Source organism: Mesorhizobium kamtschaticum (assembly GCF_056174585.1).
The window spans coordinates 963,229-1,020,899 of record NZ_CM149691.1 but is presented as its reverse complement, the minus strand read 5'-3'; the positions used below and the strand labels follow the sequence as shown (position 1 = coordinate 1,020,899).

46 protein-coding genes and 2 pseudogenes (2 of these 48 only partly in view) are annotated in these 57,671 nt (G+C 64.2%); 26 read left to right on the top strand and 22 right to left on the bottom strand.

Annotated features, from left to right (window positions below):
- Window positions 1-247, top strand: partial view of a phosphatase PAP2 family protein gene (locus tag AC0V7N_RS04810; protein WP_475455189.1) — the 3' portion only. 296 nt of this gene lie to the left of the window's left edge; the window shows 247 of its 543 coding nt (coding positions 297-543); its start codon lies off the left edge, out of view; the stop codon is at window positions 245-247.
- Between the two features lie 73 nt (window positions 248-320).
- Here AC0V7N_RS04810 and AC0V7N_RS04805 read toward each other — a convergent pair whose 3' ends face one another.
- From AC0V7N_RS04805 to AC0V7N_RS04795, 3 genes and pseudogenes are all read right to left on the bottom strand, one after another.
- Complete coding sequence (locus AC0V7N_RS04805) at window positions 321-701, bottom strand: YkvA family protein (RefSeq protein WP_475455187.1); 381 nt, start codon at window positions 699-701, stop codon at window positions 321-323.
- 152 nt (window positions 702-853) lie between these two features.
- Window positions 854-1,033, bottom strand: a complete 180-nt coding sequence (locus tag AC0V7N_RS04800; RefSeq protein ID WP_475455185.1) for a hypothetical protein — start codon at window positions 1,031-1,033, stop codon at window positions 854-856.
- A 100-nt stretch (window positions 1,034-1,133) separates the two neighbouring features.
- Window positions 1,134-3,145 (bottom strand): annotated as a pseudogene (locus AC0V7N_RS04795) (BTAD domain-containing putative transcriptional regulator).
- 216 nt (window positions 3,146-3,361) lie between these two features.
- Here AC0V7N_RS04795 and AC0V7N_RS04790 point away from each other — a divergent pair.
- The 3 genes from AC0V7N_RS04790 (at window position 3,362) to AC0V7N_RS04780 (ending at window position 6,374) form a co-directional block, all read left to right on the top strand.
- Window positions 3,362-4,450, top strand: coding sequence for a PLP-dependent cysteine synthase family protein (locus AC0V7N_RS04790; RefSeq protein ID WP_475455181.1), 1,089 nt, complete (start codon window positions 3,362-3,364; stop codon window positions 4,448-4,450).
- Window positions 4,451-4,462: 12 nt separating this feature from the next.
- Window positions 4,463-5,950: a pyridoxal phosphate-dependent decarboxylase family protein gene (locus AC0V7N_RS04785; protein ID WP_475455179.1), complete on the top strand. Its 1,488-nt coding sequence runs from the start codon at window positions 4,463-4,465 to the stop codon at window positions 5,948-5,950.
- A gap of 67 nt (window positions 5,951-6,017) precedes the next feature.
- A complete protein-coding gene (locus AC0V7N_RS04780) occupies window positions 6,018-6,374 on the top strand; it encodes a hypothetical protein (RefSeq protein WP_475455177.1) in 357 nt (118 codons plus the stop codon).
- Between the two features lie 27 nt (window positions 6,375-6,401).
- Here the strand turns inward: AC0V7N_RS04780 and AC0V7N_RS04775 are convergent, their stop codons facing one another.
- A complete protein-coding gene (locus AC0V7N_RS04775; protein WP_475455175.1) occupies window positions 6,402-7,910 on the bottom strand; it encodes a winged helix-turn-helix domain-containing tetratricopeptide repeat protein in 1,509 nt (502 codons plus the stop codon).
- A gap of 233 nt (window positions 7,911-8,143) precedes the next feature.
- Between AC0V7N_RS04775 and AC0V7N_RS04770 the strand changes: the two genes are divergently transcribed.
- The 5 genes from AC0V7N_RS04770 (at window position 8,144) to AC0V7N_RS04750 (ending at window position 14,523) form a co-directional block, all read left to right on the top strand.
- Complete coding sequence (locus AC0V7N_RS04770) at window positions 8,144-8,392, top strand: DUF1127 domain-containing protein (RefSeq protein ID WP_475455173.1); 249 nt, start codon at window positions 8,144-8,146, stop codon at window positions 8,390-8,392.
- A 267-nt stretch (window positions 8,393-8,659) separates the two neighbouring features.
- Window positions 8,660-9,031, top strand: coding sequence for a hypothetical protein (locus tag AC0V7N_RS04765; protein WP_475455171.1), 372 nt, complete (start codon window positions 8,660-8,662; stop codon window positions 9,029-9,031).
- A 114-nt stretch (window positions 9,032-9,145) separates the two neighbouring features.
- Entirely contained in the window at window positions 9,146-9,772 is a 627-nt protein-coding gene (locus AC0V7N_RS04760) for a CDGSH iron-sulfur domain-containing protein (RefSeq protein ID WP_475455169.1), read from the top strand.
- A gap of 276 nt (window positions 9,773-10,048) precedes the next feature.
- Window positions 10,049-12,091 (top strand): hydantoinase/oxoprolinase N-terminal domain-containing protein, encoded by a 2,043-nt coding sequence (locus tag AC0V7N_RS04755; RefSeq protein ID WP_475455167.1) that lies wholly within the window; start codon window positions 10,049-10,051, stop codon window positions 12,089-12,091.
- 266 nt (window positions 12,092-12,357) lie between these two features.
- Window positions 12,358-14,523, top strand: a complete 2,166-nt coding sequence (locus AC0V7N_RS04750) for a malate synthase G (RefSeq protein ID WP_475455165.1) — start codon at window positions 12,358-12,360, stop codon at window positions 14,521-14,523.
- A 224-nt stretch (window positions 14,524-14,747) separates the two neighbouring features.
- Here AC0V7N_RS04750 and efeO (AC0V7N_RS04745) read toward each other — a convergent pair whose 3' ends face one another.
- From efeO (AC0V7N_RS04745) to efeU, 4 genes are read right to left on the bottom strand one after another with little or no spacing between them, the layout of a single operon-like run.
- Window positions 14,748-15,569 carry an iron uptake system protein EfeO gene (gene efeO / locus AC0V7N_RS04745; RefSeq protein ID WP_475455163.1) on the bottom strand — a complete coding sequence of 274 codons (822 nt, stop codon included), beginning with the start codon at window positions 15,567-15,569 and terminating at the stop codon, window positions 14,748-14,750.
- A gap of 36 nt (window positions 15,570-15,605) precedes the next feature.
- Window positions 15,606-16,904, bottom strand: a complete 1,299-nt coding sequence (gene efeB, locus AC0V7N_RS04740) for an iron uptake transporter deferrochelatase/peroxidase subunit (protein WP_475455161.1) — start codon at window positions 16,902-16,904, stop codon at window positions 15,606-15,608.
- Window positions 16,901-18,073 carry an iron uptake system protein EfeO gene (gene efeO / locus AC0V7N_RS04735; RefSeq protein WP_475455159.1) on the bottom strand — a complete coding sequence of 391 codons (1,173 nt, stop codon included), beginning with the start codon at window positions 18,071-18,073 and terminating at the stop codon, window positions 16,901-16,903. Before efeO (AC0V7N_RS04735) ends, efeB begins: the two co-directional genes overlap by 4 nt.
- Window positions 18,070-18,915, bottom strand: a complete 846-nt coding sequence (gene efeU / locus AC0V7N_RS04730; RefSeq protein ID WP_475455157.1) for an iron uptake transporter permease EfeU — start codon at window positions 18,913-18,915, stop codon at window positions 18,070-18,072. The genes efeO (AC0V7N_RS04735) and efeU overlap by 4 nt, the downstream gene beginning before the upstream one ends.
- Before the next feature lie 411 nt (window positions 18,916-19,326).
- Here efeU and AC0V7N_RS04725 point away from each other — a divergent pair, with 411 nt between their 5' ends.
- Entirely contained in the window at window positions 19,327-20,163 is an 837-nt protein-coding gene (locus AC0V7N_RS04725; RefSeq protein ID WP_475455155.1) for a hypothetical protein, read from the top strand.
- Between the two features lie 632 nt (window positions 20,164-20,795).
- Window positions 20,796-21,587, top strand: coding sequence for a GNAT family protein (locus AC0V7N_RS04720; protein ID WP_475455153.1), 792 nt, complete (start codon window positions 20,796-20,798; stop codon window positions 21,585-21,587).
- A 222-nt stretch (window positions 21,588-21,809) separates the two neighbouring features.
- Here AC0V7N_RS04720 and AC0V7N_RS04715 read toward each other — a convergent pair whose 3' ends face one another.
- The 4 genes from AC0V7N_RS04715 to AC0V7N_RS04700 all read right to left on the bottom strand — a co-directional run bounded on the left by AC0V7N_RS04715 (window position 21,810) and on the right by AC0V7N_RS04700 (window position 25,899).
- Window positions 21,810-23,342 carry a YifB family Mg chelatase-like AAA ATPase gene (locus tag AC0V7N_RS04715; RefSeq protein WP_475455151.1) on the bottom strand — a complete coding sequence of 511 codons (1,533 nt, stop codon included), beginning with the start codon at window positions 23,340-23,342 and terminating at the stop codon, window positions 21,810-21,812.
- A 173-nt stretch (window positions 23,343-23,515) separates the two neighbouring features.
- Window positions 23,516-24,460: a glutathione synthase gene (gene gshB / locus AC0V7N_RS04710; protein WP_475455149.1), complete on the bottom strand. Its 945-nt coding sequence runs from the start codon at window positions 24,458-24,460 to the stop codon at window positions 23,516-23,518.
- 71 nt (window positions 24,461-24,531) lie between these two features.
- Entirely contained in the window at window positions 24,532-24,906 is a 375-nt protein-coding gene (locus tag AC0V7N_RS04705) for a GtrA family protein (protein WP_475455147.1), read from the bottom strand.
- Between the two features lie 3 nt (window positions 24,907-24,909).
- Entirely contained in the window at window positions 24,910-25,899 is a 990-nt protein-coding gene (locus tag AC0V7N_RS04700; protein ID WP_475455145.1) for a glycosyltransferase, read from the bottom strand.
- Window positions 25,900-26,063: 164 nt separating this feature from the next.
- Here AC0V7N_RS04700 and AC0V7N_RS04695 point away from each other — a divergent pair, with 164 nt between their 5' ends.
- The 8 genes from AC0V7N_RS04695 (at window position 26,064) to AC0V7N_RS04660 (ending at window position 35,380) form a co-directional block, all read left to right on the top strand.
- The gene (locus AC0V7N_RS04695; protein WP_475455143.1) at window positions 26,064-27,860 is read left to right on the top strand and encodes a GtrA family protein; all 1,797 of its coding nucleotides are present in this window, start codon (window positions 26,064-26,066) and stop codon (window positions 27,858-27,860) included.
- A 152-nt stretch (window positions 27,861-28,012) separates the two neighbouring features.
- Window positions 28,013-29,362 carry a putative bifunctional diguanylate cyclase/phosphodiesterase gene (locus tag AC0V7N_RS04690; RefSeq protein WP_475455141.1) on the top strand — a complete coding sequence of 450 codons (1,350 nt, stop codon included), beginning with the start codon at window positions 28,013-28,015 and terminating at the stop codon, window positions 29,360-29,362.
- A 153-nt stretch (window positions 29,363-29,515) separates the two neighbouring features.
- Window positions 29,516-30,283 carry an SDR family NAD(P)-dependent oxidoreductase gene (locus tag AC0V7N_RS04685; protein WP_475455139.1) on the top strand — a complete coding sequence of 256 codons (768 nt, stop codon included), beginning with the start codon at window positions 29,516-29,518 and terminating at the stop codon, window positions 30,281-30,283.
- Entirely contained in the window at window positions 30,280-31,224 is a 945-nt protein-coding gene (locus tag AC0V7N_RS04680; RefSeq protein WP_475455137.1) for a 2-dehydro-3-deoxygalactonokinase, read from the top strand. The genes AC0V7N_RS04685 and AC0V7N_RS04680 overlap by 4 nt, the downstream gene beginning before the upstream one ends.
- On the top strand, window positions 31,221-31,859 hold the full coding sequence (locus tag AC0V7N_RS04675) for a 2-dehydro-3-deoxy-6-phosphogalactonate aldolase (RefSeq protein ID WP_475455135.1): 639 nt from the start codon (window positions 31,221-31,223) through the stop codon (window positions 31,857-31,859). The genes AC0V7N_RS04680 and AC0V7N_RS04675 overlap by 4 nt, the downstream gene beginning before the upstream one ends.
- Window positions 31,859-32,734, top strand: a complete 876-nt coding sequence (locus AC0V7N_RS04670; RefSeq protein ID WP_475455133.1) for an SMP-30/gluconolactonase/LRE family protein — start codon at window positions 31,859-31,861, stop codon at window positions 32,732-32,734. Before AC0V7N_RS04675 ends, AC0V7N_RS04670 begins: the two co-directional genes overlap by 1 nt.
- A 132-nt stretch (window positions 32,735-32,866) precedes the next feature.
- The gene (locus AC0V7N_RS04665) at window positions 32,867-33,940 is read left to right on the top strand and encodes a D-alanine--D-alanine ligase family protein (RefSeq protein ID WP_475455131.1); all 1,074 of its coding nucleotides are present in this window, start codon (window positions 32,867-32,869) and stop codon (window positions 33,938-33,940) included.
- Window positions 33,941-34,111: 171 nt separating this feature from the next.
- The gene (locus tag AC0V7N_RS04660; RefSeq protein WP_475455129.1) at window positions 34,112-35,380 is read left to right on the top strand and encodes a low temperature requirement protein A; all 1,269 of its coding nucleotides are present in this window, start codon (window positions 34,112-34,114) and stop codon (window positions 35,378-35,380) included.
- Between the two features lie 20 nt (window positions 35,381-35,400).
- On the opposite strand, the gene AC0V7N_RS04655 is transcribed toward AC0V7N_RS04660, so the two are convergent.
- Window positions 35,401-35,937 carry an autotransporter gene (locus tag AC0V7N_RS04655; protein ID WP_475455127.1) on the bottom strand — a complete coding sequence of 179 codons (537 nt, stop codon included), beginning with the start codon at window positions 35,935-35,937 and terminating at the stop codon, window positions 35,401-35,403.
- A gap of 78 nt (window positions 35,938-36,015) precedes the next feature.
- Between AC0V7N_RS04655 and AC0V7N_RS04650 the strand changes: the two genes are divergently transcribed.
- A complete protein-coding gene (locus tag AC0V7N_RS04650) occupies window positions 36,016-36,762 on the top strand; it encodes a GntR family transcriptional regulator (RefSeq protein WP_475455125.1) in 747 nt (248 codons plus the stop codon).
- 18 nt (window positions 36,763-36,780) lie between these two features.
- Here the strand turns inward: AC0V7N_RS04650 and AC0V7N_RS04645 are convergent, their stop codons facing one another.
- The 6 genes from AC0V7N_RS04645 to dnaK form a co-directional block, all read right to left on the bottom strand.
- Window positions 36,781-37,068 (bottom strand): DUF1330 domain-containing protein, encoded by a 288-nt coding sequence (locus AC0V7N_RS04645; protein WP_172221523.1) that lies wholly within the window; start codon window positions 37,066-37,068, stop codon window positions 36,781-36,783.
- Between the two features lie 22 nt (window positions 37,069-37,090).
- The gene (pyrF, locus tag AC0V7N_RS04640; RefSeq protein ID WP_475460209.1) at window positions 37,091-37,789 is read right to left on the bottom strand and encodes an orotidine-5'-phosphate decarboxylase; all 699 of its coding nucleotides are present in this window, start codon (window positions 37,787-37,789) and stop codon (window positions 37,091-37,093) included.
- A gap of 26 nt (window positions 37,790-37,815) precedes the next feature.
- The gene (locus AC0V7N_RS04635; protein ID WP_475455123.1) at window positions 37,816-38,412 is read right to left on the bottom strand and encodes an NADPH-dependent FMN reductase; all 597 of its coding nucleotides are present in this window, start codon (window positions 38,410-38,412) and stop codon (window positions 37,816-37,818) included.
- A 271-nt stretch (window positions 38,413-38,683) separates the two neighbouring features.
- The gene (gene pmtA, locus AC0V7N_RS04630) at window positions 38,684-39,289 is read right to left on the bottom strand and encodes a phospholipid N-methyltransferase PmtA (RefSeq protein WP_475455121.1); all 606 of its coding nucleotides are present in this window, start codon (window positions 39,287-39,289) and stop codon (window positions 38,684-38,686) included.
- Window positions 39,290-39,438: 149 nt separating this feature from the next.
- Window positions 39,439-40,569: a molecular chaperone DnaJ gene (gene dnaJ / locus AC0V7N_RS04625; protein WP_172221511.1), complete on the bottom strand. Its 1,131-nt coding sequence runs from the start codon at window positions 40,567-40,569 to the stop codon at window positions 39,439-39,441.
- 317 nt (window positions 40,570-40,886) lie between these two features.
- On the bottom strand, window positions 40,887-42,803 hold the full coding sequence (gene dnaK, locus AC0V7N_RS04620) for a molecular chaperone DnaK (RefSeq protein WP_475455118.1): 1,917 nt from the start codon (window positions 42,801-42,803) through the stop codon (window positions 40,887-40,889).
- A 212-nt stretch (window positions 42,804-43,015) separates the two neighbouring features.
- Here dnaK and AC0V7N_RS04615 point away from each other — a divergent pair, with 212 nt between their 5' ends.
- From AC0V7N_RS04615 to AC0V7N_RS04590, 6 genes and pseudogenes are all read left to right on the top strand, one after another.
- Window positions 43,016-45,253 carry an NHL repeat-containing protein gene (locus AC0V7N_RS04615; RefSeq protein WP_475455116.1) on the top strand — a complete coding sequence of 746 codons (2,238 nt, stop codon included), beginning with the start codon at window positions 43,016-43,018 and terminating at the stop codon, window positions 45,251-45,253.
- A 10-nt stretch (window positions 45,254-45,263) separates the two neighbouring features.
- Window positions 45,264-48,353, top strand: a pseudogene (locus AC0V7N_RS04610) (DUF7929 domain-containing protein); the annotation flags it as partial.
- A 1,097-nt stretch (window positions 48,354-49,450) separates the two neighbouring features.
- On the top strand, window positions 49,451-50,128 hold the full coding sequence (gene rpe, locus AC0V7N_RS04605) for a ribulose-phosphate 3-epimerase (protein ID WP_475455114.1): 678 nt from the start codon (window positions 49,451-49,453) through the stop codon (window positions 50,126-50,128).
- 400 nt (window positions 50,129-50,528) lie between these two features.
- A complete protein-coding gene (locus tag AC0V7N_RS04600) occupies window positions 50,529-51,272 on the top strand; it encodes a GntR family transcriptional regulator (protein WP_475460207.1) in 744 nt (247 codons plus the stop codon).
- A gap of 181 nt (window positions 51,273-51,453) precedes the next feature.
- Window positions 51,454-52,968, top strand: coding sequence for a malonate--CoA ligase (locus tag AC0V7N_RS04595; RefSeq protein WP_475455112.1), 1,515 nt, complete (start codon window positions 51,454-51,456; stop codon window positions 52,966-52,968).
- 71 nt (window positions 52,969-53,039) lie between these two features.
- Window positions 53,040-53,555: a hypothetical protein gene (locus AC0V7N_RS04590; RefSeq protein ID WP_475455110.1), complete on the top strand. Its 516-nt coding sequence runs from the start codon at window positions 53,040-53,042 to the stop codon at window positions 53,553-53,555.
- Window positions 53,556-53,665: 110 nt separating this feature from the next.
- Here AC0V7N_RS04590 and AC0V7N_RS04585 read toward each other — a convergent pair whose 3' ends face one another.
- From AC0V7N_RS04585 to nagA, 3 genes are all read right to left on the bottom strand, one after another.
- Window positions 53,666-55,729 (bottom strand): ABC transporter ATP-binding protein/permease, encoded by a 2,064-nt coding sequence (locus AC0V7N_RS04585; RefSeq protein WP_475455108.1) that lies wholly within the window; start codon window positions 55,727-55,729, stop codon window positions 53,666-53,668.
- Window positions 55,730-55,801: 72 nt separating this feature from the next.
- A complete protein-coding gene (locus AC0V7N_RS04580; RefSeq protein ID WP_475455106.1) occupies window positions 55,802-56,917 on the bottom strand; it encodes an NAD(P)/FAD-dependent oxidoreductase in 1,116 nt (371 codons plus the stop codon).
- Window positions 56,918-56,927: 10 nt separating this feature from the next.
- On the bottom strand, window positions 56,928-57,671 hold the 3' portion of the coding sequence (gene nagA, locus AC0V7N_RS04575) for an N-acetylglucosamine-6-phosphate deacetylase (protein WP_475455104.1). Its footprint extends 429 nt past the window's final position; 744 of the gene's 1,173 nt are visible here — the last part of the coding sequence; its start codon lies off the right edge, out of view — the gene reads right to left on this strand; it ends in the stop codon at window positions 56,928-56,930.

Genomic DNA, 57,671 nt, shown 5'->3' with positions numbered 1-57,671 from the left:
CCCGTCCGATCACGCGACGGCCACCATTGCGATCGTTGCGGCCTTTGCGATGCAAGGCCTCCCTCGCCGGACGATTGCGCTGTTCGCCATGGCGTTCCTGATCTGCTGGTCGAGAATCTACATCGGAACGCACTACCTGACAGACGTTATCGGTGGGGCCATAACCGGTGTCCTGGGTGCTATTGTGGTGCGACTGGCTTACCGCGAGAACTCGCGGCTGGACAAACTGGTGACCAAAATTCTTTAGCCAGGCACTGCTCAAAGACGCGTTCGGGGACGCGATCGAACTGTTTCCACGCGACGGGAGGCGGCTTCAAAGATCAGCTCACGAAATATCGATACCCCAGCCATCCCGCCAGCGCGACCGAAGCGACCCAGATACAGGCGATGATCATCGCCGCGCTGCGGCTCACGGGCCTGTCGACGGCCAGGGCAGCGGCCTCCCTGTGTTCTGCCATGACCTCAGGCGGTATCATCTTGACCACGGCAAGGATGCCCAAGGGGACCAGGATCGCATCGTCGAGGTAGCCAACCACGGGGATGAAATCGGGAATCAGGTCGATCGGCGACAGCGCGTAGCCTGCGACACACACGGCAAGCGCCTTGGCATACCACGGCGTGCGGGGATCGCGCGCGGCGAGGTAGAGCGCATGCACGTCGCGCTTGATCGTTCGTGCCCATTCATTCAGTGTCGGAGCCATTGGCGACCTTAGCGCCAAATGATGACCCGCCGATAGCGCACGCCAGCCGCCTGGCACTCCTGCCTGGCATCCGCCTCGAAGAGCTGACGGACCTTTTGTTAAGGCATTGTCCTGGTTCGGGACTTCCCGATAGGCGCTTAGAGCCGCTCCGTCTATCGCACGGACCCTGTGACCGTGCGGTCGACGTCGGGAACGGATTTGCGGTCGTTGCCGGCAAGGGCGGCGATGATCAGCAGGCTGGCGACCACCGGGACGAACAGGATGGCGACGCGGGCCTGTACATAAAAAATGGCACGCCATTCACTGCTGCGCTTGTCGGGGCTGTCGCTCATTGTACTCACTTTGCCATGGACCCCCCGAGAGGTCACATAGAGGTGAAACTGTTAAGCAACTCCTTCCGACTTCGTTAACGGGCGGACTTCGAGCGCGAAATCAGCTGAGCCCGATCCGTCTGGCGCCTTGCCGGAACAGCGCCTCGGCATCCGGCTCGAAGCGGAAGGTGCCGATGAAATCGTCGGCGCGGTAGTCCGGCAATGTCTTGCGGATGGCGGCGGCAAAGCCGTGGGCCTCGTCGAGCCGGCCGGCCAGCGCCAGGCAGTGCGCGGCGATCGCCAGGATGATGGTGTGCGCATTCGGCCGTGCGGCTGCCTTCAGCGCCCAGTCGGCCGCCTCCTCGAACTGGCCGAGCCGGACATGCGACATGGCGCGCGCCCCCAGCATGCCGAACAGCAGCGGGTCGAAGGGGCTCAAATGACGCGAATGGTCGGAGGAGCTTATCGCCGCTTGCGGGTCGCCCGATTGTGAATGGACGAAGGACAGCGCGTAATGGCCGAGCGCGAAATTCGGGCTGAGATCCACCGCCCGTTCCAGTTCGAGCAGAGAGCCGTCCTGCTCGCCGCGCAGCCACAGCGCCCGGCCCATCGCCCAGTGCGCCGCTGGATTGTGGTCGTCGACCAAAAGGCTGTGGCCGGCGCTCTCATAGGCCAGCGCGCTTTCGCGGTCGCGGTCGCCCCAGCGCTGGAAGGCATTTTGCCAGTGGGTGAAGGACAGGCCGGCATAGGCGCGGGCAAAGGTCGGGTCGAGCTGCAAAGCCCTGTCGAAGAAATGCCGCGCCTGCTCGTTCTCGGCCTGGGTGAAGCGGTACATGTGCCAGAGGCCGCGATGATAGGCCTCCCAGGCGTTGAGCGAGTTGGGCGCCTTCAGCATGGCGCGGTTGCGCTCGACCGTTTCGATCTCGGCCGAGATCGACGAGACGATGCTGTCGCCGATATCGTCGAGCACGGCAAAGAGGTCGTCGGGCCGGCGCTCGAACGTGTCGGCCCAGACGATCCTGGCCGTGCGCACCTCGATCAGCTCGACGCTGACAATCAGGCGGCCGGCCGTGCTGCGCACCGTGCCGGTGGCGACATAGTCGACATTGAGTTTCCTGCCGGCCTCCTCCGGCGCGATGGTCTTTTCGGCCAGCGCGAACACCGACCCACGCGCGATGACGAAGAAATCCCTGAGCTTGGCGAGACGGGTGATGATGTCGTGGGTGAAACCGTCGGCCAGCCCGCCACACGCACCGCTTTCGTCGACAAACGGCATGATGGCCAGGGAAGCGTGACTGGGTTCGACCGGGCCGGCATCGCCTGATGTGGCCACCAACTGCGATATTGTGGACAGGCAGGCCGGCTGCGCCTGCGAGGCTCGTTGGTCGCGGATCGCCCGCCAGGCCGCGCGAAGCGGCGCGAAATCCAGGTCCTCCGACTGAAACAACCGTTCCGCCGAAGCCAGGTGCTGCTCGGCCGCGGCGATTTCGCCGCGCCGGGCGAGACTGGCCAGCAGTGCCGCATGCGCACGTCCATCGAACGGCGCCAGTTCCACCCATGTGTCGAGATAGGCGACAGCCTCGTTGCCATCCGCCGGCAGGCTGGCGACAAGCTGTTCCAATATGGCGGCGTGGCATGCGTGAAAACGCCGGCGCTGGGCGATCAGCCAGCTGTCGAAGAGCGGGCTGCGCTCGAGCTCCAGCCCGTCGAGCAGATCGCCAACGAACAGTTTCGCTAGTAACCGTAGCTGCTCCATGTCGAGCGTGCCGATCCCTTGCGCGGCGGTACGGCTGATCTCCAGCGCATCGACGAAACAGCCGTCGAGATCAAGCGCGACCGTATCGCCTTGTGTGGTGACCCGATGCCGGTCCGGCGTGTCGAGGGCGGCGCGCAACTTGCTCAGGCACCAGCGCAACTCGCCGCGGGGATCGTTGGGCACATCCCACAGCAGTTCGCACAGGCGGCTGCGCCCACGGCGTGCGGCGCCAGCGCCAGATAGGCAAACAGCGCGCGCAGCTTGCGCGATGCGGGCAGGGTCACCGGCACGCCGTCACGCATGATTTCCAGCGGTCCGAGCAGGCGCACGGACAGGCGCTGCCTATCGCCGTCCAGCCTTGATGGTGCGGATTCCACGTCCGTTTCCACGCCTGCTCCCACGCTGGCCTGTCGGCCCTTGCTCTATCACCAAACACGACACGGCGCATCCGGCGGCGAATTTCGCGCCGGCAGCGGCTGCTGCCGCATCGCCGGCACGTCAGTCCTAGCGTGGCTAGGTCTCGAAACCTCGCCGCCCAAGCCGCCGGTCTGTAACCGGCCTGTGAAGATGAAACACGATCGAGGAGATCAAAGATGTTGAATAAGCAGAAAATCAGGACCACGGCCGGGCGCGGCCGCCTGTTCGACAGCATTCTGGACACCGTCGGCGACACGCCGGCGATCCGCATCAACAATCTCGCACCGGCCCATGCGACGATCTACGTCAAGGCCGAGTTCTTCAACCCCGCCGCCTCGGTGAAGGACCGGCTGGCGCTCAACATCATCGAGGAGGGTGAGCGAAGCGGCGCGTTGAAGCCCGGCCAGACCGTGGTCGAAGCAACCAGCGGCAACACCGGCATTGGCCTCGCCATGGTCTGCGCGCAGAAAGGCTATCCGCTGGTCGTCACCATGGCCGACAGCTTTTCGGTCGAGCGCCGCAAGCTGATGCGCATGCTGGGCGCCAAGGTGGTGCTGACGCCGCGCGCCGAAAAGGGTTTCGGCATGTACAAGAAGGCGGTGGAGCTGGCCGAGGCGAATGGCTGGTTCCTCGCCCGCCAGTTCGAAACCGCCGCCAACGCCGCCATCCACGAAGCGACCACGGCACGCGAGATCGTCAATGATTTCGCCGGCTCGCGGCTCGACTGCTTCGTCACCGGCTACGGCACCGGCGGCACCGTCGTCGGCGTGGCGCGCGTGCTGCGCCGCGAGCGGCCGGAGACCCGCATCGTGCTCTCCGAGCCGGCCAACGCGCAGCTCATCGGCAGTGGCAAGGCGCAACAGCGCGGTGCCGGTGGTGCCCCTGCCGCCAGCCATCCGGCCTTCGAGCCGCATCCTGTCCAGGGCTGGACGCCGGACTTCATCCCCAACGTGCTGCAGGAAGCGATCGACGCCAGCCTCTATGACGAGGTGATGCCGATTGCCGGGCCTGAAGGCATCAAATGGGCCAAGGCCCTGGCGCAGAAGGAAGGCATCTTCACCGGCATTTCCGGCGGCGCCACCTTCGCCGTGGCGCGGCAGGTCGCGGAGAAGGCGCCGGCCGGATCGGTGATCCTGTGCATGCTGCCCGACACCGGCGAGAGATATATGTCGACGCCGCTGTTCGACGGCATCGAGGCCGAAATGGATGCCGACGAGATGGCGCTGTCGCGCTCGACGCCCGGCTGCCAGTTCCCGGCGGTTTGAAGGAGACCGGTCATGGATATCGCGCAGGAAACCCTTGGGCTGGTGGCCGAGGAAACGCTTGACCCCGCCGACTGGGCCGCTGTCCAGGCCCTGTCGCACCAGGTCATCGACGATGCCGTCGATTATCTCAGCGATATCCGGGACCGTCCGGTCTGGCGGGAGATGCCGGCGGAGGTGAGAGAGACCTTCGCGGCACCCCTGCCGCGATCGCCGGCGCCGCTGGCCGCTGTCTATGACGAGGTCTCGCGCACCGTGATGTCCTACCCGATGGGCAACATCCATCCGCGCTTCTGGGCCTGGTATATGGGGTCGAGCAACTTCACCGGCGCGCTCGGCGATTTCCTGGCGGCAATCCAGGGCTCCAATCTCGGCGGCGGCAATCACGCCGCCGGGTTGATGGACAGCCAGGTGGTCAACTGGTGCAAAGAGATGCTGAGCTTTCCCGCCTCGGCCTCCGGCACGCTGGTCAGCGGCGGCTCGATGGCCAACATCATCGGGCTGACGGTGGCGCGCAACACCAAGGCCGGCATCGACGTGCGTGAGCACGGCGTTGCGGCCATCGAAAAGCCGCTGCGCTTCTATGGCTCGGACCAGATCCATTCCTGCCACCGCAAGGCGATGGAAGCGCTCGGTCTCGGCAATAGGGCGCTGCGCCGCATCCCGACCGACGCCGGCCTGCGCATCGACATTTCGGCGTTACGCGCCGCGATCGCCGAAGACCGCGAAGCCGGCTTCAAGCCGGCCTGCGTCATCGGCAATGCCGGCACGGTCAACACCGGCGCGATCGACGATCTGCAAGCCCTGGCCAAACTCGCGCACGAGGAAGACCTCTGGTTCCATGTCGATGGCTGCATCGGCGCGCTGATTGCGATTGCGCCTGATAACGCGCATCGCGTTGCCGGCATCGAATGGGCGGATTCGGTCGCGCTCGATCCGCACAAATGGCTGCATGCGCCGTTCGAGGTCGGCTGCGCCCTGGTCAGGGACGCCGTCGCGCATCGCCGGACCTTCACGGTGACGCCGGAATATCTGGAATCGACGCCGCGCGGCCTTGCCTCCGGCGAATGGCTGCACGATTACGGCTTGCAGACGTCGCGCGGTTTTCGCGCGCTCAAAGTCTGGATGGCGCTGAAAGAGCATGGCGTCGACAAATTCGGCCGCCTGATCGACCAGAACATCGCGCAAGCCCTCTATCTCGCTGACAGGATCGAGGCCGAGCCGCTGCTAGAGCTGGCGACGCTGCCGACCATCAACATCGTCTGCTTCCGCTACCAGCCGGGGCTCCACGGCGAGGCTCTCAAGGCGCTCAACACCGAGATCATGCTGCGGCTGCAGGAACAGGGCATTGCCGCCCTCTCCGACACCACCGTGCATGGCGAACACTGGCTGCGTGTGGCGATCGCCAATCATCGCACACGGCGCGACGATCTCGACCTTCTGGTCGCGGAAACGGTGCGGCTGGGGCGGGAAATCGCGGCGGAGGGCTCCTGCGCGAAATAGGTCAGAACGCGAGCGACAGGCATGGGCGGCCATGCGATTCTGCGGCGGTGATTCGGGAGGTCCGACCGTGACGCTGTTTCGTATGGCCGTGCTTGCGGCGCTGGTCTGCACCCATTCGGCCGAGGCCGCCGACATGGCCTTCTTCGTCAAGAACCTGCGCAAGGAGGGGGTTGCGGTCGAACTGTTCAGCCGCGACCGCGAGACGGTCTGGCCGGGCAACGGCAAGGTGTTCATGATCGACCCGAATTCCCAGAAATCGGTGCCGCTGTCCTGCAATTCCGGAGAGCGCATCTGCTATGGCGCCTGGGTCGACGGCAACGACCAAATCTCCGCCGGCGTCGGGCCTGATAACGATCAGCCTTGCGACAACTGTTGCTTCATCTGTGTGGAACACACGACCGAGACGATCGATCTGGTACCGTGATTGGGACCTCTGCGCCCGCGCAGCAGATCACTCCGGCAGACCGGCCTTGCGAAAACCATCGACGAAATGCTCGAGCATAGCTGCGTCGCGGAATGGCTCCGTCCAGACCCAGTGGCTGGTCGTGAAATGCGGGTTGCCGATGAGGAACATTTCGACCTCGGCGCGCGCCTCGTCGAACCGGCCGAGCTGGGCCAGGCTTGCCGCCAGGAAACGGCGTGAACTCGTGCGATAGGTCTCGTCCCGGCGCAGGGTCTCGACGGCGGCCTCGTAGTCGCGCGCCGCATATTGCGCCTGGCCAAGGGTGAGATAGTACCAGCTTGCCGGAAACGGGTTCAGCCGGAACGCCTTGCGGATCTGCTCGAGGCCCTCCTCGACCCGCCCGGCCAGGGTCGTGATGTCGGCCAGTGTCGCCCAGGCGTCTGCCTCGTTCGGGTCGAGTTCGAACGCCCTGGCGAATTCCACATCCGCCTCATCGAAGCTGTGCTCATAGGCAAGCAAATTGCCGAGCACCCAGCGGCAGCCGGCATCGTTGGGATCGATCGCCACTGCCTTGCGCGCCAGGTCCAGGGCCATGCGACGGTTGGGTTCAACCGGCTCGCCCCAATGCACCCATCCCATCCAGTGGTTCATGGCAAGCCAGCGATAGGCCTCGGCGTAGTCCGGATCGAGCGCAAGCGCGCGCGTCAGCATCAGATGCGCTTCCCGTGCCGTCTGCGGCGAATCGTCGATCAGCTTGCGTGCCCGCACGCAGAGATCGTAGGCCTCCAGATTGTTGGGCCGGTTGCGCGGCGGCGGCGCGCGCAGCCGGCCGAGCAGCGCCTCCACGATCTTGGCCGTGGCCTCGTCCTGAACGGCAAAGATATCGTCCAGGCCGCGATCGAAGCGCTCCGCCCACAGATGCTCGCCGCTCATGGCGTCGACCAGCTGTGCGTTGATGCGCACGCGGCCCGCGGCGCGTCGGGCGCTGCCCTCCAGGAGGTAGCGCACGCCAAGCTCCTCGGCGATCGCGCGCACGTCCATCGCCTTGCCCTTGTAGGCAAAGGTCGAGTTGCGCGCGATGACGAACAGGCCCGGGGCCCTCGACAGGTCGGTGATCAAATCTTCGGTCAATCCGTCAGCGAAGGCCTCCTGCTCGGGGTCGTTGCTGAGGTTGACGAAGGGCAGAACGGCTATCGACGGTTTGTCGGGCAGCGGCAAATGTTTTCGCTTCGCGCGGTCGAGCTGTTCGATGGCGCCGGTGAAGCGGTAGCCGACGCGCGGAACCGTCGATATCCATTCGCCGCCGTCGGCGGGCGGACCGAGCAGCTTGCGCAGCTGCGCGATCTGGACGGTGAGGTTGCCTTCCTCGACCGCCGTGCCCGGCCATGCCGCGTCCATCAGCTCGGCCTTTTCGAGGATTTCGCCGGGCCGTCCGACGAGCGCCGCAAGCAGCTTCAGCCCGCGATAGCCGACGGCAACGGGATCGTCGTTCCGAAGCAGCGTTCCCGCACCCGGATCAAGCACGAACGGACCAAAGGCAAAGCGCGATCCCTGCATGGGCGCATCTATAGAGCAATTCCCCGAAAAGTGTGAGGTGGTCTTTCCGGGAAAAGCACAGTGCTTTCCCAGGGAATGGCGTCAAAAACAACGAGTTAGAGCCAGTTTGGAACTTTTGAGAACTATTTGGGAGGGCTTAATTACGGCGCCGTCCGTATCCTGCAAAATCCAGCCTCATTCAGATCGTTGGCCCCTCAATTCGTATGGGGCCTCGGAAACCTATGGAGGTTGTCATGACCAATATTTTTGCATCGGCCCCGCGTCAGACAGTGCGGCGGGGAACGCCCGTCGGGCAGTCGTCGCGCCGGCGCTATAGCCTTGCGAGCCTGCGAAACACCATCGCCGCCTGGCGCAAACGGGCCTACTTTCGCTGGGATTTGAAGCGAATCTCAGACACCAATCCGCATCTGATCGACGATATCGGCCTGACCAGACGGCAGGTCGATGAAGAGATCGCCAAGCTGCCCTTCTGGCAACGCTGATGCATGTCGCCCAAAAATGATCTCGGTTTTGGGAAGACGACATGCATAAAACCAAAAGCCTAAAGCGCGACGCATCGAGTCCGTTTCGACGCGCCGCGCTTTAGGGCGAAGGCTGCAATGACGCCGGTTCGCCGGTTTGCCCATGCGATTATATCAGAGCGTGCGATTATATCAGGGATTGCCGCTATCATCCCTTTAGCGCTCGCCCGCGTCATGGCATGATCCCCTTCATCGGCCGTGGGGGCCGATTCTTCATCGGGGGTTTCCATGTCTTTCACGTCCGCGCGCCGGCTTGCCGCCGCGATTTCGCTTGCCGTCCTGTTTGCACCAGCCGCCCATGCCGGCGACGTCACCTTTACCGTCAAGAACAGCCATCCCAACGCCATGCGCCTCGAGCTCTACAGCCAGGACCGCGACTATGTCTGGCCGGGCGAAGGCAAGGACTTCTACCTCGACGACGGCGAGACCAAGTCGTTGCCGATCTCCTGCAACGAGGGTGAATCGATCTGCTATGGCGCCTGGGTCGATGGCGACGAGGGCACCTACTGGGGCGTCGGCCCCGGCAACAAGGAAAAATGCGAGGATTGCTGCTACACCTGCAGCGGCGGCGAGACCGAGGAGATCAATCTCGTCCCCTGACCGGTTTGCCAGCTTGACGGTTTTCCTGTTCGAGCCATAGCTTGCCCGAACACCCAAGGCACGCCGCGTCTGTGCATTCAGTCGCGACGTGCTCCAGGCAACAGGAGCACCGCGATGGCCGGTATGATCGAAAGCGACAAGATCGACGTCGGTTTTTCCGGCAAGCGCTGCATCCATTCGCGCAATTGCGTGCTCGGCGATCCGCATGTCTTCGTGCCCAACGCGCCGGGCCAATGGATCCATCCCGATGCGGCCAGCGTCGAGAAGGTGGTGGCCATCGCCGAAAACTGCCCCTCGGGCGCCATCACCTATGTCAGGAAGGATGGCGGGCCGCAGGAACAGCCGCCGGTGGTCAACACCGTGCGGCTGCGCGAAAACGGCCCACTCGCCGTGCACGCCGAGATCGTGCTCAATGACGAAACTTCTTATCGCGCCACGCTCTGCCGCTGCGGCGCTTCGGAAAACAAGCCGTTCTGCGACGGCAGTCACACCAAGGCCGGCTTCACCGCCACAGGCGAACCGGCGCTGAAGGACACGCCGGCACTCGAAGCACGCAATGGCCCGCTGAAAGTGACGCCGACCACCAACGGCCCGCTCAAGCTCGAAGGCAATGTCGAGATCGTCACCGGCACCGGCCACACGATCGACCGCACGCAACGGACCTTCCTCTGCCGCTGCGGCCACTCGGCCAACAAGCCGTTCTGCGATAACACGCATAAGAAGATTGGCTTTGTGGGCTGACGTAGGAATCTCCCCCCTCGAGGGGGAGATGGCCGGCTGGCCAGAGGGGGTCGGTACGACCGGACGCGACCTCCTGCGGCAGAAGGTTGACGCCTCGCGCATCCTCTTTTCAAGGCTAGAAGGTCGTCGCATCCGGTCGAACCGACCCCCTCTGTCGCCTTCGGCGACATCTCCCCCTCGAGGGGGGAGATTACACTGGCCCAGCGCTCGCGTCTTTATCCGTAAGTCCGTATCGGCTAAGGGGCGGGGCAGAAGACCTCTCGGACCTGCCAAAAAATGACCGCCAAGACCAAGCCAAAACCACTCTTCCTCGGCATCGACACGGGCGGCACCTATACCGATGCCGTGCTGTGGTCTGAAACCGAAGGCCCGCAGCAGGGACCGAACAAGGGCAAGGTGCTGGCCAAGGCCAAGGCGTTGACCACCAGGCATGATCTCGCCGTCGGCATTTCCGGTGCCGTCGACGCGGTGCTCGAAAAGGCCGGCACCGATCCGGCTGCGATCAAACTGGTGTCGATGTCGACGACCCTTGCCACCAATGCGCTGGTCGAGGGCCAGGGTGGCCGCGTGGCGCTCATCATGATCGGCTTTTCCGAAGCCGATCTCGCCCGCGACGGGCTGAAGACGGCGCTCGGCACCGATCCGGTGGTGTTTTGTCCGGGCGGACACGATGTCCACGGCAATGCCGCCAAGCTCGACCTGTCCGGGCTGGAGGCCGCCCTGCCGGAACTCGGCGCCTCGGTGTCCGGCTTTGCCGTCTGCGCCTATTTCGCCACCCGCAATCCGGCGCATGAAATCACCGCTCGCGAGCTGATCCGCGACAGGACCGGCCTGCCGGTCACGGCTAGCCACGAACTGTCGGCCAAGCTCGGTGGCCCGCGCCGGGCGCTGACGACGCTGCTCAACGCCAGGCTGATCTCGATGATCGACCGGCTGGTGGCGGCGACCGAAGGGTTTCTGGAGGCGCGCAACATCGCCGCTCCGCTGATGGTGGTGCGCGGCGACGGAGCGCTGGTCTCGGCGGCGTTTGCCCGCCAGCGGCCGATCGAAACGATCCTCTCCGGCCCCGCGGCCAGCCTCGTCGGCGCCCGCCATATGACCGGGCTCGACAATGCCGTGGTCTCCGACATTGGCGGCACCACCACCGACGTCGCCGTGCTCGACAAGGGCCGGCCACGGCTTGATCCCGAAGGCGCCACCGTCGGTGGTTTCCGCACCATGGTCGAGGCCGTCGCCATGCGCACCTTCGGCCTCGGCGGCGATTCCGAAGTGGTGCTGGAAGACGGTGCGCTCAACCCGAAAATCCTGCTCGGGCCGCGCCGCCTGGTGCCGCTGGCGCTGGCCGGCATGGCGCATGGTGACGCCGTCAGATCGGAACTCGAGCGCCAGTTGCGTGCACCGAACCTCGGCCGCATGGATGGCCGCTTCGCGGTGCGCACCGGCGTGCCGGACAGGCTTGCCGCTGGCCTCACCGCTCCGGAAGCACGGCTCTACGAGGCGATCGGCGCGACCCCACTTGCCCTCGACAGGCTGCTGACGTCGAACGCCCAGAATGCCACCTTGAACCGGCTGGTCTCGCGCGGGCTGGTGCATATCTCAGGCTTCACCCCGTCGGACGCGGCGCATGTGCTGGGCAAGCAGGCCAACTGGGATGCCGCCACTGCCCGCCTCGGCGCCGAATTGTTCGCCCGCAAGCGCGACGGCCGTGGCCAGCCCATTGCGGCGACACCGGAGGTGATCTCGGAGCGGGTGCTGGTGACGCTGACGCGCTGGTCGGCCGAATACATCCTCGAAACCGCTTTCGCCGAGGACGGGCTCGATGGCGCCGCGACGGTGGCGCACGCACTGGTGCAGCGCGCCGTCGATGCCCACCCCGGCATCGCTCGGCTGAGCGTCGCGCTCGACCGCCCGGTCATCGGCCTCGGCGCCTCGGCGCCGCTGCACTATGCCGGCCTGGCGCCCCTGGTCGGCAATGAGTGCGTGGTACCGGAAGACACCGATGTCGCCAACGCGCTCGGCGCCGTCGTCGGCCAAGTCAGGGTGTCGGCCGAAGCGCGGGTCAGCCAGCCCAAGGAAGGACTGTTCCGTCTTGCCTCGGGCGAGACCGTGCGCGATTTCCTCGACGAGGCGGCGGCGATCGCGGCCGCCGAGGCCGATGTGCGGGCGATTGTCGCCCAGAGGGCCAAGGACGCCGGCACCGACAGCGCCGAGATCGATGTCGCGACCGAGTTCCGGGTTTCCACCGTCGAAGCCCAGCGCATGTTCATCGAGGCGCATGTGGTGGCGGTGGCCTCGGGAAGGCCAAGGATCGCGGTGTAGCGGTTGATCTCCCCCCTTGAGGGGGAGATGTCGCCGAAGGCGACAGAGGGGGTCGGTTCGACCGGACGCGACCTCCTGCTTTGAACAGAAGAGGCTAGCGCCTTATGTCCGGCGACCCCCTCTGGCCTGCCGGCCATCTCCCCCTCGAGGGGGGAGATCAGCGCTTCGCCAACCTTGCCTAAACGACCCCTTCACCTTAAGCCGAATTGACCCTGCAACCCCAACATGCCAAACGCCCCGCAAAGCCTTTCATCTGGAGTAGCCTGATGACCGATCGCATCGAGATCGCCGGATTGCGGATTGCCCGCGAGCTGCATGATTTTGTGGCTGGCGAGGCCTTGCCGGGCACCGGCATCGAAGCGGCGGAATTCTGGAACGGCTTTTCGGCCATCGTCCATGACCTCGGCCCAAAAAACCGCGCACTGCTGGCAAAACGCGACGCCATGCAGGAAAAGCTCGACGGCTGGTATCGCGACAATGGCGCGCCGATCGACATGGAGGCCTACAAGGGCTTCCTCAGGGAGATCGGCTATCTCGTCCCCGAGGGGCCGGCCTTCAGCGTCTCGACCGAGAATGTCGATCCGGAAATAGCCGTCGTTGCTGGGCCGCAGCTGGTCGTGCCGGTGATGAATGCGCGCTATGCGCTGAATGCCGCCAATGCGCGCTGGGGTTCGCTCTATGACGCGCTCTACGGCACCGACGCCATTCCCGAAACGGGCGGCGCTGAAAAGGGTAAGGGCTTTAATCCGGCGCGCGGTGCCAAGGTCGTCGCCTGGACGAAGAGCTTCCTCGACGAAGCGGCACCGCTTACATCAGGCAAATGGGCAGGGGTGAACGGCTTGTCGGTGGCCAATGGCGCGCTGAAGCTCAGCGCCGGCGCCGGCTCGACGACGCTGGCCGACCCCAGGCAATTCGTCGGCTACCGCGGCGACGCAGCCAATCCGCAAGCCGTGCTGCTGGTCAAAAATGGCCTGCATGTCGAGATCGTGATCGACCGCGCCAACCAGATCGGCCGCACCGATCCCGCCGGGATTGCCGACGTCATCCTGGAATCGGCGCTAACCACCATTCAGGACTGCGAGGATTCGGTCGCGGCGGTGGATGCCGAGGACAAGGTCGTCGTCTACCGCAACTGGCTCGGCCTGATGAAGGGCGACCTGGCGGAAGAGATCACCAAGGGCGGCAAGAGTTTTGTCCGCAAGCTCAATCCCGACCGCGCCTACACCGCGCCTGCCGGCGGTCAGCTCACCGTGCCCGGCCGCTCGCTGATGCTGGTCAGGAATGTCGGCCACCTGATGACCAATCCGGCGATCATGGACCGCGATGGCAACGAGGTGCCCGAAGGCATCATGGACGCGGCGCTGACGGCGCTGATCGCGCTGCACGATGTCGGACCGAAGGGGCGGCGGATGAACTCCCGCGCCGGCTCGATGTATGTCGTGAAGCCGAAGATGCACGGGCCGGAGGAGGTCGCCTTCGCCGTCGAGATCTTCGACCGCGTCGAAGCCCTGCTCGGCATGACCAAAAACACCATCAAGATGGGCATCATGGATGAGGAGCGGCGCACCACCGTCAACCTCAAGGAGGCGATCCGTGCCGCAAAGGAGCGCGTGGTGTTCATCAACACCGGCTTCCTCGACCGCACCGGCGACGAGATCCATACCTCGATGGAAGCCGGCCCGATGATCCGCAAGGGCGACATGAAGCAGGCCGCCTGGATTTCCGCCTATGAGGCCTGGAATGTCGACACCGGGCTCGAATGCGGCCTCGCCGGCCACGCCCAGATCGGCAAGGGCATGTGGGCGATGCCGGATTTGATGGCGGCGATGCTGGAACAGAAGATCGCCCACCCCAAGGCCGGCGCCAACACCGCCTGGGTGCCGTCGCCGACGGCAGCGACGCTGCATGCCACGCACTATCACAAGGTCGATGTGCATGCCGTGCAGGCGGCGCTGAAGAACCGGCCGAAGGCGAAGCTCGACGACATCCTCTCGGTGCCGGTGGCCGTGCGGCCGAACTGGACGCCCGACGAGATCCAGCGCGAGCTCGACAACAACGCGCAAGGCATTCTGGGCTATGTCGTGCGCTGGATCGACCAGGGCGTCGGCTGCTCCAAAGTGCCCGACATCAACGATGTCGGCCTGATGGAAGACCGCGCCACGCTGCGCATCTCCTCCCAGCACATCGCCAACTGGCTGCGTCACAAAGTGTGTTCGGAAATCCAGGTGCGCGATTCCTTGCAGCGCATGGCGGCCATCGTCGACCGCCAGAATGTCGGCGACCCGCTCTACCGGCCGATGGCGCCGGATTTCGACAGCTCGATCGCCTTCCAGGCCGCCTGCGACCTGGTGTTCAAGGGCACCAGCCAGCCCAATGGCTATACGGAGCCGGTGCTGCACGCGCGGCGGCTCGAGCTGAAGGCGAAGGGCTGAGGCGCCGGCGTTCCCCTCCCCCTTGAGGGGAGGGTGGCCCGAAGGGCCGGGTGGGGTCGCCGGTAAGAGTCTCGACCTTTTCAGTCGAGCACAACAGCAATGAAACTATTTCGCGTGGCGGAACGGGAGTCGGCGCACTTTACGCAGGACCCCACCCGACCGCTTCGCGGCCACCCTCCCCTCGAGGGGGAGGGGGACGTCGCGCCGCCCATTTGCGCAAAGTCTCAGTTCAGCCCCAGCGTGCCCCGCAGCTTCGACAGATCCTCGGCCAGCGCCGTCACCGGGCCGGCCAGCGCCTTGCGGTCGCTCTCCGACAGCTTGTCGTAGGTCTCGAAACCATCCGATGTCTTGTATTTGGCCAGGATGGCGTCGACGGTGGCGAAATTGTCGTCGACGGTCTTGATCAAAGTGGGGTTCTCCTTCTCGACCAGCGGATGCACCAAAGCGACGATCTTCTGGGCGCCGTCGATATTGGCCTGGAAGTCCCACAGATCGGTGTGGCTGTAGCGGTCTTCCTCTCCCGATATCTTGCTGGACGCCACTTCCTCGAGCAGGCCGGCGGCGCCGTCGATGGCCTTTTCCGGCGGCACTGTCAGGCCGGCGACACGCTTCTGCAGGTCGAGCACATCGGCGTTGAGCTTGTCGGCGAGCGGGCCAAGGCCGTCCGTCGTGTTCTGGCTGAACAGGCTGTATTCGATGCGGTGGAAACCGTAGAAATCTGTCGACTTCTCCTTCTGCTCATGGTCGTCGGCGCGCGAATCGATGGCGCCGTCGAGGTCGGAGAACAGCTCGGCGATCGGTTCGATGGTCTCGTAGTTGACGCGGGCCGGCGCGTAGAGCGCCTTGGCCTTGGCGAGGTCGCCTGATTTGACGGCGTCGGTGAATGCCTTGGTGCTGGTCACCAGCGTGTCGATCTTGCCCTGGACGTAGAGCTTGTAGTCGGCGATCGGCTGGACGAGGTCGAGCGGCGAGACGGCGGCGTGAGCCGGCGCGAAGCTGGTCAGCAGGGCGATGGCGGAGACCGCAAGCAGGCGATGGTTTCTCATAAAATATCCTCTCATGGTGTGAAGCTGGTTCGGAGTTCAGGCATGTGTCCCGGCGGCCATTTCGAGCAGGGAGCGGCCGAGGTAGTCCTGGTCGTCCTTCACGCCCGGCAGGGCGAAGAAATAGCCGCCGCCAAAGGGCTTGATGTATTCCTCGAGCGCCTCGCCGCTGAGGCGGGTCTGGATGGCGACAAAACCCTGTTCGAGGTCGGCCTGGTAGCAGATGAACAGCAGGCCCATATCCATCTGGTTGGATTTGCTGACGCCGTTCGAATAGTTGAAGGGCCGCCGCAGGATCAGGTGTTTTTGCGCCTCGGCGTCGCGTGGATTGGCAAGCCGGATATGCGCGTCGAGCGGCGTGGTCTTGCCCTGCGGATCGTTGGCATAGTGCGGCACATCGGCCTCGCTTGTGCCACCCTCGAGGGGCACGCCGCTCGCTTTCTGGCGGCCGATGATCATCTGCTGTTCCTGCAGCGGCGTGCGGTCCCAGCGCTCGACGAAATTGCGGATCAGCCGCACCACCTGATAGGTGCCGCCTGACGTCCAGGCGGGCTCGCCGCCGTTCGGCTGCACCCAGACTATTCTGTTCATCAGCGCGGCGTCGCTGGAATCCGGATTGGCCGAACCGTCGCGAAAACCGAGGAAGTTGCGCGCGCTTTGCTTCGGCTTTCCCGGATTCACCGGCCGCACCGGCACCGAGCCTTCCTGCTTCCAGCGCAGGAGCAATGAGTCCGGCGTGTTCTTCACGATATCGCGCAGCGCGTGGATGTTGGTGTCGGGCGTGTTCGACGAGAACTGCAGCAACAGGTCGCCATGGCAGAACTCATCCTGCAGGGCGTCGTTGGAGAACGACGTCATCTGGACGAGATGCCTCGGTTTCAGCGCTTGCAGGCCGAAGCGCTCATCGAACATCGACGCGCCGAGCGACGTCGTGATCGTCAGATTGTCCGGGGTGACGACAGGACCGAGAATGCCGGAATCGGCGGCGGGAAATTTCGGGTCGAGCACGGGCGGCGTTCCGCCTTCCATCAGGAAGGCGATGCGCTCGGTCAGCGTATGCAGCAGCCGCTGCAGCCCGGCACGGTTCTGGGCAAGCACGTCGAAGGAAGCGACCAGGCCGGCGGCCGGTCGCGGCGTGACGATGCCCGGCTGGTGCTCGCCATGGAAAGCCTGCCGCTGGTCGATCGTGTCGCTTTCCGGCGCATTGGTCACGCTGCCGGCGCCGGCCGCCACCGCTGCTTGAGGGGCGATCGCCCCGGCAACCGCACCGATCAGCACCGAGCGGCGCGAGGGGGAGAAAGCCGCATTCGGGTCACGGGGTTTTTCCCTGGCTGTCATTGGCTGAGGTCCATGGTTTCACGCAATCGGGAGAGGTCGCCGGCGAGTACGGTTGCCGCCTTGCCGAGCTCGGCCTTGGTGGCATTGGACAGCGCGTCGGAGGCTTCAGCGCGGCGCACGGCGATCAGGTCGCCGAGCACGGCAAAATCCTTGTCGAGCGACGCGACGATGTCAGGCGCGGTCTTGACTGCTACCGGTCGCAAAAGGTCGAATACCTTGCGGACGCCCGTCTCCGCTGCCTCGAAGGAGGTGAGGTCGCCATGCGCGTAGGGGCTATCGCCGAAGCCGGGTTCCGGAGCCGCAAACCGCTCCAGCATGGCAACCGATCCGCTGACCATGCTCTCCGGCATGATGCGCAATTCGTGGATGCGCGCCTTGAGCAGTGCCGCGTCACTCACGAGCTTGTCGGCGAGGGGGGCGAGGCCATCCGTGCTGCCCTGGCTGAACAGCCCGTATTCGAGGCGATGCAGGCCGCCGAAAGCCGGATCGGCTTCGCGCAGGCCGAACGCCTCGGCGCGCCCGTCGATCGCTGTATCGAGGTCGGAAAACAGCGGCGACACCGGCCCCAGATGCGCATAGGCGGTCTCGGCCGGCGGATAGAGCGCCTTGGCCGCCGCCAGATCGCCCGATCTCACCGCGCCGGCAAAGGCGTCGGCCGCCTGGGCGAAGGCGTCGGTCTCGGTCGCCAAAAACACCTTGTATTCGGCGAGCGCGCCGATGAAGGCGGCTAGGTCGGGTTTCTGCACCGCGCCGGCATTGGCGGCGGGCAGGACATGCAGCCGGCCGCGCGGATTCGAGAGCAGGCCGCAGGTGATGGCGTAGTCGCCGGGTTCGAGCCTGCTGGCCAGCGTCTGGGTGAAGCCCGGTGCGATGTTCTCGCGCTCCTCGAGCACCATCACGCCGTCGAGGATCTCCCACTCGACGGCGCGGTCGGAGCGGTTTTCGATCTGGAAGACAGGCCGTCCGGCAGCAACGGTCAGCTCGTCAGGCTCGCAGGACTTTTCAGTGATCGCCACCTTCGTTCCAGCCGCCGCGTCATGGCGTCCCTTCTGCGCGACCCGCGTCGCATAGGTGAAGGCGGCCGCGGCAGCGATCAGCAACACCAGGGAGAGCGCCAGGCCGATGCGGATTGCCGTGCGCGGCAGCGCGGGGGATTGCGGCGCGGTCATGTCGCGGGCCGTCCCTGCTTGGCGGCCGCTGCCGTCTGCAGGCCCGGCCTGTCGGCCAGGAAGAGCCACAGCGACGGCAGGAGGAAGCCGATATAGACGACGATTTCGCTGACCGTTGGCGCGTCGATATAGCCAAAAATGCCTGAAAGCACCGAGCCCAGCGGGCTGTCCATAGGCAGCACGCCGCTGATGTCGAAGACTATCCGCTGCCCATGGTTCCACAGGCCGGCCTCATGCAACGCGTTGACCGAATTGGCGAGCAGGCCGGCGGCGACGATCAGGATGAAAGCACCGGTCCAGCGGAAGAAGCGCCGGAAGTTCAGCCGCACGCTGCCGGCATAGATGCCGTAGCCGACAACGCCCGCCAGCAGCACGCCGGCAAGGGCTGCCAGCGGTGCAAAACTGTTTTCCTGCTGGAAGGCGGCGAGCAGGAAGAACACGGACTCCACACCTTCGCGCGCCACGGCCAGGAAGACCATGACGATCAGGCCGAAGCCCTTGTGTGACGGCGTCTCGAAGGCCGCGTCGATGGAATTGTGCAGCTCCGCCTTGATCGCGCGCGCCGCCTTGCGCATCCAGAACACCATCGAGGTCAGCACACAGACGGCGACCAGCCCGATGACGGCCTCGAACAACTCCTGCGCTTTCTGCGGAAACTCGACGCTGGCAAATTGCAGGATGGCGCCGACGCCGAGCGAAAAAGCGAGCGCCAGGAAAATACCGATCCACACCACCGGCATCCAGGCGCCACGGCCAGTGCGGTTGAGATAGCTGGCGATGATACCGACGATGAGAGCGGCCTCGACACCCTCGCGAAACATGATCAGGAACGGTACCAGCATTGTGTGTCCAGCCGCGCCGACGAGGAGGCCTTTTTGGAGGCTGCACCTGCTGAGGTTGGCGGCCTTTCAGGAGTCAGGCCGAAAACTTGTGCAGGGTGGTCAGCTTTTATTCTTGACCGCTCGCGCTGCACAAGGGTGGCGCGATCACATCAATGAGATGTCGGCGTGATGGCACCGGCGGCCAGCATTCTCGACCCGATCGCTCGCCGCATGCGCATTGTCGAGCGCTGGTTACGCGCTCGCTGCTGCCACGGCATCGCCCTGGGCGGGCGCTTCGTGGTGACAGCCTAGGAAGCGGCCGCACCAAAACCCCTCAGAAGCAACTCTGATCAACTTATTGTGAAACCATTGCGTAATTAAAAATTAGGTACATAGCATGCCGGCCGGGGAAAGCATTTTGAGGGGGTGGCGATGCTATTGCGTCGGGCATTACTGTGTACATCTATTGCTTCAACATTGTTCATAAATGGTTGCGGGACATATGTCCCAGGATATCAAGAATTTCCTGGCTCTGCCAATGATGGGGAGCTTTTAGTTAGAGCAATCGCCGAGAGCGTTCGATGTCAAATCCAAGGTGCTGTTCAGTATCTTATCAATCAAGATCGTGAGGCGGCAGCGAGAAATCACGGCTACAGAAACGTTGCATGGTTTGATGGCTGGGGAGTTCAGTATTCCCTGACCCTGACGGTCGAGGAGAGCACGTCGTCGAATCCCAATCTTTCCTGGGCAGTGCCCAGTCCGCTAAGCTCAGTCTTTACGCTGGGGGCTAGCGCGAAGCTGTCTTCAACCGCGACGCGGCAGTCCAAGATGAATTTCTTCTATACCGTCAGGGAGCTTGAGGCGGCTCCACCTTGCCAGCCGGTATCGGAACTGAAGTACAAAGCGCAATCATTTTTGATACGGGACGACCTTGGTCTCAAGGACTGGCTTGTAAATTACTCTCTGGTCGTCGCAAGCGGCGCAGGAAATGTGCCGACCGATGACAAGGGTCCCCTCAAGGGTGAGGCGTTTACCGATCACGTGAAGTTCGAAGTCGTATCAGGTGGCGACCTGAGTCCGGCATGGAAATTGTCGAGGCTCGACGTGAACAAAAGCGGCTCGCTATTGAGCGCTAGCAGGGACCGCACTCATGAGCTTCTAATTACATATGGGCCTATCGATCCAAAGACGAAACGGCTTGTGGGACCTGCTTCCGATGCTTTCCTGACGTCACAGATTGGCGCGGCTATAGACAGAAGCGGTCTATAGCTCGCTGAGGTATTCAATTTGTAATTATCTTGAGGGAGGGTGACATGGCTGTCAAAAACTCACGTCCGAAGTACTGGTATTCCGCAAGTAACGACCCACTCTACTTCATAAGGTGCGAGTGGAATGACGTCGCAAGAAAATACAATACGGACTGCCAGTCGGTGCTTAAGAGCAGCGTGAATCCCAATTTGCGGGCGGCTCTAACACGTTTTGCCAACGCGATAGAAAAATATCATATCGACATCTGAAGAGGCGAGATGATAGTGCCGTAGGCAATGTCTGTCGGTAGGGGACTGCAACGCCGTGCTCCCGGTACGGAAGCCGACTTCAGACCGCCTGCGCTATCCGCTCCGACTCATGCGATAAGAGATCGCCTTGGCCAGATGGATGCGGCCGACAGTTTCGCTGGCGTCGAGCTAGGTGAGCGTGCGTATGCTCTTTTCAAAGCGGGACGACCGCAGGTTCGAGCTGCGTAGCGGGCGAAGCCCGCACCAACGCCGGTCACGTTGATGACGGCACGACCGTGTCCATCAGGCCAGCATGGTCGCACTTGCGGCAGAAGGCACGCTTCTATTTATAATCGCTCATGCTAATTTTGCCTTGGGTGCCGGGCCGCAGGTTGAGGGACATCCGTGAGGGGATATTTCGGGACCGAACTCCAGCAGCGCCTGCAGCGACGAGCCGATGAGCTTGCCAGCACGGTCGTCAACACTCCCGGGCTCTGCAATGCCGGCCGAATGGTCTCCACGGACGACGTCGATCGTGTCGGGCTTGAGGCTTGTATCGCAATGCTGGAGGCGGACGGAGGCTTCGGTTTTCGCCTCGTGCATGAAGACCGCACGTCGGCGGTGTCCGCTCATTTGGCGGCCCGGGGACATCGCCTGGATTGGTGGGATACGTTCATGGGCTCCGCCGATGACGCTCTGGGTGTGTCGAAACGGATCGTTGCGCAAGGCCCGCCCCAGGGGTTCTTTCACATTGATCTGTCAGGCAACCCGGCAGAGGCTTGCCTTGAGCGCGTGCAGGTCTTTCTTGCCGAGAACGGCTTGGCGCCGTTCTCACGGTCGACCCTCGCAGGCGAAACGGTCAACGGGCGAACTTTGGCGCTTGTCGACGGACACGGGGACCTCGTCGCGACGTCGTTTGTCTATATGCCACACAATTCCTTTAGTCCGTTCCGCACCTACGCTTGGGGCGGACTGGCCGGGGTCTCGCCGGCCCACAGGGGCAAGTCGCTTGGCAGCTATATCAATGCCTGCGCCGCCGTCACGGCATTCGAGCAATTCGCGGCGACCGTCTTTTACGAACAGGTCGCCGCAACCAATGTTCCATCGAGACGGATGGTCGAAGCATGCGGGCTGACCCTACACCCCTATCTAAAGAGCGGGCTTGCTTCGATCGGGGCTGAAAAGTTCACGCGGTGACAGTGTTCGGCTTGCCGAAAATGGGGAAAGTCGCGTTGCGATCTCTCAGGGCCGTCACCTTTCGGCGGTCTCCTGGCCTCGGCGAGGTCGCGCGCCGGGGCGTGGATGCCGGCTTCGGGGCGCGACGGCACCTGGGTGCCGCGCAAGTGATTGGCGATGGCTATCTGGCCGCGCGGCGCCGGAATGTCGAAATCGGTGCCAGCCCAGGCCGCTTTCGGCCCTTCAAGCCGCCTGCGCCACGCGCTCCGAGCTCATGCGATAGGAGATCGCCTCGGCGAGATGGATGCGGCCGACGGTTTCGCTGGCGTCGAGATCGGCCAGCGTGCGCGCCACTTTCAGCACGCGGTGGTAGGCGCGAGCGGAAAAGGCGAGCTTTTCGCTGGCGTCCTTGAGCAGCGACAGGCCAGCGGCATCGGGCATGGCGATGTCTTCGATGACAGCCGGCGCGCAATGGGCGTTGGTGGTGGCGCTGGTCACGCCGAGCCGCTCGAAACGCTCGCGCTGGATGGTGCGGGCGCGGGCCACGCGCAGAGCGACCGCGGCACTTTTCTCCGCCCGGTCGGGGCGGATCAGGTCGCTGGCCGAGACCGCCGGCACTTCGATCCTGAGATCGATGCGGTCGAGCAGCGGACCGGAAATGCGCGCCTGGTAGTCGGTGCGGCAGCGCTCGCCGCGCAGGCAGCGATAGCCCGGCTCGCCCGCCATGCCGCAGCGGCACGGGTTCATCGCCGCCACCAGCTGGATGCGCGCCGGATAGGTGACGCGATGGTTGGCGCGCGCGATCATGCAGTCGCCGGTCTCCAGCGGCTGGCGCAGCGCATCGAGCGTCTGCGGCGTGAATTCGGGAAACTCATCGAGGAACAGCACGCCGTGATGCGCCATCGACACTTCGCCCGGCCGCGCGCGCAGCCCGCCCCCGACCATCGCCGCCATCGAGGCCGAATGATGCGGCGCGCGGAACGGCCGCCGGTCGGTCAGCTTGCCTTCGCCGAGCTCGCCCGCCACCGAGGCGATCATCGAGACTTCGAGCAATTCCTTCGGCGCCAGCGGCGGCAGGATCGACGGCAGCCGCTGCGCCAGCATCGATTTTCCCGACCCTGGCGGCCCGACCATCAGCAGATTGTGGCCGCCGGCCGCCGCCACTTCCAGCGCCCGCTTGGCGGTCTCCTGGCCCTTGATGTCGGCAAGGTCGGGCAAGTCGCGCGCCGCGGCATGGATGCCGGCCTCCGGCCGCGACAGCACCTGAGTGCCGCGGAAATGGTTGGCGATGGCAATCAGGCTGCGCGGCGCCAATATGTCGAAATCCTTGCCGGCCCAGGCTGCCTCCGGGCCGCAGGCGAACGGGCAGATCAGGCCCTTGCCCTCGGCATTGGCGCCGATCGCCGCCGGCAAGGCACCGGCAACGGCCGCAATCGTGCCATCGAGCGAGAGTTCGCCAAGCACGACATAGCCGGCCAGCATGTCGCCCGGAATGGCACCCAGCGCTGCCATCAGGCCAAGCGCGATCGGCAGATCGTAATGGCTGCCTTCCTTGGGCAAGTCGGCGGGCGCCAGATTGACCGTCACCTTCTTCGACGGCATCGACAGGCCGGACGCATGAAGGGCCGCCTGCACGCGCTCGCGGCTCTCGGCCACCGCCTTGTCGGCCAGGCCGACAATATGCATGTTGACCTTGCCGGGCGCGATCATCACCTGCACGTCGACCGGCACTGCCTCGATGCCCTGGAAAGCGACCGTGCGAACCCGCGCCACCATTTATTGCCCCCGGACCGCAACCCACGCGATTGGCCAAGATTGGCCCGCGCAAGAGACGATCACAATTCCCCGGTCAAATCAAGAACATTACGGGAACAGGCAATCGCAAGGGTTGCAGCCGGATTGAGCCCGGTTGCAAAAGCGGAACATGGTTAATACGAAATGAAAACGGCTTACTTGCGCCGCTTGCCTTCGACCGCGTCCCAGAACAGGCTGGCGATATCGGCTCCACCAAAACGCTGCACTTCGCGCACGCCGGTCGGCGAGGTCACGTTGATCTCGGTCATGTAGTCGCCGATGACGTCGATGCCGACCAGGATGAAGCCGCGTTCCTTCAGCGACGGCCCGATGCGGGCGCAGATCTCGCGCTCGCGTTCGGTCAGCTCGGTCTTTTCGGCGCGGCCGCCGACATGCATGTTGGAGCGGGAATCGTGCTCGGCCGGCACGCGGTTGATGGCGCCGACCGGCTCGCCGTCGATCAGGATGATGCGCTTGTCGCCCTTGCGCACGTCCTTCAGGTAGCGCTGCACGATATAGGGCTCGCGGGACAGCTGGCCGAACATTTCGAGCAGCGAGGCGAGGTTGCGGTCGCCTTCCAGCAGATGGAAGACGCCGGCGCCGCCATTGCCGTAGAGCGGCTTGACGATGATGTCGCCGAATTCCTTGCGGAAGGCGGCAACCTCGAGCGGATCCTTGGTGATCAGCGTGTCAGGCATCAGGTCGGAAAACTCGGTGACGAAAATCTTTTCCGGGCTGTTGCGCACCCAGGCCGGGTCATTGACCACCAGCGTTTTGGGATGAATGCGCTCGAGGATGTGGGTGGTGGTGATGTAGTTCATGTCGAAGGGCGGATCCTGGCGCAGCAGGATGACGTCCATTTCGGACAGGTCGGTGCGCACCTTCTCGCCCAGCGAATAATGATTGCCCTTCTCGTCGCGCACCTGCATCTCCTCGATGCGGGCGAACACCTTGCCGTCGCGCAGCGACAGCCGGTCGGGCGTGTAGTGGAACAATTGATGGCCGCGCCGCTGCGCTTCCAGCGACAGCGCGAACGAGGTGTCGCCAGCGATCGACACGGTGGAGATATGGTCCATCTGGACGGCGATTTTCAGCTTCATGGCAGGTCCCCAGCGCAGTCGACGAGAGCGATATAAGGGTCGCCGCGCCTTCTGCCAATCGGGCCAGAGCTTTAACGGTCGAAGACCAGCCTGGAGTAACCGAGGAAGGACAGCGCCATGGCGACCAGCGAGGCGACGGCGAGGGCCACCAGCGGTGGGGTCGCCGGCAGCGCGAGCAGGGTCGTGGAATAGACGAGGTAGTTGACGACGCTGGTGGCGATGCCGACGCCGCCATAGCGGGCGCCTTCCCTGGCCACGCCGCGGCGCGAGGGCGAGAAGGTCAGATGCCGGTTGAGCTGCCAGGTGACGCAGAGGGCGAAGCCGATCGACAGCACACGGGCGGTGAACGGCCCGAGCGGCGTGATGGCGAGCAGCAGCCAGAGTGCTGCCGCATCAGCGACGAAACCGATGCCGCCGGCGAAGACGAAGCGGACGAGGCGTTGCATCGTTCAGGCCGCGCGCGGGGTCTTGCCCGGTTGCGGTTTCACCACCACTTCGCTGGCGCGCCGCTCGACCCGGCCCGAAGGCATCGAGAGATAAAAGATACGCTTCTGTTCGGCGCGGCCGCGCGACACGGAATCAAGAATCAGTCCTGTCACGGCCGCCAGCATCGACAGCAGCAGCAGGCCGACCGACAGCACCCAGGTCGGCATGCGCGGCACGAGCCCGGTTTCGGCGAACTCGACCAGAACCGGCGCCATCAGCAACAGGCTGGAGGCCAGGAAGAACAGCGAAAAGGCTCCGAAAAAGCGCAGTGGTTGCGTCTCTTTCATCAGCATGGCGAACATCCAGAGAATTTTCGCGCCATCGCGGAAGGTCGACAGTTTCGACGACGAGCCTTCCGGCCGGCGGCCATAGTCGAGCGCGATTTCACTGACCGGCAGTTTGAGCTGCGAGGCGTGCACTGACATTTCGGTCTCGATCTCGAAGCCACCGGAGACGGCGGGAAAGCTCTTGACGAAGCGCCTGGTGAAGACGCGGTAGCCGGAGAAGATGTCGGTGAAATCGCTGCCGAACAGCCATTTGTAGAGGCTGTTGAAGACGCGGTTGCCGAAAGCATGGCCGGCCCGGCCGGCATCGTCGGTGACGCCGCGTCTGGTGCCCACCACCATGTCCGAGCGTTCGGTCAAAAGCGTGTTGATCAGCTGCGGCGCGTCCTCGGGCGCATAGGTGCCGTCGCCATCGGCCATCAGATAGATGTCGGCATCGATGTCGGCGAACATGCGCCGCACCACATTGCCTTTGCCCTGGCGCGGCTCGCGCACCACGATGGCGCCGGCCGCGCGGGCGCGAAGCGGCGTCAGGTCCTTCGAATTGTTGTCATAGACATAGATGGTGGCGGCCGGCAGCGTTTCGCGGAACCGCCGCACCACCTCGGCGATGGTCAGCTCTTCATTGTAGCAAGGCAGCAGCACGGCGATGACAGGGTCTTGCGGCATTTTCGTCTCCGAAAGCCTATCGACCACACGGTCGCGCGCCGGAAACCGGCCTCGTTCAGGCGGTTTTACTATTTATTGAAGCCGTTAAGGCTAGGTTTAGAACCGACTTCATGAGTGTCGATTGGCCTGGAGAGGCCCGGCATTCCCGCCAAGGGCGCCCGGGGATGAGCACAGCAAGGGACGGGACTTCCACCTGGAGGTCCGATATCGCGTTTGCGCTGCTTGCCGCCTTGCTGCTGCTGGCGCTGAATGCCCATGCCGGGTTCCCGCAACTGGCCAATCCGGCGGGCGACAATGACAGCCTGCTGCAACTGGTCGAAGTCCGCGACCTCATAGGCGGCCAGGGCTGGTTCGACCTGCATCAGTACCGGATGGGGCTGGAGGGCGGCTTCGTCATGCACTGGTCGCGGCTGCTCGACGCGCCGCTGGCGCTTGCCATCCGTGCCGTATCAACCGTGACGGGCAGCACGGCCTCGGCCGAACAAATCGTACAAATACTCTGGCCCGCGCTGCAATTCTGGCTTGCTGTCTTCTTCATCATCCGTGGCGCGCGCGCTTTCGCGGGTGCGCACGCGGTGCTGCCCGCTGCCGTCGTTGGCGGCGCGGCCCTGTATTACATCGGCATTTTTTCTCCCGGTGCGCTCGATCATCACAATGTCCAGCTGATGCTGACGCTGGCGAGCCTGGCTCTGCTGCTCGATGCGCCCGCACGCCGGCCGGCTGCCTTTGTCGCGGGCATCTGCGCCACGCTGACCCTGGCCATCGGCATGGAAAGCGCTCCCTATGCCGGAGCCCTCGGCGCCGTCGTCGCGCTGCTGTTTCTCGCGAGGGGTGACGACGAAAGGCTGATCGCCAGGGATTTCGGCCTCGGCGTCGCCGGCGTCTCGGCGCTCGTCTTCGTCACGACAATTCCGATGTCATCCTGGGGCCAGGCCCAGTGCGACACATTCTCGATCGTGCAGTTCGCCGTCACCGGGCTTGCCGGCGCCGGACTGGCGGTTGTCGCCTCCTTGAGGGTCGCCAACGCAACGGCCACCCGGCGCCTGATGGCGCTTGGCCTGCTTGCCGTCGCTCTCGCGCTCGTCGTGGTGCTCCTGTTCCCGCAATGCCTGGCGGCGCCTTATGCTCACCTCGACCCGCGCCTGCAGCAGATGTGGCTCGGCTATATTGAGGAGGCGCAGTCGATCGTCCAGCTCGTCTCCGATGACCCTGCAAGGGCGGTGGCCCGTTTTGCCACGCCGCTGGTGGCGATCGTCCTGATGGCGCTTCGTTTCAGCCATGGCGGCTGGCGGCGGCAGGACAGCCTCGTCGGCGCGCTGCTGGTGGTGGCGGTCCTGGTCAGCGCCTGGGAAGTGCGCGGCTCGACCTTTTCCATCGCCTTCGCGGTGATCCCGCTTTCGGCCTGGATCGCCAAATGGCGGCAGCGGGCCGAGGCCAGCCCGTCCAGCGGCTCGGTTCTCAGGATGGCCGCGGCCTGGCTGATCTCGGTCAATGCAATCTGGTCGGGGGCCGGAGAGGCCGCATCGAACGCTTTCGAAACCGGCGCACCTGTCCAGGACGCCAACATCGACGCACCTTGCAACAGCAAGGCATCGTTCGCCGCACTTGGCGCGATGGCCCCCACCACGGTGCTTGCCATCTCCAATCTCGGCTCGCCGATCCTCGCCTTCACCGGGCATCGCGTGTTCGCCGGGCCCTACCACCGCAACGTCGCCGGGAACCTGCTGGTGTTCGACGCCTTGCTGGGCTCTGCCAGCGACGCCAAAACAATCGCCGAAAGCCACCATGTCGGCCTTGTCGCGCTCTGCCGCGGCAACACGGAAAGCCGGCTGTTCGCCGCCAAGGCGCCGGACGGTTTCCTGGCCGGGCTGATGCGCGGCAGCGTGCCGGACTGGCTGGAGCCGGTGGCGGAGACGCGCGGCACCCCGCTCGAGCTCTATCGCGTCAAGTCAAACGGCTGAAGATCGGTCTGAAAACAAGGGGTTGACCCCGGTTGCATCGACCTTCCCAGAGGCAATGTATTTTACCCGCGAATAATCGATTTGGGGATACGTTTCCTAAAGGGTTTGCTGCCAGTCTGGAAAGAAATCCGACGTCGCAAACAGGGACACCGATGCAAACTTCGTTTGGCACCGGTCAGGCAAACAGGGAAAGCACGGATCTGGCATTCACCGATCCGTTGACCGGGCTTGGCAACCATCGCCGCTTCTTCGACAAGGTCGATCGCCTGATCAGCGATCGTGCCGACGATCCCGCGCCTTTTACCGTCGGCATTCTCGACCTTGACGGCTTCAAGCCGATCAACGATCTGTTCGGCCACAAGGCCGGCGACGATATCCTGATCCAGGTCGCGATGCGGCTGCGCGCCTCGATGGACGGCCATTCGACGGTCTGCCGCATCGGCGCCGACGAATTCGCCTTCCTCTATCCGCTGGTGTTCTCCGAGGAGGCGGCGGCCGAAAAATCCCGCATGCTGATCGAGATCCTGTCGGCGCCCTACGATGTCGGCGAACGCACCGCCAGGCTCTCGGCCTCGGTCGGCTGCTCGCTGTTCTATTCCGGCGACGAGACCACCGAAATCCTCATCAACAAGGCCGAAACCGCGCTCTACCACGCCAAGAGGTCCGGCCGCGGCCGCGTCGTCGTCTACACCCGCGAAATGGAAGAGGCGGCCAAGCGCGTCACCCGCATCGAGCAGGCGCTCCGCCGCGCGGTTTCCGCCGGCGAGGTCGAGCCGCATTTCCAGCCCATCGTCGACCTCAACACCCGCCGCACCATCGGCTTCGAGACGCTGGCGCGCTGGACCGATCGCGACCTCGGCGCGGTGCCGCCGACCGTCTTCATTCCCATCGCCGAGGAGCGCGGCATTATCGGCCCGCTGTCGCAGCTGGTGCTGCGCAAGGCGACCGAGGCGGCCAGGAGCTGGCCGAAGGACCTGTTCCTGTCCTTCAACCTGTCGCCCTCGCAACTCGTCGACCAGAACACCGGCCTGCATATATTGGCGATCCTCGACCGCACCGGCTTCGACCCGCGCCGGCTGGAGATCGAGATCACCGAGACCGGCCTGATGAACGATCCGGCCTCGGCGGCGCAAATCGTCGACGATCTGCGCCGCGTCGGCATCCGCGTCTCGCTCGACGATTTCGGCACCGGCCAGTCCTCGCTCGGCCGTTTGCGCGAATTCCACTTCGACAAGCTCAAGATCGACCGCGCCTTCGTCTCCTCCATCCTCGACGACCGGCCGTCCGAACACATCATCCGCGCCATTCTCGCAATGTGCGAAGGTTTGGGCATGGACGTGGTCGCCGAAGGCATCGAAGAAGAAGCGCAGGCCGATCGCCTCGTCCAGTTCGGCTGCGCCGGCGGGCAGGGTTATCTGTTCGGCAAGCCGGTCGATGCCGATGCCACGCTCGGCTATCTCCGCGATTCCTTCCGTGGCGCCTTGCGCGCCAAGGCGATCTGACCGGCGATCCCTGCGCAACCACCATCGCGACTTTGCGCCGCGTGCGGCGCATTGTCGTTTTGTCTGACATAAGCCCGCAAATCCACCTTTTCGCCCTTGCCCGCGCGACTTGCGTGGCTAGGATGCGCGCCGGTTAAGCGCGGAGAGAACAATATGATGCCATCGGCGGATTTTGCCGACCTCAAGGGAGCCTCGGTGCTGATCACCGGCGGCGGCTCCGGGATCGGCGCGGCCCTGACCGAGGGTTTTGTCCGCCAGGGCGCCAATGTCACCTTCATCGACATCGCCGATGGCCCGAGCACGCTGCTCGCTGACCGCATCGAGAGAGACTTCAGGCGGCGGCCGCTCTACCTCAAGACCGACCTGCGCGACATCGAGGCGCTGCGCGCCTCGGCGGCCAAAGCGGCAGAAGTGCATGGCGACGTCACGGTGCTGATCAACAATGCCGCCTGGGACGAGCGCCACGCCGTCGAGGATGTCACCGTGGAGTTCTGGGACAACAACCAGGCGATTAACCTCAGACCACATTTCTTCACCGCGCAGGCGGTGGCGCCGGGCATGAAGCGGGCCGGCGGCGGCTCGATCATCAATTTCACCTCGACGTCCTACCTCATCAATCATCCCGACATGCCGGCCTACACCGCCGCCAAGGCGGGCATCCTCGGCCTGACCAAGGGGCTGGCCGGCAAGCTTGGGCCCGACCGCATCCGCGTCAACGCCGTCGCGCCCGGCTGGGTGATCACCGAACGGCAGCAGGAACGTTGGGTGACCGAAGGGGCGCTTGAAGCCCATGTCGCCAAGCAGTGCATCAAGGATGTCATGCGCCCGGACGACATGGTCGGCACGGTGCTGTTCCTGGCCTCGGACGCCTCGCGCATGTTGACCGCGCAGATGCTGATCGTCGACGGAGGCTTCCTGTGAGCGCGACTCCGGCGGTAGCGGCACTCGATTGGGGCACGACCCGGCTCCGAGCATGGCTGATCGACGGCAGCGGCAAGGTGATTGCCGAGCGTCGCGGCGATGACGGCCTGATCACCGCGCGCGAGAAGGGCTTCTCAAACGTCCTCGAGGGCCATTTGGCCGCCATGGGCGCGCCCGAAACGCTGCCCGTCATCATCTGCGGCATGGCCGGCTCCCGCCAGGGCTGGATCGAGGCGCCTTATGTGACTGTGCCGGCGCCGATCGGCGCCATCCTCGGCGGTGCCGCCCGCGTGGCTGATCAGAAACGCGACATCCGCATCGTTCCCGGCCTTGCCCAGCGCCTGGCCGATGCGCCGGATGTCATGCGCGGTGAGGAAACGCAGCTTGCCGGTGCTGGTTTGCCGGCAAAGGGGCGACATCTCGCCTGCATGCCGGGCACCCATTCGAAATGGGTCGTGGTCGAGGATGGCGCCGTTGCCGGCTTCGGCACATGGCCGACCGGCGAGTTGTTTTCGGTACTGGCCACGCATTCGATCCTCAAGCATTCGCTGGGCGAGCATCCGGCGCCGGTGGCGGCGGACAATCCGTTCTTCCGGCAATGGTGCGAACGCGCGCTGGGCGAGGGCGGCGATGTCACGTCGAAGCTGTTTGCCATCCGCGCCGCCGGGCTCCTGCAGGATCTGAAGGCGGAGGATGCGGCGGCCTGCCTGTCCGGGCTTTTGATCGGCGGCGAGATCGCCTCGGCGAAACGCCGCTATGGCGCCGGCGATGCGCCAGTCGTGCTGATCGCTTCCGGCGCGCTGGCTTCGCTCTATTCGGCCGCGCTCGACCTTGCCGGACTTGCCTTCCGCGCCGTCGACGCGGATGAAGCGGTACGCGGCGGCCTCATCGAAGCCGCGCGCGAAAACGGCATGATCGCCAGAACCGGAGCCTTGGCATGACCGAGACCGCAGCCTTTCCAAAACTCAAGCGCGGGCTGGTCGCCATCCTGCGCGGGCTGAAGCCCGCTGAAGCGATTGCCATGGGGCAGGCGCTGTTCGATGCCGGCATCGAGGCGATCGAAGTGCCGCTCAACTCGCCCCAGCCATTCTCGTCGATCGCCAGGATTGTCCAAGTGCTGCCGAAAACAGCCCTGGTCGGCGCCGGCACGGTGCTGACGGCAGCCGATGTCGACGGCCTGCACCAGGCCGGCGGCCGGCTGCTGGTCAGCCCCAACATCGATGCCGAAGTGATGGCGCGTGCCATGCATTACGGCATGGTGACCATGCCCGGCGTGTTCACACCGACCGAAGCGTTCCAGGCGATCCGATTGGGCGCCTCGGCCTTGAAATTCTTTCCGGCGAGCGCGCTCGGTGCGGGTGGCATTTCCGCGATCCGGGCGGTGCTGCCGGCGCAGACCTTGGTCGGCGCGGTCGGCGGCGTTTCGGAAAAGGATTTTGCCGGCTACAAGGCGGTCGGGGTCACGGTCTTCGGCCTTGGTTCCAGCCTGTTCAAGCCGGGCATGAGCGTCGATGATGTCGCGGCCCGCGCGCACGCTGCCGTGGCAGCCTGGGATGCAGTGTTCGGAGAGGCATGATGAGCGAGGTTTCGGTTTTCTCCGATCACATCTGCCAGCTCGGCGAAGGGCCGAGCTACGATCCCGCCACCGATGCGCTGTTCTGGTTCGACATCGTCAACGGCCAGCTCCTTGAAAAACCCGTGGCTGGCGGCGCGCTGAAGATCCATGAGCTTGGCCAGATGGCGAGCGCCATCGCCATCATCGACGAAAAGCGCCAGCTGATCGCCACCGAGACGGGGCTTTTTGTCCGCGACGTCGCGACCGGCAAGCTGACGCTGCACACGCCCATCGAGGCCGACAATCCGGTCACCCGCTCCAACGATTCCCGCGTCCATCCCTGCGGTGCTTTTTGGGTCGGCACCATGGCCAAGGACGAGAGCAAGGGCGCGGGCTCGATCTACTGGTTCTTTAGGGGCGAGCTGCGCACGCTCTACACTGGCATCACCGTGTCGAACTCGATCTGTTTTTCGCAGGACGGAACGATCGCCTACTACACCGACACCGCGACCGGCCTTTTGATGCGTACCGCCTGCGATCCTGCGACGGGCCTACCGGTTGGCGAGCCAAAGGTGTTCGTCGACCATCGTTCTTCGAAGGGCTACGTCGACGGCTCCGTCGTCGACCGTGACGGCGTGCTGTGGAATGCCGTCTGGGGCGGCAAGGCAGTGAAGGCCTATTCGCCCGATGGCACATTGCTACGCGAAGTTCCCATGCCGGTGACGCAAGCGTCCTGCCCGGCCTTTGTCGGCGCCAAGGCCGACCGGCTGGCGGTGACCTCGGCCTGGAAGGGCAAGGACGAGAAACAGCGCCAGCTCGACCCGCAGGCAGGAATGACTTTCCTGCTCGACATTCCCGTCAACGGCCGGTTCGAACCGCGCGTGCTGATCGCCTGAACGGACTGAGTGGCCGCCGCCGCTCATATCCGCAGCGGGTGCTGTCACGTAGGCGTCTGGCTTGGGTCGGTTTCGCGAAAGTCGTTTGCGTCGCCCGTGCGATGGTAGGCGATCGCACGCCGGGAATCGTTCATGTCGAGCCACAAGCCAAAGCTTATCCTTGTCTACGAGCCGGAGAAGGCTTGCTTCGACCGCCTGATCGCCGACGGTTACCCACAGCAGTGCGCCACCGAAATCTCGTCCTATCTGGCGCAGTCGACCGATCTGGCTCTCGAATTCGGTGCCCTTGCCGCCGCCTGCGAGGCGCGCGGTCTCGCCTTTGCGCCGGTGGCGCTCGACGCCGCCGCCGAGGCGCTTGAGGGTGCGGATGCGCGGAACACACTGGTCTGGACGCTGTCCGACGGTATCGCCTATTTCCGTGGCGGCGCGGCACCCGCGCTGGCCCGACTCAAGGGATTGAGGACGATCGGCGCCGATGATTCGCTGTTCGCGCTCTGCCAGGACAAATTCCGCTCCGGCGCCGTGCTTGGCGCGCTCGGCCTGCCGGTGCCGCAGGCCGGCCTTGCCCGGGATGGCAAATGGCTGGTCGAGCCGCCGGCCTCCGCCGCCGGCTGGTTCGTCAAGCCCAACCGGCTTGGGGCCAAGATCGGCATCTGGCCGGATTCGCGCAGCAGCGATCTCGGCCACGCGCTGGAGCTCAGCCGGCGGGTGTTTGCCGCCTATCGCGACGACGTCGTCGTGCAGCCCTATGTCGCCGGCCGCAACGTGCGTGCCAGCTTCCTTGGACTGACACCGCAAGTCGGGGTCGAAGCGCTCGGCGTCGCCTTTGTCGATTCCGGCGCCGATTTCCAGACCATGGCGGACAGTATGGCGCTCTACGGCGAAACCGGCGAGGCCGCGAAGGCGGCAGGAGATTATGTCGAACCGGAGCTCGTCGCGGTTGCCGACGTTCAGCCGGTCGCCGACGCCAGGATCAGGGCGATCGCCAGCCAGCTGATCAACGGCCTCGGCCTGCGCGACGTCTTCTCCGTCGACCTGCGTGTCGAGGCCGACGACACGGTCCACCTGATCGAGTTCGAGGTCTGCCCCGGCCTGCCCTGCTTCGATTTCCGCGCCTATTGCCGGTCGCAATGGGACTTGGAGCTTGCCGACGCGATGGCCGAAACCGCCGCCAGTCGGCTTATCGGCCAACACCGCAGCGTCTAGGCGCGGCCTATACCGCACCCATTTCACTTGGCAGCTTTCGGTCCTGGTTGCGCGCCTTGACGCTGTCTTTCCTGCCTCTAGTGTCGGCTGACGACCATGGGGCAATTTCCGGGAAAAGTGTGAAGCCGTTCGGATTGCGCCAGACAAAGAGGCTCCAACGAAGGCCGCGCGATGAACACCACGCCTGTCGGTTCCGAAACCCTGCACCATCACATCAGGCGCATGGTTGGGCGCGATCCGCATGAGGGGCATCGTGTCGCCACCCCGCTCGAACTTCTGTTCGACCTGACCTTCGTGACGGCATTCAGCTTTGCCTCCTCGCAGCTCGCCCACGCACTGGCCGAAGGCCATTACACGGCCGCCCTGCTCGGCTTCGCCTTCGCCAGCTTCGCCATCTGCTGGGCCTGGATCAATTTCTCCTGGTTCTCCTCGGCCTATGACACGGACGACTGGGTCTTCCGCCTTGTCACCATGGTGCAGATGATCGGCGTGCTGGTGCTGGCCATCGGCCTGCCGCGCATGTTCGCTTCCATCGAGCATGGCGAGCACCTCGACAATTCGGTGATGGTGTTCGGTTATGTGATCATGCGGGTGGCGATGATCTTCCAGTGGCTGCGTGCCGCGAGACAAGACCCCGCCCGGCGCCGCGCCTGCCTGACTTATGCCATCGCCATCGCCATCGCCCAGATCGGCTGGGTGGTGCAGATCGTCGTCGATTTCCCGGTCGGCACCAGCATCATACTGGCCGTCATCCTCGGCCTTATCGAGCTGGCGGGGCCGCTGGTTGCCGAACGCAGCGATGGCGGCACCCCCTGGCATGCGCACCATATGGCCGAGCGCTACAGCCTGTTCGCCATTATCGCGCTGGGTGAGGGCGTGGTTGGAACGCTCGCGAGCCTGTCGGCCGTGGTCGAGGAGCAAGGCTGGACCGTGGATGCGGCGCTGGTCTGCATCGCCGGCACCGGGCTCACCTTCGGCATGTGGTGGGTCTATTACATACTGCCTTCGGCACCGATCCTGCATGCCCACCGTAACCGTGCCTTCGTCTGGGGCTATGGCCAGATGCTGATCGTCACCGCCATCGTCGCCACCGGCGCCGGGCTGCATGTCGCGGCCTATTTCATCGAGCACAAGGCGCATATCGGCCCGCTTGCGACGCTGCTTGCCACCGCAATTCCCGTCAGTGTCTTCCTGGCGGCGATCTATGCGCTCTACACCTATCTCGTCCGGCGCTTCGACCCGTTCCACATCTGGCTGCTGGTCGCGACCGCGGCGGTCGTGGCGGTTGCCATCCTTGCCGCGTCCGCCGGCGTCGACATGGCGGTCTGCCTCGTCATCCTGATGCTGGCGCCGGCCGTCACCGTCGTCGGCTACGAAATGCTAGGGCATTACCATCAGGCGGAAGCGCTCGCCGGCGACGGGCACTCGACACAGCCTTAGCCGGCCTATGCCTGCGATTGCTAAATGGGCCGGGCGCCGGCCATGTAGCTGATGTTGTCGAATGGCTCCGGCCGGTTGTCGGCCAGGCTCCACAGCTGGCGATCGGTGCCTGGCAGATCGCCGAGATAGACATGCAGGGCGCCGGAGCGGGCACTGCCCGTATTGGCGACCGAGTGGATGGTGTTGGAAGACATGTGCACCAGCGCCGGTGCCGCAAAATCCTGCCGCTCCGGCTCGTCGACCTGTTCGCCGGCGAGCTTGTAGATGAAGTTGGTCTCGCCGCCCCAATAGATGCCGATCAAGGCGTCCATCAAATGGTTGTGCGGCGGATACTGCACCCCGGGCGAAAGCGTGATGTGGTAGATCGTCAGCTGCGGGTTGGCATGCAGCAGCAGCTCGTCCTCATCCTCCTCGTGAACGAGCCCGCCGAGCGCATGGAAGCGATTGGTATAGTCGTTCAAGACGGCCTTGACCTCATCGAAGGGATGGGGGCCTGCCGCCGCGTTGACGATATCCTTGATCGCGGGGTAGAGAGGGGAGTCGGCGGATAGAGGCATGCCACAGCTCCTGCCTGAGATGCTCAGTTAGAGTAGCTAAGATGGCCAATGTCAAGGCCGGCGCAAAGCGAGAGAAGCATGAAGCCGACAAAAGCCACGCCATCGAAATCGGCCGCGTCCCCCGACGGGACAACGGCGCTATCGACGGCGGATGTGCTGCGCAGCGAACAGGCCTACGAACAGCTGAAGAGCGATATCGTCGCGTGCGTCCTGTCGCCCGGTGAAGCGTTGACCGAAAAGCAGATCGAGGCGCGCTACGGCATCAAGAAGGCGACGATCCGCTCGGCACTGGCCCGTCTCATGCAGGAGGGCCTGGTCCGGAGCGAGCCACGCCGTGGCTATGTCATCACGACGCTAACTCTACGCGACGTCAACGAGATCTTCGATGTCCGCAGCCTGATCGAACCCGAAGTGTTCCGGGTTGCCACATCAGGCATCACCGAGCGCGGGTTGGAGGAGATCAGGCTTGCGGCCAGGAAAGTGCTGAAGCCCGAGACGCTGCGCAGCCCTGTTGCGTTCCTGGCGGCCGATCGTGCCTTTCGCCTGGCGATTGTCGAGCTTTCCGGCAATCTGCGGCTGGCACAGCTGCTGAGCCAGATCCTCGACCAGTCGGAGCGGACGCTCCATCTCGGCTTCAAGTCGCGCGATTTCATGCCGCTGATCATCGAACAGCAGAAGCAGCTGCTGCAGGCCTGCGAGAAGAGCGATGTCCCGGCAATCGTGAAACTTGCCCGCTCGCAGTGCCTTGCCCTCAAGCACCAGCTGGTCGGCGCCCTGCTTGGCGGGGCCAAGCTGCGCGACGTGAACCTTCAGGACTTCGTCTGAGAAACCTCGAGACCGACGTCAGGCGCCTTCGACCAGCACGATCTCGCCGTCGGCGACCTTCTGGCGGATCGCGACCGCGCGCTGATATTCCGGCGAGTGGTAGCAGTCATGCGCCGCCGCGAGCGACTCGAATTCGATGATGACGTTGCGCGCACGCCCTGGCCCTTCCGCCTTTTCATGCTCGCCGCCGCGCGCCAGGAATTTCGCGCCGAACCGCTCGAAGGCGGGTTTGGCGGCGGCCACATAGTCCTTGTAGCCTTCGGCATCGCGCACATCGACACGAGCGACCCAGTATCCCTTTGGCATTGTTCTTCTCCGAACTTGGAAATTAAGCAGAGCGCATTTCTTCGAGGATCGCTTGCGCCGCCACGCGGCGGTCGCTTGCCGCGACGATCGGCCGGCCAACGACGAGGTGGCTGGCGCCGTTGCGGATCGCTTGCGCCGGCGTCACCACACGCTTCTGGTCGCCATGGTCGCTGCCGGCCGGCCGGATGCCGGGCGTCACCACCGCCATGTCGGGCCCGGCGATGCGGCGCACCGCTTCGGCCTCCGCCGCCGAGCAGACGATGCCGCCCATGCCGGCATGCAGCGCCTGTTCCGAGCGCCTGAGCACCAGCGTGTGCGGATCGTACTCATAGCCCGCGTCGATCACGTCCTGCTCGTCCATCGAGGTCAGCACGCTGACGGCGAGCAGGCAAAGCTCGCTGCCCCTGGCCGCTTCCACCGCCGCCTTCATCGCCTTCGGATAGGCGTGGATGGTCAGCATGGTCATGCCCATCTTGACGATGTTCTCGACGCCCTTGGCAACCGTGTGGTCGATGTCGAGCAGCTTCATGTCGAGGAAGATTTTTGTCCCGCCGCTGGCCAGTTCCCTGGCGAAGTCGAGCCCGCCGGCAAAGGCCAGCTGATAGCCGATCTTGTAGAAGGAGACGACGCCGTCGAGTTCGCGCACCGCCTGCTCGGCTTCCTTCACGGTTGGCACGTCGAGGCCGACGATCAATCTTTCCTGCATGGATTTGGCCTGCATGGGCTGGGTCTGCATGGTTGCGGCGATCACGCCTCGATCCGCGTCGACAGCATGCGCGAGGTTTCGATCAGCGTGCGGCATAGATGCTCCATCGATGTGTGCAGTCTCTCGTCTCGAAAATTGCCACCTTCGTCGAAGGCGTCGCCGCCGTCCGGCACCGAGCATTCCGGCGTCACCACCTCCATCTGGCAACGCACCAACACGGCGCGCAGATGGTTGATGCAGCGTGTGCCGGCAAAGTGACCGTTGGAGGACGAGCACAGGCCAACGACCTTGCCGGCAAGCGGCCTGACCGTCCGGCCGCCGTCCCGGCGCACCCGGCTCACCCAGTCGATCGTGTTCTTGAGCAACGGCGGGATGGAGCCGTTATATTCCGGCGTGGCGATCAGCAGCCCGTCATGGGCGATGATCAGCCGCGCAAGCTTCTGGGCGTTTTCGGGGACACCCTTCTCCTTCTCCAGATCCTCGTCGAGGATCGGCAGGGGATAATCGGCGAGCGAAATGCGGGTCACCTCGGCGCCCTGCACCGCAAGTTCCTTCTGCGCCACATCGGCGGTCCTGCCGCTATAGGCGCCGCTGCGCACCGAGCCGGCGAAGACGAGGATTTTCGGGATCACTGCCATTGGCCACCCTTGTTCCCGGACAGGTACAGCCAGAGGCCATTCAAATCAACGCCAACTTCGTCATCCCTGGGCGAAGCAGGAGCGAAGCTCCGTCGCGGAGACCCTGGGATCCATTCCGTGACCTTTGCCGTGGAGTGCAGCGGAGCAGAGTTTTGCACCGTGGCGGAGCCCAGAGGTCGCGGCATGGATCCTCGGGTCTGCGCCGCGTCGCTTCGCTCCTTGCTCCGCCCGTGGATGACGAAGTGATGGGCGAACGCTCCGCACCGAGGAATTAGTGCGCTTCGCGTCGATAGATCCACAGCTGCGTCGGCGGGATGTTGCGGAAGATGAAATCGAAATGTTTGACCGTGTAGTCGCCGCGGCCGGCCGGGATCGGCGACAGCGGGCCATAGGTCAGCTGCACGATCGGACGGCCCGCCGGGATGCGGTCGAGCAGGCTTTCGATGTAGGCAATGCGCTGGGCGACGGGGAAATTGAGCAGCGGCACGCCGGAGACGACGGAATCGAAGATCATCCCGCTCCTCTCGCCAAGCGTGGCGTTGAGGTTGAAGGCATCGCCCTCGATGACGTTGACGCCGGGATAGAGCCCGCGCAAATGGCGCACGAAATCCGTGTTGTATTCGACGGCATAGAGGTTTTCGGGCCGCACACCCTGAGCCAGGATGGCACGCGTGATGACGCCTGTGCCGGGACCGACCTCGAGCACCGGCAGGCCAGACCTGGGATTGACGATCGAGGCCATCTTGCGCGCGGTGATCGAGCTCGTCGGAACGATCGAGCCGACCGTCTTCGGCTTGTCGATCCAGCCCTTGAAGAACTTGAGCTCGTCGTCGAATTTTTCGGCAAGCGCCTTCCGCAGTCCGGGACCACGTGTCATGCAAGCTCTCCTCAGCGCTCCCCTAGGGTTACTTAACACCTGAGCAGCGCAAGGCAAGGCAAGACCCTGCCGATGTCGTGGATAAGATAGATTTGGTCGCGTCCCGGGATGCGGCGCGTTTCATCTGATCACGCGCCATTCCTGCCCTATCAGCGTTCGCCGAAGGATTCGAAGAAATCCTTCATGCGGGCGAAAAACCCGCTCGATTGGGGCGAATTGTCCTGCGAGGAGAGTTGTTCGAACTCCTCCAGCAACTCGCGCTGGCGCCGGGTAAGGTTCTGCGGCGTCTCGACGGCGGTCTGGATGTAGAGATCGCCGACATTGGGCTGGCGCAGCACCGGCATGCCCTTGCCCTTGAGGCGGAACTGGCGACCGTTCTGCGTGCCTTCGGTCACTTTCACCTTGGTCTGGGTGCCGTCCAGCGTCGTCACCTCGAAGGAGCCGCCAAGGGCTGCCGTCGTCATCGAGATCGGCACCTTGCAATAGAGATCGGCGCCGTCGCGCTGGAAGAATTCGTGCGGCTTCACCGCCAGGAAAATATAGAGGTCTCCCGAAGGTCCGCCGCGCAGGCCGGCCTCGCCCTCATTGGCAAGCCGGATGCGGGTGCCGTCCTCGATGCCGGCCGGAATGTTGACCGACAGCGAGCGTTCCTCGGTGACGCGGCCCTGGCCGGCGCATTTCGGGCACGGATCCTTGATCGTCTGGCCGCGGCCCTGGCATTGCGGGCAGGTGCGTTCGATCGAGAAGAAGCCTTGCGTGGCGCGCACCTTGCCGTGGCCGTTGCACATCGAGCAGGTCACCGGCTGGGTGCCCGGCTTGGCGCCGCTGCCCGAGCATTCCGAACACGAGATCGAAGCCGGCACGCGGATCTGCGCGGTTTTGCCGGCAAAAGCCTCTTCCAGCGAGATTTCCATATTGTAGCGCAGATCGGCACCGCGCTCGCGGCCGCCGGAAGAGCGGCGCTGGCGCCCGCCCATCATGTCGCCGAAAATATCCTCGAAGATGTCGGCGAAGCCGCCGGCGCCGAAGCCTTGCGCACCGCCATTCATGCCGCCCTGCTCGAAGGCGGCGTGGCCGAAACGGTCATAGGCCGCGCGCTTCTGCGGGTCCTTCAGCGTTTCGTAGGCTTCGTTGATTTCCTTGAACTTGTGCTCGCAGGAATGATCGCCTGGATTGCGGTCGGGATGGAACTGCATGGCGAGCTTGCGGAAAGCGCTCTTGAGCTCCTTCTCGTCGGCGCCCTTTTGCACGCCCAGCGTTTCGTAGAAATCAGCTTTCATTTTTTCCCGCTGTCCGGATGCTCAACGTCTTGATGCATTGTTGCGTCGTTTGCCGGCACGTCGTCTCGATTTAGGATCGGTGCCGCCCGGATGCCAGTGCTGGCGTGCGTCTGTCCGGGTTTTTCTGTCGTTTTTTCAGGAAGGTCCCGCATTTTTTCAGCAAGGGTTGCAAAAAAGCCCGGCTCTACGCCGGGCTTCCTACAGCGCCGCGCGTCCTCGGACGCGCAAAGGACGCTGTAGTACTTGAGTGGCGCATGATCCTTTCCAAAATCGGTTCCGATTTTGGGGTCATGCGCTTTATCTTGCCGTCAGGCGGCTCAGGCCGACTTCTTCTTGTCGTCGTCCTCGTCGATTTCCTCGAAATCGGCATCGACCACGTCAGAATCCTTGGCGGCGTCCGCCTTGGCGTCGGCTTCCGCCGCTTCCTTCTGCGAGGCCTCGTACATGGCCTGGCCAAGCTTCATCGAAGCTTCGGCAAGCACCTGGCTCTTGGCCTCGATGTCGGCCGCGTCGTCGCCCTCGGCAGCCGTCTTCAGGGCCGCGATCGCATCGGAAATCGCCGTGCGCTCGGCTTCCGAGACCTTGTCGCCATATTCCTTCAGCGACTTCTCGGAAGAATGCACCAGCGCCTCGGCCTGGTTGCGGGCCTCGACCACGGCACGCCGCTTCTTGTCGCTCTCGGCATTGGCCTCGGCGTCCTTGACCATCTTCTCGATGTCGGCGTCCGAAAGACCACCCGATGCCTGGATGCGGATCTGGTGCTCCTTGCCGGTGCCCTTGTCCTTGGCCGAAACGTTGACGATGCCGTTGGCGTCGATGTCGAAAGTGACCTCGATCTGCGGCACGCCGCGCGGCGCCGGCGGGATGCCGACCAGGTCGAACTGGCCGAGCGCCTTGTTGTCGGCGGCCATTTCACGCTCGCCCTGGAAGACGCGGATGGTCACGGCCGACTGACTGTCCTCAGCGGTCGAGAACACCTGGCTCTTCTTGGTCGGGATCGTCGTGTTGCGCTGGATCAGCCGGGTGAACACGCCACCCAGCGTCTCGATGCCAAGCGACAGCGGCGTCACGTCGAGCAGCAGCACGTCCTTGACGTCGCCCTGCAGCACGCCGGCCTGGATGGCGGCGCCGAGAGCAACGACCTCATCCGGGTTGACGCCCTTGTGCGGCTCCTTGCCGAAGAACTGCTTCACGATCTCCTGGATCTTGGGCATGCGGGTCATGCCACCGACCAGGACCACTTCGTCGATCTCGCCAGCCTTCAGGCCGGCATCCTTGAGCGCCGCCTTACAGGGCTCGATGGTGCGCTGGACGAGATCCTCGACCAGGCTTTCGAACTTGGCGCGCGTCAGCTTCAGCGTCAGGTGCTTCGGCCCGGTCGCGTCGGCGGTGATGAAGGGCAGGTTGATTTCAGTCTGCGTGGTCGACGACAGCTCGATCTTGGCCTTTTCCGCAGCCTCCTTGAGGCGCTGCAAGGCAAGCTTGTCGTTCTTCAGGTCGATGCCCTGTTCCTTCTTGAACTCGGCCGCCAGATACTCGACCAGGCGCATGTCGAAATCCTCGCCGCCGAGGAAGGTGTCGCCATTGGTCGACTTCACCTCGAACACGCCGTCGCCGATCTCGAGCACCGAAATGTCGAACGTGCCGCCGCCAAGGTCATAGACGGCAATGGTCTTGCCTTCCTTCTTGTCGAGGCCGTAGGCAAGGGCTGCCGCGGTCGGCTCGTTGATGATGCGCAGCACTTCCAGGCCGGCGATCTTGCCGGCATCCTTGGTTGCCTGGCGCTGGGCGTCGTTGAAATAGGCGGGAACGGTGATGACCGCCTTCTCGACCTTCTCGCCGAGATAGGCTTCCGCCGTTTCCTTCATCTTCTGCAGGATCATGGCCGAGATCTGCGAGGGCGACTGCTTCTTGCCGCCGGCCTCGACCCAGGCATCGCCATTGTCGCCCTTGACGATCTTGTAGGGGACAAGCTTCTTGTCCTTCTCCGTCACCGGATCGTCATAGCGGCGGCCGATCAGGCGCTTGACCGCGAAGATGGTGTTTTCAGGATTGGTGACCGCCTGGCGCTTGGCCGGCTGGCCGACGAGACGTTCGCCGTCGCCCGAGATGGCGACGATGGAAGGCGTCGTGCGCGCGCCTTCCGCATTCTCGATCACCTTCGGCTCCTTGCCATCCATGATGGCGATGCAGGAGTTTGTGGTGCCGAGATCGATACCGATTACTTTTGCCATTTTTCTAGTCTCTCCGCTAAGCAGGCTTTCAGGACCCGTAAAGGCGTTCCAACGAAAGCCCCTGTTCATAAGAAATCCCGTTCGGCAACCGGTGTTCCGCCGCCGCACGGCTTGGCGCGTATATAAGAACAGCCGGCATCGGGCGCAAGCATTCTGCGCAAGGCTTCCATGAACCTTTCCACCTCCGCGCGCGACTGACGTCCAGGTGCCGCATGGTGCGGCCCGGAAAGGAAGCCCCCATGACCAGCAACCCAGAGGCTCCCAGGTCTCCGGGAACAACAGGAGCTCGGCGCGACCACCGCCTTCGGGACGGGGTCGATGCGCTGGGCTTTCCGCTGATTCCGTTGACCCTGCGTAAGAGCAGGCGTATCGTGATTTCGAGGAAAGCAGACAATTCGATCAGGGAAGAACGAGCCGGACCGCCGCGCCCTGCCCTGATTTGCGCGGCGGCCCCGGACGTTTCTCCCCTGGACTACGGGGGTAGTGTCATGTCTCGCATCCGCGGCTCGTTCGCATCGTCTCTCCGTGGCCATTTGCGCCGCACCGCTTATGCCGGTGGCGGGTTGCTGGCCCTGGCACTTGCCGCCGGCCTGTGGCTTGGCGGCCCCGCCCAGGCGCAGGAAACCCAGATCATCTATCCCGGCTCGATGGCGGTCACCGGCTTCCCCGGGACCGTCATTCCCAATTTGGATGAGGGCCTGCCGCCCGGCGTCGATCCGGTCGACGAAACCTTCATCGACACCACACGCGCCACCTTGCGCGTGTTCGACGTTTCGCACCTGGGTGGGCCGGCCTCGGGCCAGCTCGTCTTCACGCCGCCGCCTTTCGAGGTGACATCAGGCCAGATCGGCGAAGTGTTCGGCCTCACCTATGATGACGGCGTGCGCGATGGTGTGCCGTCGGGCATTCCCAACCTTTACGCCGCCGCCACCTCGCTGCACGGCATAGAAATCGTCACGCCGGACGCCGACAGTGACGGCAGGCCGGAGCGGCAGCGCCGCGGCACATCAGGCGCCACCTTCATGGAAGGCCAGTTCGGCACCGAAAACGGCGGCGGGCCGGGCACGATCTGGAAGATCGACGGCATCACCGGCCAGGTTGCCAAATTCGCCGACATCGACACCAACAGCGGTCCCGGCATCGGCAATATCACCTTCGATCCCAACCACCGCCAGTTCTTCGCCTCCGACCTCGACACCGGCCTGATCCATCGCATCGACGCCAACGGCAGACTGATCGACACCTTCGATCATGGCGTCGCCGGGCGCCCGGCGCACGGGCTGGCTCCGGTCGCCGACGATGGCGCGGTGATGGACATACAAGGTGCCGCCTTCGACACGGAAGATCCCGAGACCTGGGGCTACACCCAGGACGACCGCCGCGTCTGGGCTGTCTCCTACCATGGCGGCCGGCTCTATTATTCGGTCGGCGAAAAGTCGGAAATCTGGTCGGTGGGCATTGCCCGCGACGGCACCTTTGCCGGCGATCCGCGCTGGGAACTGACGGTCAAGGCCGACAAGGACTACGCCGTCACCGACATCGCCTTCGACAACAGCGGCTTCATGTACCTCGCCCAGCGCGGCCCGGTCGAAAACCGCTATGATTACAGCCGCTTCGCCGATTCCGGCAAGGGCGAGGTCATTCGCTACTTCAGAGAGAACCCGGACGATCCGGCAACGGAATCGGTCTGGGTTGAAGTGCCGCAGGAATATGCGGTCGGTTTCCCGCAAGGCAACCGGCAGTCGGCCGGCGGTCTCGACCTGCAATATGGCTATGACGCCGACGGCAATCTCGACACTTCGGTCTGTACACAGACGTTGGTCAACACCGGCGACAAACTGCGCGACAATCCAACGCTTGCCGAGCAGCTCGCCGCTGGCGGGCCACTTGCCGTGCATGGCGTGCAGATCACGCCCAAGGACCTGGTCAAGCCGGCCAACGTGCCACCCTTCGGCTCGTGGTTCGTCGATTTCGACGGCTATTTCGAGGATCCCGAAGTGGAAGGCCATGTCGGCGACGTCGCCGTCTGGCACCCCTGCGAGGGCCGTGCCGGCTATTATGAAGAAATCCCGGGCGGCTATCTGCCTCCGTTCTATCCGCCGGACTTCCCACCGCCTGGCAATCTGCCTCCCTGTCTCGATGTCGACGACGTCCAGTATTACTGCACGCCTTCGGGCCTCGAGGCCGATCTCTATCTCCATGACCATGCCGGCTTCGGCGGCGATTCGATCAAGGCCCAGTCCAGGACGCCAGGCGTCGGGGTGACTTCACCCATGTCGCATGCGCCCGGCAAGCCGTACACGATCAACATCACCGGCCACGATCCGGGCGACAGAGTGGATGTTGGACTTTGCTTCTACAGGAAGTCCGACAAGGACAAGGGTGGCTACTACCCTTGCTGCAAGATGACCTTGCCGCTCCGCACCCCAGCCGTCAGCTGCGAACGTTGAGGATGGGAAGATGAAAAATCTCGCACTCTCCCCGCTCGCGGAAAACAACTCAACCGACAAGCAGTCAACCGTCATGGAGACGATCATGAAACCCCTGTCATACGCCAGGCGCGGCGCGCGCTGGCTGATGGCGGCCGGTATCGCGGTCGCCACCCTGACCCCGGTGCAAAGCTTCGCCTATGATGTCTACACCGCTGTTACCCAACCCAAGCTCGATTTCGACAATCCACGCGTCGTCAATCCGGAGCCGGGCCGGCTCGTACCCTTCTTCACCAAGAAAGGCGGACAACGAAGCTGCGATTATGTCGAATATTTCCTGAGCTTCGGCGTGCGCGGCGATCCGCAGAACTTTGCCAATCCGAGCCTGGCGGCCTTGCTGAAAAAAGCTCAGCTCGACTTCAAGGACGTGCTTCCGCACGGCCTGCAGATCGTCAGCGTGCATGTCGGCGGCGACGGCACGGATTCGTCCGGCGGGCCTTTGCCCGGCGCGTCAATCAGCACGTCGACAAATCCCGACGACACGGCGACAGTTTCCGATTTCCGGCTTTCCGCCGACGATCTCGATGGCGTCGGCGCAGCGAACGAACGCGTCATCACCTTCCAGATCACGGCCAAGATCGACCACGCCGCGTTTCCCTCGCCGACGATCGTCGACAACCAGGGCCTGATCAAGGTGACAACCGGAACCGGCACTGGCTCCATCATCCCGTCGCAGGATCCGGGCAAGCCGGACGACGGCAACATCGCGACCGGCGAAAAAACCTCGATCAAGATCGACATCACCAAATGCGACAAGCAGCCTCCGCCCCCGACCGACCATGAATGCTTCAAGGTGGAGCGCGGCACGGTTGATTGCGTGCCCGGCGGCGGCGCCTTCATCTACCATATGCCGGTCGGCCCGGAGATGGGTGGCAAATGGGTGCAGGTGTCGACGACGACACCCGGCATCACCATCATCCCCGACACCCAGCTGGTGCCTCCGGGCGGTGGTGTGCTCAACTGGAAGATCGTCGGCGCGTCACCCGGCGACGTCATCCACCTCATCGTCACCGGCATCGAGACCTATGCCGGCCCGAAGGAAGGTTGGGGCCTGTGCTGCACGCAGACCATCGACATCGTCATCCCGCGGGACCAGCGCTGCCCGCCCAAGGACAAGGAGCCCGATCTCAAGGTCGAGAAACGCGCCGATGTCCCGCGCTGCACCATGGCCGGCGGCTGCGACTTCACCATCAGGGTCACCAATGTCGGCACCGCGCCCTACAACGGCAAGATCGTGCTCGACGAGGTGACGCTGCCGGCCGGCTCGACGCTGAGTTCGGGGCCCAATCCGCCCTGGGTCTGCGTGCCCGGCACCACCCCGATGACATGCACCTATCCGGTGACCACGCTCAATCCGGGGGCTTTTGTCGACCTCAAGCTCGGCTTCAAGCCGGCCGGCGGCTGGCAAGGCAAGGTGTTGCGCAACTGCGCCACCTACAATTATCCGGCCAGCGGCAAGCCGCTGTTCGGCAGCCAGCAAAACGACAGGGGCTGCGCCTCGATCCCGATTTGCCGCCGTGGCGATCGTGACCGCGACTGCCAGCCGCCGGTCGAGAAGAAGGTCGACCTGATCCTGAAGAAGCGTGCCCGCACCGAGGTCTGCACGGCCGACGGCGTCTGCTTCTTCGTCATCGACATCATCAACAACGGCACTTCAACCTATAACGGGCCGCTGACGGTGATCGACAACTACCCCGGCGGCGCCCCGGCCTCCTCGACCTTCGGCCCAAGCCCGCCCTGGACTTGCGGTCCGAATGGTCCCGGCCAGTTCCGCTGCGATAATGCCGGCATCTCGCTGCCTGCGGGCGCCTCGACGCCGATCTTCGTCAAGGCGGTCATGCCGGCCGGCTATCAGTCGGATACGGTCGAGAACTGCGCCGCGGTGAAGGCCATTCCCGGTGAGGTCGACCTCACCAACAACAAGGCCTGCGCCAAGGAACGCATCCGTCATACCAATGGCGGCAAGCCGACCTTGCGCATCACCAAGGTCTGCAACGGCTCGCTGGCCGGTGCCGCGGTCATCTCTTGCCGCATCACCGTCATCAGCCTTGGCACCGCTGCCCCCACCGGTCCGGTGCGGGTCAACGATGCCGCCACGCTGGTATCGGGCGGCGCGCCTGTCCAGATCCAGACCGTCACCCCTGACGGCGCGGAATGGGCATGCGGACCGGTCCCGGCCAATGCGCTGTCGTGCCAGATTCCGGGCGCCGTCATGACACCCGGAACCAGCCGCCACTTCGACGTGACGGTCTCGGCCAATGGCGAGTTCGAGAACTGTGCGCGCGGCTCTTATGGGCCAGCACCTGGCGACGACGTCGTCTATCCGATCGGCCAGGCCTGCGCCAAGGGCGGCGGCTCTTCGACCATCCGTGTCGAAAAGACCGGCGACCGCGAATGCCGGCTCGGCCAGGCCTGCTCGTTCGACATCACCATCACAAATGATGGGACGAGCCCCTTCTCCGGTCCGGTCCGCATCGGTGATGCGATCGGCGTGGAAGGTCTCGGCCGGCTGGATGGCGTTGCGATCACCTCGATCGACCCGCCCTTCGGCTGCTCGCCCGAACCGGCAACCTTGCCTCTGTCCTGCATCGCCAGCCTGACGCTGGGCGCCGGCGAAAGCCAGTCGCATCATGTGACAGTGGTTATCCCCGACGATGGCCGCCTGGCCAACCTGCAGGGCAACGTCAACGGCCAGAACTGCGTCGGCGTCCTGTCTCCCGACACACGGGTGCAGGGCGGCGGCGACGTGCTGGGCGGTGACCAGACCAACGTGCAGGGCGATCGCGGCAAGGCCTATGCGTGCCACCCCTTCATCATCACCCACGAGATGAAGAAGGAGTGCTCGCCAGGCTTCGTCATGAACGATGCCGGCCGCTGCGTCTGCCCGGAAGGCACCACCTTCCGCAACGGCCAGTGCACTGGCGGCGGCACCAACATCCTGCCAACGCCACCGCCACCGAAGCGCTGCGTGCTGCTCGAAGGCCAGATACGCACCGAGGACGGGCGCTGCATCTGCCCGCGCGGCACGGAGCTGGAGAACGGCGCCTGCGTCAGGACCGACAAGCCAGGCTGCACCATACCCGGTTCGGTCCCGACTTCGGACGGCAATGGCTGCTACTGCCCTGACGGCACGCATCTCGACAGGCAAGCGAATGCGTGTGTGAGAGACAGGCCGAAGCCTGAGCACTGCACCATCCGTGGCCAGATCCACAATGCCGATGGCGACTGCGTCTGCCCACAAGGGACCGAGGTGCGCAACGGTGCCTGCCGTCCGGCCCGGCCGAAGCCTGAGCAGTGCACCATCCGTGGCCAGATCCACAATGCCGATGGCGACTGCGTCTGCCCGCAAGGGACAGAGGTGCGCAACGGTGCCTGCCGTCCGGTCCGGCCGAAGCCTGACCAGTGCACGATCCGTGGCCAGATCCACAACGCCAATGGCGATTGTGTCTGCCCGGAAGGCACGGAAGTCAGGGGCAATGTCTGCCGTCCGGTTAGGCCGAAGCCCGACCAGTGCACCATCCGTGGCCAGGTCCACGACGCCGACGGCAATTGCGTCTGCCCGCGGGGTACCGAGGTGCAAGGCAATGCCTGCCGCCGCAAGCAGCCGGAACTGGAGCAGTGCGATATACGCGGCCAGGTCCACAACAAGCGCGGCGACTGTGTCTGCCCGCGTGGGACCGAGGTGATCGACGGCGCATGCCGCAAACCCCGGCAACAGACGGAATGCGCACCGGGCTCGCAGATGGTCAATGGCCAGTGTCAGCCGATCTTCAGGCGGCGCTGTCCGGAAGGCACGGTTGGGCGGTTCCCCAACTGCCGGCCGATGCGCGGGCAGCCGTCCCTGGAGCTCAACCCGGGCCTGCTGCTGCAACAGGTCCTGCCACGGCGTCAGCCACAGGTCGAACAGCAGCAGGATCCGGCCAGGATCCTGAAGCTCCAGCAGCAATAACGATCTGCTCGACGCCAGACCAGAAACCCGCCGGAGCGATTTCGGCGGGTTTTTCTTTCATGCGCCGGGGCAAGTGGGAATTGGCGGCAACGCAGCAACGCCACCCAAGCCTGTGGAGCCGCCTTGCCTGCGCACTCGACAAGTCACCTGGAGCGCATTAGGCAGTCGGTTCAGAGCCGAATGAAAAAGGCGCTCGGAAAGGCCGCACGATGAGCAAAAAGACCTTGATCGCACCTTCGGTGCTGGCTTCGGACTTTTCGAAGCTCGGCGACGAGGTCGAAGCGGTGGCCGCGGCAGGCGCGGATTGGATCCATCTTGATGTCATGGATGGTCATTTCGTCCCCAACATCACCTTCGGTCCGCCCGTCATCAAGGCGATCCGCAACCGCACCAAGGCTTTCTTCGACTGCCATCTGATGATTGCGCCGGCCGATCCCTATCTCGCCGCCTTCGCCGAGGCCGGCTGTGACGGCATGACGGTGCATGCGGAGGCCGGGCCGCATCTCGACCGCTCGTTGCAGACCATCAGGAACCTCGGCAAGAAGGCCGGTGTGTCGCTCAATCCGGCGACGCCGGAAACGATGATCGAATATGTGCTCGACCGGCTCGACCTGATCCTGATCATGACCGTCAATCCGGGTTTCGGCGGCCAGGCTTTCATCCCGGCGATGGTCGACAAGGTGAGAAGGGTCAAGGCGCTGATCGGCGGCCGGCCGATCCGCATCGAGATCGACGGCGGCGTTTCGCCGGAGACAGCCCCCCTGGTCACATCGGCCGGCGCCGATGTGCTTGTGGCAGGTGCCGCCATCTTCAAGGGCGGCAGCGTCGAAGCTTACCGCGCCAACATCGAGGCGATCAGGACGGCGGCCGACAAGGCCGCCGGCTAAACTCACCGCGATCATCTCGTTTCAATCCGACAGGTCGGCCAAGAGCCGTTGTGCGGACGCGGCTCTTTCAGGGTGCGCCCTACCCGAATCAGATTTGCTGAGAAGGCCTGATTCGGGCGAACCATCCGCTGTCTTTGCGCGCGACAGAAAAGATGCACGCATGGGCACACAGGAAACAGATGATCCTGCGTGCATACAAAACACGTTAAGTTTCTACTGGTTGTAGAGACGCGCAAATTTGCACGATCCGATGCAGATCGGGGTATATTCCTTTGTGCTTAAGTACAATAGCGGTATGTTGTGCTTGAGCCTATGGACGCAAACACTGTATGGTACACGTACGGAAGGATTCTTTTCGGACTCGAATTGCCCGGGGAAAAATGGGGACAAGGAGTCAATTTTGACATATGGAGCTGCCAACCTGAACGACGACAGCACAGGATCCAAGAGCACACTTGCCAGTACGGTCTATCACCAATTGCGTGATGATCTTCTCGGCGGCGCTCTTGAAACCGAAAGCAAGCTGCGGGTCGAGTGGGTTGTTTCCAAATATGGCGCCGGCGCTTCCCCGGTTCGTGAAGCCCTCAATCGCCTTGCCTCCGAAGGACTTCTTGGTCGTCACGACCAGCGTGGCTTTTTCATCATGCCGGTCACTGCGGCGGAGCTTGAGGAGCTGACGCACACCCGCTGCTGGCTCGAGGAGCGGGCGCTTCGCGAATCCATTGCTCACCGCACCGCCGAATGGGAAGAACAGCTGGTGCTGGCGCTGCATCGCCTGGGCCGCGCCTCACGTCTTTCACCGCAAAATGCCACGTCGCTCGATCCGGATTGGGAAAAATTGCACCGCACCTTCCATCGGGTGCTGATCTCGGCCTGCCGGTCGCACTGGCTGGTGGGCTTCTGCGATCAGCTTTCCGATCACGCCTATCGCTACCGGCAAATGGCCAATGACGGCGAAAGCATCCAGCGCGACGATTTCGCTGAACACCGGCTGATCGCCGAAAGCGCGTTGGACGGCAATGCCGACGGCGCCGTCCAGGCCTTGATCGATCACTACCAACTGACCGCTGCCATGTGCATGGAACGCTTCAAGCAAGGCGAAATCGCAAAAGCGGCCGTCGCGGCCGAACGCGCCCGACGGTAACGATCATTCCCTTTGGCGGCCCTTGCCGCAATCACTAGCGATCCCTCGGCGGACGTGAGGCGCTGGACCGCCGTTTGCGGTCTTGACGGCATGCCTCGGAAACGCGAACTCTTCGCCGCCGATGCATGCCACCCGATGAGCGTGTCCGGCACAGCCATTGCCGCCACCCAGGGAAGACTTCATGAGCAATCATCTGTTCGATGCGTTCCGGTCGCGGATGCCGGCGCCCGGGCGTCTGTTGATGGAGACAGATGATGGGCGCTCGCTCAGTTATGGCGACATGCTGGCGCGGTCGGCACAGCTCGCGCATGCGCTGCTGCAACTGGACGTCGAGCCCGGCGACCGGGTTGCCGTGCAGGTCGAGAAGAGCCCGGAGGCACTGCTGCTCTATCTCGCCTGTGTGCGTGCTGGTGCCGTCTTCCTGCCGCTCAACACCGCCTACACGCTGCCCGAGCTCGGCTATTTCTTTGGGGATGCCGCACCGCGGGTCATCGTCTGCGATCCGGCGAAGTCGGTGGATATCGAGCGCATGGTCGAACCGTCAGGTGCCGTCGTGGTCACACTCGATCGCAATGGCCGGGGATCGCTGGCGGACCAGGCGTCGCGCCTGCCGTCGGATTTTCACGATGTCGAGCGGGGGGCGGATGATCTCGCCGCAATCCTCTACACGTCGGGAACCACCGGCCGTTCGAAAGGCGCCATGCTCAGTCACGAGAACCTCGCCTCGAACGCGCGGGTGCTGGTCGAGCAATGGCGCTTCACATCAGGCGATGTGCTGATCCACGCGCTACCGATCTTCCATACGCACGGCCTGTTCGTCGCCACCAATGTCATCCTGACGGCCGGCGCCTCGATGCTGTTCGAACAGAGATTCGATCCGGCCCGCATCATCGCGCTGCTGCCGCGCGCCACGGCGCTGATGGGCGTGCCGACCTTCTATACCAGGCTTTTGCAGCAGGACGGTCTGGACTGTGAGACGGCTAAGAATATCCGCCTGTTCGTGTCCGGCTCGGCGCCGCTGCTGGCCGAGACGCACAAGGCCTGGCGCGAGCGCACCGGCCACGCCATCCTCGAACGTTACGGCATGACCGAGACCAACATGAACACCTCGAACCCCTATGAGGGTGAACGGCGCGCCGGCACGGTCGGCTTCCCCTTGCCTGGTGTCGCGCTGCGCATTGCCGATCCCGACAGCGGCAAACCGCTTGCCCAAGGTGAGGTCGGCATGATCGAGGTCAAAGGCCCGAACGTGTTTGGCGGCTACTGGCGCATGCCGGAAAAGACCAGGGCGGAATTCCGCGCCGACGGTTTCTTCATTACCGGCGATCTCGGCATGATCGACACCGAAGGCTATGTCCATATCGTCGGCCGCGGCAAGGACCTGATCATTTCAGGTGGCTACAACATCTATCCGAAGGAACTCGAAAGCGAGATCGACGCGCTTGACGGGGTGAGCGAGAGCGCCGTCATCGGCGTTGCCCATCCCGATTTCGGCGAAGGCGTCACCGCGGTCGTCGTGCGGGCGCCGGCATCGCGGATCACCGGAGCCGAAATCCTCGGCGCCATTGCCGGGCGGGTGGCCAAATACAAGCACCCGAAGCAGGTGATCTTCGTCGACGAATTGCCGCGCAACACCATGGGCAAGGTCCAGAAGAACCTTCTACGCAATACCTATAAGGATCTCTACGCGTCCTAGGTTGTAAACTCTGCAAACCCGGCCGTGGCTGGTAGTGTTGGATCATGAGGCTCTGACGGTAGGATAGTCCGATGCTCGCATTTGAAGACCACCGATGGGGCGAACTGCAGCATGCGTATGGCCGCGCGGCAAACGTTCCGGGGTTACTCCGGGAACTCCGCTTAGCCACAAGTCCTAAGAACGGCTATCAGGAGGAGCCGTGGTACAGCCTCTGGTCAAGCCTTTGCCACCAAGGTGACGTTTATACCGCCTCATACGCGGCTGTTCCGCACATTGTGAAAATCGCGACTGAGACGCGAACGCCTATCGACTCTTCATTCTTCCAGCTACCCGCGGCTATTGAAGTTGCCAGGAGAACGGGCCACGGACCTGAGATCCCGACCGAGTGCGCCGAGGACTATCACCGTGCTGTGGCGAGTCTTGGCGAGATCGTCAGTCTCCATCGAAACGAGGCTTGGGATCAATCGATGCTCTTGTCGGCAATGGCTGCTCAGGCCATTGCCAAAGGTCATGTCGATGTCGCTGAGGCCATGCTGAATTTAGACAGCGATTTGATCGCCAAGATCAACAGGCTCGAGTTCAATTAGCGGTTCGACCGCCCAAGCTGATTCACTGTTGGAACGAGCCGATAAGATCTATCAGCAGCACGTCCGTCAGGCATCGCGTCCAGACAAAGAGATAGACCCCCTACTCCAGCTTACTTGGCCTTCCCATTGCCGGAGCCCCACAGAGCGCGCTGGATCAGGCCGCGTTTGCGGTTGCGTGGCACAAGGTCGATATCCCCGACCAGTTTTGCGCCGCCCTTGCGCCGCTCGAGCGTGATCTTGCGGGTGTGGAAGGCTTCCAGTTCGGTGCGGTGCGCCACGCTGACGACGGTGACCTCGGGCAATTCGCGGATCACCGTTTCCATCATTTGGTCCTGGCTCTTCTCGTCCAGCGCCGAGGTCGCCTCGTCCAGCACGACGATGTCCGGGCGATGCAGCAAAAGGCGCGCGAAGGCGACCCGCTGCTTTTCGCCGCCCGACAGGGTCTGGTCCCAGGGCGCTTCCTCCTTGATCCGGTCGGCGAGGTGGCCGAGGCCGACCTTATTGAGCGCCGCCTTGATCTGCTCGAGCTTCCAGTGGTCGGCGGCCGCGGGGTAGGCGACCACCCGGCGCAGTGTGCCGGACGGGATGTAGGGCCGCTGCGGCAGCATGAACAATCGTTTGTCGGGATGGAAATTGACGCTGCCGCTTCCCCATGGCCAGAGACCCGCGATCGCCCGCACCAGCGTCGACTTGCCCGAGCCGGATTCGCCGGAAACCAGCACCCGCTCACCCGCTTCAACCCCGACTTCCGTTTCCTTGACCACGGACGTACCGTCGTCGAGTGTCACCGAGAGATTGTCGAGGGAGAGCATCGTATCGCCCTTGGTCTCGCCGTGAAGGATGCGCCCCAGCTCGTTGCTCTGCTCGGCCCGCTCCAGCCCGTCGAGCGACATCATCAGCGAGGCGATGCGGCGTGCCGAGGCGTTCCAATCGGCAAGGCGCGGATAATTGTCGACCAGCCAGCCGAACGCGCCTTGCACGATGGCGAAGGCGGAGGCAGCCTGCATGACTTGTCCGAGCGACATTGAGCCTTCGAGAAACTTTGGCGCGCACAGCAGCACCGGCACGACCGGCGCGAACAGGCTCGAGCCCTGCGATACCACCGCCGTGCGCATGTGCTGGCCGGTCAGTTGCGCCCATCGCTTCAGCACGCCGGCAAAGATCCTGTCGATGCCGCTGCGTTCCTCCTGCTCGCCGCCGAGCAGGGCGATGCTCTCGCCGTTTTCGCGCACGCGCGTCAGCACGTAGCGGAATTCTGCTTCCGTCTGGTTCTTCTCTTCGGACAGCCGCACGAAATCGCGGCCGATAAAGAACATCGAGGTGGAGGTGATCGCGGCATAGATCACCGCCGTGATGACGAGGAAGCCAGGCACGGTGAAGGTCGACCCTCCCAATGTGAAGCTCAAGGCTCCGCCGATCGTCCACAGCACCACGATGAAGGTAGAGGCCGACAGGGTGGCGACAATCACGCCGGCGACGAAGTCGACCGGCGCCTCGGTGGCGACCCGAAGATCTTCCGAGAGGCGGGCCTCGGGGTTCTGGTGGTCGCCCTGCACGAGATTCAGCTGATAGTAGCGGCCGTTGGCGAGCCATCGCGCTATCACCGAGGTGGTCAGCCAGGAGCGCCAGCGGCGCTGCATGGTCATGCGCAGATAGACCTGAGCGACGACAAGGCTGATGCTGCCAAGCACGAGCGGCACGAACACCGCGCTCAGGAAATAGACGCTATGGGCATCGCGCTTCTCGATGGCGTCGAAGATCGAGCGGTTCCAGACATTGATCCCGTACTGGAAGCCGACATTGACGATGATCAGGATCAGCAGCCCGATCGTCAGTGGCCAGCCGAGTCTGTCGCCATGCCGCCCCCAGTAACCGCGTCCGCTGATCCAGAACCGCTTCAGCAGATACTTCTTGCGCGCCTGCTCGGCCGCCTCGGCCGTCAACTCCGGATCGGGTTCGACGGCTTCCGGTGGTGGCGGCGTCTCGCCGACAACCTCGGAAGCTGCCGCTTCGACGGTCGATGCCTTCTTGCGTGGTTTCTTGTTGCGCGGCTCGTTATCGCGCGGAATCTCGTCACGCGGCCTCTGTCGTCGCGGCTTTCCTCGACGGGGCTTCGGGGTGCCGTCCGGTTCGATGCCGTCGGCCGGTTTCGATCTGGGTGTCGCCTCGGACATACGCTCCGACAACGACCTCGAAATCAAAAGGTTTCATGACGTTCGCCTGAGAGGAGAAATTCCCAGCGGCGCTTATAATTGCGTATATAGCAGGTCGACGACATGGTCGGCGATCGCCAGGCTTGCCGTCAGGCCGGGGCTCTCGATGCCGAACAGATTGACGATCCACCCGGCGCCATGTTCGGCCGGCCCCTGGATCATGAAATCGGCCGCCGCCTGACCCGGGCCGGACAGTTTGGGCCTGATGCCGGCATAGGCCGGTTGCAGGGCGCCGTCGGCAAGGTCGGGCCAATAGCGTCGGATCGCTTCGTAGAAGACGGCGCTTCGGCCGGGATCGACGGTGTAATCGACATGGTCGATCCATTCGACATCGGGCCCGAAGCGCGCACTGCCGCCGAGGTCGAGCGTCAGATGGACGCCAAGGCCGCCTTCGACCGGGACCGGATAGATCAGCCGCGAAAACGGCGACCGGCCCGGAAGCGCGAAATAGTTCCCGCGCGCCAGCCACTGCCGGGGGATGAGATCCCTTGGGAAACCGTCGATGCGGCCGGCCACGGCCTGCGCGTCGAGACCGGCGGCATTGATGAAGGCGCCGGCCTCCAGGGCGAAGGTCTCGCCATCGGCATCGCGCGTGTCGATCCGGATCCCGTCGGCTTCGATCGTCGCCCCGGCGACCGAGGTGAGGAAAGCGAAAGATGCGCCGGCGGCTTCGGCGTCGCCGCGCAGCGAGAGCATCAGTGCATGGCTGTCGACAATGCCGGTCGATGGCGACAGGAGCGCGGCGGCACATGTCAGTGCCGGTTCCAGGCTTTCGGCCTCGTCGCGCGTCAAGAACTGGAGATCGTGGACCCCACAGCGGCGCGCATTGGCCTCGATCTTCCGCAACCCGTCCGTCTGGCCGGGCTCGGTGGCGACGATCAGCTTGCCGGCGCGCTTGTGGGCAACGTTGTGCTCGGCGCAATAGGCGTAGAGACGCTGGCGTCCTTCGACGCAGAGCCGGGCCTTCAGGCTTCCCGGTGCATAATAGAGTCCGGCATGGATGACTTCGGAATTGCGTGAACTGGTGACCGTGCCGATCGCATCGGCCTGCTCGACCACCACCACCTCGCGGCCCGACACGGCAAGCGCCCTGGCGATGGCAAGCCCGACCACGCCGGCTCCGGCGACGACACAATCGATTGTCTGCATGGCCTCGCTTTCAGCGTGAAGCGCCGGCCTCGAACACCTTGTCGCCGCCGATCCAGACGCTTCCTATGCCAAGATCGTCCGACAGCGCAACGATATCCGCCGCCGTGCCATTGGCCAGGCGGCCAAGCCGATGCGACTGGCCGATCGCTTGTGCCGGATAGAGCGAGGCCATGCGCAAGGCTTCTGAGAGTTCGACACCGACGACATTGTGCATGAAACGCACGGCCGAGATCATGTCGAGATCGGCGCCCGCCAGCGTCCCGTCGGCAAGCCTGAGACTGCCATCCCGGCGGTGGATGGTGCGGCCGTTGAGCGTGAACGAGGTCATGTCGGTGCCGATCGTCGCCATGGCGTCGCTGACCAGCACGATTCTGCCCGGGCCCTGCTTGGCATCGAGCGCGATCCGGATGCTGGCGGGATGGACATGGATACCGTCGGCGATCAGCCCGGCGGACAAGGTGCCGATGTCGATGGCCGCACCGACGAGGCCGGGCTCCCGGTTGCCGATCTGGCTCATCGCGTTGAACAGATGGGTGACCACGCTGGCGCCCGCGTCGGCGAAGGCCTTTGCCGTGGCGTAGCCCGTGTCGGAATGGCCGAGGCTGACGACGACGCCGGCCTTGACCAAAGCCGCAACGCGCGCCGGTTCGACGGATTCCGGCGCGATCGTGGTGAGCAACACCGGCAGCTTTTGCCGCGCCGCGATCAGCATCGCCTGATCGGCATCCGTCATCGGCCGGATCAGCGCCGGATC

Excerpts from the sequence above, each read along its gene's own strand:
- AC0V7N_RS04665 (WP_475455131.1), top strand. The coding sequence starts at position 32,867 with ATGTCGAGCCACAAGCCAAAGCTTATCCTTGTCTACGAGCCGGAGAAG.
- dnaK (WP_475455118.1), bottom strand. The coding sequence starts at position 42,803 with ATGGCAAAAGTAATCGGTATCGATCTCGGCACCACAAACTCCTGCATC.
- AC0V7N_RS04790 (WP_475455181.1), top strand. The coding sequence starts at position 3,362 with ATGTTGAATAAGCAGAAAATCAGGACCACGGCCGGGCGCGGCCGCCTG.
- efeO (WP_475455163.1), bottom strand. The coding sequence starts at position 15,569 with ATGAGAAACCATCGCCTGCTTGCGGTCTCCGCCATCGCCCTGCTGACC.
- AC0V7N_RS04580 (WP_475455106.1), bottom strand. The coding sequence starts at position 56,917 with ATGCAGACAATCGATTGTGTCGTCGCCGGAGCCGGCGTGGTCGGGCTT.
- AC0V7N_RS04755 (WP_475455167.1), top strand. The coding sequence starts at position 10,049 with ATGACCGCCAAGACCAAGCCAAAACCACTCTTCCTCGGCATCGACACG.
- AC0V7N_RS04725 (WP_475455155.1), top strand. The coding sequence starts at position 19,327 with ATGCTATTGCGTCGGGCATTACTGTGTACATCTATTGCTTCAACATTG.
- pmtA (WP_475455121.1), bottom strand. The coding sequence starts at position 39,289 with ATGACACGTGGTCCCGGACTGCGGAAGGCGCTTGCCGAAAAATTCGAC.
- dnaJ (WP_172221511.1), bottom strand. The coding sequence starts at position 40,569 with ATGAAAGCTGATTTCTACGAAACGCTGGGCGTGCAAAAGGGCGCCGAC.
- AC0V7N_RS04775 (WP_475455175.1), bottom strand. The coding sequence starts at position 7,910 with ATGCAGGGATCGCGCTTTGCCTTTGGTCCGTTCGTGCTTGATCCGGGT.
- AC0V7N_RS04765 (WP_475455171.1), top strand. The coding sequence starts at position 8,660 with ATGTCTTTCACGTCCGCGCGCCGGCTTGCCGCCGCGATTTCGCTTGCC.
- gshB (WP_475455149.1), bottom strand. The coding sequence starts at position 24,460 with ATGAAGCTGAAAATCGCCGTCCAGATGGACCATATCTCCACCGTGTCG.
- efeO (WP_475455159.1), bottom strand. The coding sequence starts at position 18,073 with ATGACCGCGCCGCAATCCCCCGCGCTGCCGCGCACGGCAATCCGCATC.
- AC0V7N_RS04595 (WP_475455112.1), top strand. The coding sequence starts at position 51,454 with ATGAGCAATCATCTGTTCGATGCGTTCCGGTCGCGGATGCCGGCGCCC.
- AC0V7N_RS04715 (WP_475455151.1), bottom strand. The coding sequence starts at position 23,342 with ATGGTGGCGCGGGTTCGCACGGTCGCTTTCCAGGGCATCGAGGCAGTG.
- AC0V7N_RS04700 (WP_475455145.1), bottom strand. The coding sequence starts at position 25,899 with ATGCCGCAAGACCCTGTCATCGCCGTGCTGCTGCCTTGCTACAATGAA.
- efeU (WP_475455157.1), bottom strand. The coding sequence starts at position 18,915 with ATGCTGGTACCGTTCCTGATCATGTTTCGCGAGGGTGTCGAGGCCGCT.
- AC0V7N_RS04695 (WP_475455143.1), top strand. The coding sequence starts at position 26,064 with ATGAGCACAGCAAGGGACGGGACTTCCACCTGGAGGTCCGATATCGCG.
- pyrF (WP_475460209.1), bottom strand. The coding sequence starts at position 37,789 with ATGCAGGCCAAATCCATGCAGGAAAGATTGATCGTCGGCCTCGACGTG.
- AC0V7N_RS04750 (WP_475455165.1), top strand. The coding sequence starts at position 12,358 with ATGACCGATCGCATCGAGATCGCCGGATTGCGGATTGCCCGCGAGCTG.
- AC0V7N_RS04670 (WP_475455133.1), top strand. The coding sequence starts at position 31,859 with ATGAGCGAGGTTTCGGTTTTCTCCGATCACATCTGCCAGCTCGGCGAA.
- efeB (WP_475455161.1), bottom strand. The coding sequence starts at position 16,904 with ATGACAGCCAGGGAAAAACCCCGTGACCCGAATGCGGCTTTCTCCCCC.
- AC0V7N_RS04690 (WP_475455141.1), top strand. The coding sequence starts at position 28,013 with ATGCAAACTTCGTTTGGCACCGGTCAGGCAAACAGGGAAAGCACGGAT.
- AC0V7N_RS04675 (WP_475455135.1), top strand. The coding sequence starts at position 31,221 with ATGACCGAGACCGCAGCCTTTCCAAAACTCAAGCGCGGGCTGGTCGCC.
- AC0V7N_RS04800 (WP_475455185.1), bottom strand. The coding sequence starts at position 1,033 with ATGAGCGACAGCCCCGACAAGCGCAGCAGTGAATGGCGTGCCATTTTT.
- AC0V7N_RS04660 (WP_475455129.1), top strand. The coding sequence starts at position 34,112 with ATGAACACCACGCCTGTCGGTTCCGAAACCCTGCACCATCACATCAGG.
- rpe (WP_475455114.1), top strand. The coding sequence starts at position 49,451 with ATGAGCAAAAAGACCTTGATCGCACCTTCGGTGCTGGCTTCGGACTTT.
- AC0V7N_RS04645 (WP_172221523.1), bottom strand. The coding sequence starts at position 37,068 with ATGCCAAAGGGATACTGGGTCGCTCGTGTCGATGTGCGCGATGCCGAA.
- AC0V7N_RS04770 (WP_475455173.1), top strand. The coding sequence starts at position 8,144 with ATGACCAATATTTTTGCATCGGCCCCGCGTCAGACAGTGCGGCGGGGA.
- AC0V7N_RS04685 (WP_475455139.1), top strand. The coding sequence starts at position 29,516 with ATGATGCCATCGGCGGATTTTGCCGACCTCAAGGGAGCCTCGGTGCTG.
- AC0V7N_RS04590 (WP_475455110.1), top strand. The coding sequence starts at position 53,040 with ATGCTCGCATTTGAAGACCACCGATGGGGCGAACTGCAGCATGCGTAT.
- AC0V7N_RS04785 (WP_475455179.1), top strand. The coding sequence starts at position 4,463 with ATGGATATCGCGCAGGAAACCCTTGGGCTGGTGGCCGAGGAAACGCTT.
- AC0V7N_RS04650 (WP_475455125.1), top strand. The coding sequence starts at position 36,016 with ATGAAGCCGACAAAAGCCACGCCATCGAAATCGGCCGCGTCCCCCGAC.
- AC0V7N_RS04585 (WP_475455108.1), bottom strand. The coding sequence starts at position 55,729 with ATGTCCGAGGCGACACCCAGATCGAAACCGGCCGACGGCATCGAACCG.
- AC0V7N_RS04615 (WP_475455116.1), top strand. The coding sequence starts at position 43,016 with ATGGTGCGGCCCGGAAAGGAAGCCCCCATGACCAGCAACCCAGAGGCT.
- AC0V7N_RS04805 (WP_475455187.1), bottom strand. The coding sequence starts at position 701 with ATGGCTCCGACACTGAATGAATGGGCACGAACGATCAAGCGCGACGTG.
- AC0V7N_RS04760 (WP_475455169.1), top strand. The coding sequence starts at position 9,146 with ATGGCCGGTATGATCGAAAGCGACAAGATCGACGTCGGTTTTTCCGGC.
- AC0V7N_RS04705 (WP_475455147.1), bottom strand. The coding sequence starts at position 24,906 with ATGCAACGCCTCGTCCGCTTCGTCTTCGCCGGCGGCATCGGTTTCGTC.
- AC0V7N_RS04635 (WP_475455123.1), bottom strand. The coding sequence starts at position 38,412 with ATGGCAGTGATCCCGAAAATCCTCGTCTTCGCCGGCTCGGTGCGCAGC.
- AC0V7N_RS04655 (WP_475455127.1), bottom strand. The coding sequence starts at position 35,937 with ATGCCTCTATCCGCCGACTCCCCTCTCTACCCCGCGATCAAGGATATC.